At 72.9% G+C, this 57,216-nt stretch carries 49 protein-coding genes and 1 pseudogene (1 of these 50 cut by a window edge); 39 read left to right on the top strand and 11 right to left on the bottom strand.

Annotated features, from left to right (window positions below; all coding sequences use genetic code 11):
- Nucleotides 1-463: the end of a sensor histidine kinase gene (locus K7787_RS11315; RefSeq protein ID WP_223001324.1), read on the top strand. It extends 1,094 nt beyond the left edge of the window; 463 of the gene's 1,557 nt are visible here — the last part of the coding sequence; its start codon lies off the left edge, out of view; its stop codon occupies nucleotides 461-463.
- Nucleotides 464-672: 209 nt separating this feature from the next.
- Here K7787_RS11315 and K7787_RS11310 read toward each other — a convergent pair whose 3' ends face one another.
- The 3 genes from K7787_RS11310 to K7787_RS11300 all read right to left on the bottom strand — a co-directional run bounded on the left by K7787_RS11310 (nucleotide 673) and on the right by K7787_RS11300 (nucleotide 4,364).
- Entirely contained in the window at nucleotides 673-2,508 is a 1,836-nt protein-coding gene (locus K7787_RS11310) for a phosphatidylglycerol lysyltransferase domain-containing protein (RefSeq protein ID WP_223001323.1), read from the bottom strand.
- A gap of 233 nt (nucleotides 2,509-2,741) precedes the next feature.
- The gene (locus K7787_RS11305) at nucleotides 2,742-3,407 is read right to left on the bottom strand and encodes a hypothetical protein (RefSeq protein WP_223001322.1); all 666 of its coding nucleotides are present in this window, start codon (nucleotides 3,405-3,407) and stop codon (nucleotides 2,742-2,744) included.
- A 285-nt stretch (nucleotides 3,408-3,692) separates the two neighbouring features.
- Nucleotides 3,693-4,364 (bottom strand): TetR/AcrR family transcriptional regulator, encoded by a 672-nt coding sequence (locus tag K7787_RS11300; RefSeq protein WP_247720765.1) that lies wholly within the window; start codon nucleotides 4,362-4,364, stop codon nucleotides 3,693-3,695.
- 211 nt (nucleotides 4,365-4,575) lie between these two features.
- Here K7787_RS11300 and K7787_RS11295 point away from each other — a divergent pair, with 211 nt between their 5' ends.
- On the top strand, nucleotides 4,576-6,078 hold the full coding sequence (locus tag K7787_RS11295) for an MFS transporter (protein WP_223001321.1): 1,503 nt from the start codon (nucleotides 4,576-4,578) through the stop codon (nucleotides 6,076-6,078).
- A 79-nt stretch (nucleotides 6,079-6,157) separates the two neighbouring features.
- Here the strand turns inward: K7787_RS11295 and K7787_RS11290 are convergent, their stop codons facing one another.
- The gene (locus tag K7787_RS11290) at nucleotides 6,158-6,706 is read right to left on the bottom strand and encodes a potassium channel family protein (RefSeq protein WP_308036328.1); all 549 of its coding nucleotides are present in this window, start codon (nucleotides 6,704-6,706) and stop codon (nucleotides 6,158-6,160) included.
- 472 nt (nucleotides 6,707-7,178) lie between these two features.
- Here K7787_RS11290 and K7787_RS11285 point away from each other — a divergent pair, with 472 nt between their 5' ends.
- From K7787_RS11285 to K7787_RS11275, 3 genes are all read left to right on the top strand, one after another.
- On the top strand, nucleotides 7,179-7,937 hold the full coding sequence (locus tag K7787_RS11285; RefSeq protein ID WP_223001320.1) for an IclR family transcriptional regulator: 759 nt from the start codon (nucleotides 7,179-7,181) through the stop codon (nucleotides 7,935-7,937).
- An 88-nt stretch (nucleotides 7,938-8,025) separates the two neighbouring features.
- Nucleotides 8,026-8,454 (top strand): STAS domain-containing protein, encoded by a 429-nt coding sequence (locus K7787_RS11280; protein WP_223001319.1) that lies wholly within the window; start codon nucleotides 8,026-8,028, stop codon nucleotides 8,452-8,454.
- A 572-nt stretch (nucleotides 8,455-9,026) separates the two neighbouring features.
- On the top strand, nucleotides 9,027-10,256 hold the full coding sequence (locus tag K7787_RS11275; protein WP_223001318.1) for an AAA family ATPase: 1,230 nt from the start codon (nucleotides 9,027-9,029) through the stop codon (nucleotides 10,254-10,256).
- Nucleotides 10,257-11,113: 857 nt separating this feature from the next.
- On the opposite strand, the gene K7787_RS11270 is transcribed toward K7787_RS11275, so the two are convergent.
- Nucleotides 11,114-11,551, bottom strand: a complete 438-nt coding sequence (locus K7787_RS11270) for a hypothetical protein (RefSeq protein WP_010353923.1) — start codon at nucleotides 11,549-11,551, stop codon at nucleotides 11,114-11,116.
- Between the two features lie 54 nt (nucleotides 11,552-11,605).
- On the opposite strand from K7787_RS11270, the gene K7787_RS32260 reads away from it, so the two are divergent.
- The 9 genes from K7787_RS32260 to K7787_RS11225 all read left to right on the top strand — a co-directional run bounded on the left by K7787_RS32260 (nucleotide 11,606) and on the right by K7787_RS11225 (nucleotide 21,122).
- Nucleotides 11,606-11,788, top strand: a complete 183-nt coding sequence (locus tag K7787_RS32260; protein WP_019980985.1) for a hypothetical protein — start codon at nucleotides 11,606-11,608, stop codon at nucleotides 11,786-11,788.
- Nucleotides 11,789-12,322: 534 nt separating this feature from the next.
- A complete protein-coding gene (gene hemL / locus K7787_RS11260) occupies nucleotides 12,323-13,639 on the top strand; it encodes a glutamate-1-semialdehyde 2,1-aminomutase (RefSeq protein ID WP_009190005.1) in 1,317 nt (438 codons plus the stop codon).
- A gap of 47 nt (nucleotides 13,640-13,686) precedes the next feature.
- Complete coding sequence (locus K7787_RS11255; RefSeq protein WP_009190006.1) at nucleotides 13,687-14,391, top strand: histidine phosphatase family protein; 705 nt, start codon at nucleotides 13,687-13,689, stop codon at nucleotides 14,389-14,391.
- 357 nt (nucleotides 14,392-14,748) lie between these two features.
- Nucleotides 14,749-16,062 (top strand): polysaccharide deacetylase family protein, encoded by a 1,314-nt coding sequence (locus K7787_RS11250; protein WP_223001317.1) that lies wholly within the window; start codon nucleotides 14,749-14,751, stop codon nucleotides 16,060-16,062.
- 66 nt (nucleotides 16,063-16,128) lie between these two features.
- Nucleotides 16,129-16,794: a TlpA family protein disulfide reductase gene (locus K7787_RS11245; protein WP_164388970.1), complete on the top strand. Its 666-nt coding sequence runs from the start codon at nucleotides 16,129-16,131 to the stop codon at nucleotides 16,792-16,794.
- A 6-nt stretch (nucleotides 16,795-16,800) separates the two neighbouring features.
- The gene (locus K7787_RS11240) at nucleotides 16,801-17,562 is read left to right on the top strand and encodes a cytochrome c biogenesis CcdA family protein (protein ID WP_009190009.1); all 762 of its coding nucleotides are present in this window, start codon (nucleotides 16,801-16,803) and stop codon (nucleotides 17,560-17,562) included.
- 3 nt (nucleotides 17,563-17,565) lie between these two features.
- Nucleotides 17,566-19,458: a cytochrome c biogenesis protein ResB gene (gene resB / locus K7787_RS11235; protein WP_223001316.1), complete on the top strand. Its 1,893-nt coding sequence runs from the start codon at nucleotides 17,566-17,568 to the stop codon at nucleotides 19,456-19,458.
- The gene (gene ccsB, locus K7787_RS11230) at nucleotides 19,455-20,561 is read left to right on the top strand and encodes a c-type cytochrome biogenesis protein CcsB (RefSeq protein WP_223001315.1); all 1,107 of its coding nucleotides are present in this window, start codon (nucleotides 19,455-19,457) and stop codon (nucleotides 20,559-20,561) included. The genes resB and ccsB overlap by 4 nt, the downstream gene beginning before the upstream one ends.
- A 144-nt stretch (nucleotides 20,562-20,705) precedes the next feature.
- On the top strand, nucleotides 20,706-21,122 hold the full coding sequence (locus K7787_RS11225) for an SRPBCC domain-containing protein (RefSeq protein WP_164388974.1): 417 nt from the start codon (nucleotides 20,706-20,708) through the stop codon (nucleotides 21,120-21,122).
- Between the two features lie 37 nt (nucleotides 21,123-21,159).
- Here the strand turns inward: K7787_RS11225 and K7787_RS11220 are convergent, their stop codons facing one another.
- A complete protein-coding gene (locus tag K7787_RS11220; RefSeq protein WP_223001314.1) occupies nucleotides 21,160-21,513 on the bottom strand; it encodes a hypothetical protein in 354 nt (117 codons plus the stop codon).
- Nucleotides 21,510-22,115 (bottom strand): DUF6232 family protein, encoded by a 606-nt coding sequence (locus K7787_RS11215; RefSeq protein WP_009190014.1) that lies wholly within the window; start codon nucleotides 22,113-22,115, stop codon nucleotides 21,510-21,512. Before K7787_RS11215 ends, K7787_RS11220 begins: the two co-directional genes overlap by 4 nt.
- Before the next feature lie 207 nt (nucleotides 22,116-22,322).
- Between K7787_RS11215 and K7787_RS11210 the strand changes: the two genes are divergently transcribed.
- The 9 genes from K7787_RS11210 to K7787_RS11170 all read left to right on the top strand — a co-directional run bounded on the left by K7787_RS11210 (nucleotide 22,323) and on the right by K7787_RS11170 (nucleotide 30,101).
- Entirely contained in the window at nucleotides 22,323-23,774 is a 1,452-nt protein-coding gene (locus K7787_RS11210) for a menaquinone biosynthesis decarboxylase (protein WP_009190015.1), read from the top strand.
- Nucleotides 23,771-24,697, top strand: a complete 927-nt coding sequence (gene mqnP, locus K7787_RS11205; RefSeq protein ID WP_223001313.1) for a menaquinone biosynthesis prenyltransferase MqnP — start codon at nucleotides 23,771-23,773, stop codon at nucleotides 24,695-24,697. Before K7787_RS11210 ends, mqnP begins: the two co-directional genes overlap by 4 nt.
- A gap of 102 nt (nucleotides 24,698-24,799) precedes the next feature.
- Nucleotides 24,800-25,471: a UbiX family flavin prenyltransferase gene (locus tag K7787_RS11200; protein WP_223001312.1), complete on the top strand. Its 672-nt coding sequence runs from the start codon at nucleotides 24,800-24,802 to the stop codon at nucleotides 25,469-25,471.
- 123 nt (nucleotides 25,472-25,594) lie between these two features.
- On the top strand, nucleotides 25,595-26,050 hold the full coding sequence (locus K7787_RS11195; protein ID WP_009190018.1) for an Lrp/AsnC family transcriptional regulator: 456 nt from the start codon (nucleotides 25,595-25,597) through the stop codon (nucleotides 26,048-26,050).
- A gap of 48 nt (nucleotides 26,051-26,098) precedes the next feature.
- Nucleotides 26,099-27,262 (top strand): aminofutalosine synthase MqnE, encoded by a 1,164-nt coding sequence (gene mqnE, locus K7787_RS11190; RefSeq protein ID WP_223001311.1) that lies wholly within the window; start codon nucleotides 26,099-26,101, stop codon nucleotides 27,260-27,262.
- 132 nt (nucleotides 27,263-27,394) lie between these two features.
- Nucleotides 27,395-28,045 (top strand): UdgX family uracil-DNA binding protein, encoded by a 651-nt coding sequence (locus K7787_RS11185; RefSeq protein ID WP_223001310.1) that lies wholly within the window; start codon nucleotides 27,395-27,397, stop codon nucleotides 28,043-28,045.
- A gap of 83 nt (nucleotides 28,046-28,128) precedes the next feature.
- The gene (locus K7787_RS11180; protein WP_164388981.1) at nucleotides 28,129-28,653 is read left to right on the top strand and encodes a GNAT family N-acetyltransferase; all 525 of its coding nucleotides are present in this window, start codon (nucleotides 28,129-28,131) and stop codon (nucleotides 28,651-28,653) included.
- 101 nt (nucleotides 28,654-28,754) lie between these two features.
- Nucleotides 28,755-29,054 carry a DUF4229 domain-containing protein gene (locus K7787_RS11175; protein ID WP_009190022.1) on the top strand — a complete coding sequence of 100 codons (300 nt, stop codon included), beginning with the start codon at nucleotides 28,755-28,757 and terminating at the stop codon, nucleotides 29,052-29,054.
- 372 nt (nucleotides 29,055-29,426) lie between these two features.
- Entirely contained in the window at nucleotides 29,427-30,101 is a 675-nt protein-coding gene (locus tag K7787_RS11170; protein WP_164388982.1) for a TetR/AcrR family transcriptional regulator, read from the top strand.
- Between the two features lie 19 nt (nucleotides 30,102-30,120).
- Here K7787_RS11170 and K7787_RS11165 read toward each other — a convergent pair whose 3' ends face one another.
- Nucleotides 30,121-30,990, bottom strand: coding sequence for a MaoC family dehydratase (locus K7787_RS11165; protein ID WP_223001309.1), 870 nt, complete (start codon nucleotides 30,988-30,990; stop codon nucleotides 30,121-30,123).
- 213 nt (nucleotides 30,991-31,203) lie between these two features.
- On the bottom strand, nucleotides 31,204-32,556 hold the full coding sequence (locus K7787_RS11160; RefSeq protein WP_223001308.1) for a 3-oxoacyl-ACP reductase: 1,353 nt from the start codon (nucleotides 32,554-32,556) through the stop codon (nucleotides 31,204-31,206).
- Between the two features lie 107 nt (nucleotides 32,557-32,663).
- Here K7787_RS11160 and K7787_RS11155 point away from each other — a divergent pair, with 107 nt between their 5' ends.
- The 3 genes from K7787_RS11155 (at nucleotide 32,664) to K7787_RS11145 (ending at nucleotide 37,169) form a co-directional block, all read left to right on the top strand.
- A complete protein-coding gene (locus K7787_RS11155) occupies nucleotides 32,664-33,953 on the top strand; it encodes an acetyl-CoA C-acetyltransferase (protein WP_009190026.1) in 1,290 nt (429 codons plus the stop codon).
- Nucleotides 33,954-34,500: 547 nt separating this feature from the next.
- Entirely contained in the window at nucleotides 34,501-35,886 is a 1,386-nt protein-coding gene (locus K7787_RS11150; protein ID WP_223001307.1) for a NarK family nitrate/nitrite MFS transporter, read from the top strand.
- A gap of 113 nt (nucleotides 35,887-35,999) precedes the next feature.
- Nucleotides 36,000-37,169, top strand: a complete 1,170-nt coding sequence (locus tag K7787_RS11145) for a uroporphyrinogen-III synthase (RefSeq protein WP_009188891.1) — start codon at nucleotides 36,000-36,002, stop codon at nucleotides 37,167-37,169.
- 133 nt (nucleotides 37,170-37,302) lie between these two features.
- Here K7787_RS11145 and K7787_RS31695 read toward each other — a convergent pair.
- Nucleotides 37,303-37,617: pseudogene (locus tag K7787_RS31695) on the bottom strand (nitroreductase family protein); the annotation flags it as partial.
- Between the two features lie 79 nt (nucleotides 37,618-37,696).
- On the opposite strand from K7787_RS31695, the gene K7787_RS11135 reads away from it, so the two are divergent.
- From K7787_RS11135 to K7787_RS11110, 6 genes are all read left to right on the top strand, one after another.
- Entirely contained in the window at nucleotides 37,697-38,509 is an 813-nt protein-coding gene (locus K7787_RS11135) for an ABATE domain-containing protein (protein WP_223001306.1), read from the top strand.
- Between the two features lie 386 nt (nucleotides 38,510-38,895).
- A complete protein-coding gene (locus tag K7787_RS11130) occupies nucleotides 38,896-39,480 on the top strand; it encodes a sigma-70 family RNA polymerase sigma factor (RefSeq protein ID WP_009188888.1) in 585 nt (194 codons plus the stop codon).
- Nucleotides 39,480-40,307 carry an anti-sigma factor family protein gene (locus K7787_RS11125; RefSeq protein WP_009188887.1) on the top strand — a complete coding sequence of 276 codons (828 nt, stop codon included), beginning with the start codon at nucleotides 39,480-39,482 and terminating at the stop codon, nucleotides 40,305-40,307. Before K7787_RS11130 ends, K7787_RS11125 begins: the two co-directional genes overlap by 1 nt.
- A 213-nt stretch (nucleotides 40,308-40,520) precedes the next feature.
- Nucleotides 40,521-43,061, top strand: a complete 2,541-nt coding sequence (locus K7787_RS11120; RefSeq protein ID WP_223001305.1) for a HelD family protein — start codon at nucleotides 40,521-40,523, stop codon at nucleotides 43,059-43,061.
- Between the two features lie 436 nt (nucleotides 43,062-43,497).
- Nucleotides 43,498-44,934, top strand: a complete 1,437-nt coding sequence (locus tag K7787_RS11115; protein WP_223001304.1) for an NAD-dependent malic enzyme — start codon at nucleotides 43,498-43,500, stop codon at nucleotides 44,932-44,934.
- 575 nt (nucleotides 44,935-45,509) lie between these two features.
- Nucleotides 45,510-45,791: an HU family DNA-binding protein gene (locus K7787_RS11110; RefSeq protein WP_003990598.1), complete on the top strand. Its 282-nt coding sequence runs from the start codon at nucleotides 45,510-45,512 to the stop codon at nucleotides 45,789-45,791.
- A 158-nt stretch (nucleotides 45,792-45,949) separates the two neighbouring features.
- Here the strand turns inward: K7787_RS11110 and murA are convergent, their stop codons facing one another.
- A complete protein-coding gene (gene murA, locus K7787_RS11105) occupies nucleotides 45,950-47,290 on the bottom strand; it encodes a UDP-N-acetylglucosamine 1-carboxyvinyltransferase (RefSeq protein ID WP_009188884.1) in 1,341 nt (446 codons plus the stop codon).
- Nucleotides 47,291-47,566: 276 nt separating this feature from the next.
- Here murA and K7787_RS11100 point away from each other — a divergent pair, with 276 nt between their 5' ends.
- The 7 genes from K7787_RS11100 (at nucleotide 47,567) to K7787_RS11070 (ending at nucleotide 57,080) form a co-directional block, all read left to right on the top strand.
- Nucleotides 47,567-48,139: a YqgE/AlgH family protein gene (locus tag K7787_RS11100; RefSeq protein WP_043260892.1), complete on the top strand. Its 573-nt coding sequence runs from the start codon at nucleotides 47,567-47,569 to the stop codon at nucleotides 48,137-48,139.
- A gap of 28 nt (nucleotides 48,140-48,167) precedes the next feature.
- Complete coding sequence (locus K7787_RS11095) at nucleotides 48,168-48,449, top strand: DUF3039 domain-containing protein (RefSeq protein WP_009188882.1); 282 nt, start codon at nucleotides 48,168-48,170, stop codon at nucleotides 48,447-48,449.
- 104 nt (nucleotides 48,450-48,553) lie between these two features.
- Nucleotides 48,554-50,212: a beta-N-acetylhexosaminidase gene (locus K7787_RS11090; RefSeq protein WP_223001303.1), complete on the top strand. Its 1,659-nt coding sequence runs from the start codon at nucleotides 48,554-48,556 to the stop codon at nucleotides 50,210-50,212.
- A gap of 316 nt (nucleotides 50,213-50,528) precedes the next feature.
- A complete protein-coding gene (locus K7787_RS11085) occupies nucleotides 50,529-51,422 on the top strand; it encodes an FAD binding domain-containing protein (protein ID WP_019980661.1) in 894 nt (297 codons plus the stop codon).
- Nucleotides 51,419-53,647, top strand: a complete 2,229-nt coding sequence (locus K7787_RS11080; RefSeq protein WP_223001302.1) for a 2Fe-2S iron-sulfur cluster-binding protein — start codon at nucleotides 51,419-51,421, stop codon at nucleotides 53,645-53,647. The genes K7787_RS11085 and K7787_RS11080 overlap by 4 nt, the downstream gene beginning before the upstream one ends.
- A complete protein-coding gene (locus K7787_RS11075) occupies nucleotides 53,644-55,950 on the top strand; it encodes a xanthine dehydrogenase family protein molybdopterin-binding subunit (protein ID WP_223001301.1) in 2,307 nt (768 codons plus the stop codon). The genes K7787_RS11080 and K7787_RS11075 overlap by 4 nt, the downstream gene beginning before the upstream one ends.
- A gap of 170 nt (nucleotides 55,951-56,120) precedes the next feature.
- Entirely contained in the window at nucleotides 56,121-57,080 is a 960-nt protein-coding gene (locus tag K7787_RS11070) for an SUKH-4 family immunity protein (RefSeq protein WP_247720764.1), read from the top strand.
- Nucleotides 57,081-57,216: the final 136 nt, after the last annotated feature.

Here is a 57,216-nt window from a genome sequence, read left to right as displayed (position 1 = left end):
GGCGCTGTCCAACCTGGTCGAGAACGCCGCGAAGTTCGACCGGGGCGGTACGGCGCCCATCGAGATCGCGGTCTCCGGCCCCGCCCGGCCGGGCACCGTGCGCGTGGAGGTCCTGGACCGGGGGCCCGGCATCGCCGAGGGCGATCTGATCCGCGTCTTCGACCGCTTCTACCGCGCCGCCGACGCGCGCTCGCTGCCCGGCTCGGGGCTCGGGCTGTCCATCGTGCGGGAGGTCGCGATGGCGCACGGCGGCGCGCCGTTCGCCTCCCGGCGGCCGGGCGGGGGCGCGGTGATCGGCTTCACGGTGGGGGCGGAGCGGGAGCGGGGGCACGAGCGGGGGTACGGGCACGAACGCGGTCCTGCGCATGGACATGGGCACGACCGGGGGTACGGGCAGGAGCGCGGGTACGGGCACGAGCGGGGCGGCCCTCAGGAGGGCGGCGGGGGGCGCGCGGGGAGCTGAGGGGCGGACGTGACGCCCGCTCCCGGGCCGCGCGCCCTCCGCACACCCGCGGGCGTACGCGTCCTCCGCGCACCTCCGCGGCGCTCTGCGCGCCCGCCGATCCTCCGCGGCGGCCCTGCGCGTGCCCGCCGGACCTCCGCAGCCCGACGCGCGCCCACCGATCCTCCGCCGCCCCCGCCGCGCACCCGCCCCGCGCGGCCCGGGACGGCTCAGCGGCCGGAAGCGGCGGCTTCGCCGTCGGCCGCCCCGCCGTCGGCGGTCTCGGCCGGCTGTTCCTTGCGGCGGGTGAACGACGGCAGCGCGGGCGGGGTGAGGAAACCCTCGGCGCGGGCGCTGGCGATGCCGATGCGCGGGATGTCGGCGCTCTTGGCGAACAGCAGGAACCGCGGCTCCCACACCGGCCGGTACTTGGCGTTGGCCCGGTAGAGGGACTCGATCTGCCACCAGCGGGAGAAGAAGGTCAGCACCGAGCGCCACAGCCGCAGCACCGGCCCCGCACCGAGCCGGGCCCCGCGCTCGAAGACCGACCGGAACATCGCGAAGTTGAGCGAGACCCGCCGTACGCCGATCTCCCCGGCGCGCAGCAGCAGTTCGACCACCATGAACTCCATCAGGCCGTTCTCGGCGTCGCGGTCGCGCCGCATCAGGTCCAGGGAGAGCCCGTGCTCGCCCCACGGCACGAAGCTGAGCAGCGCGCGCGGCACGCCGTCGGCGTCGCGGCACTCCAGCATCACGCAGCGCCCGTCGGCCGGGTCCCCGAGGCGGCCCAGCGCCATGGAGAAGCCGCGCTCGGTCGCGCCGTCGCGCCAGTGGTCGGCGCGGTCGACCAGGCGGCCCATCTCCTCGTCGGGGATGTCCTCGTGGCGGCGGACGGTGACGGTGTAACCGGCCCGCCGGACCCGGTTGTGGGCCTGCCGTACGACCCGCATGGCCCGCCCTTCGAGGCTGAAGTCGGCGACCTCGACGATGGCCTCGTCGCCCAGTTCGAGGGCGTCGAGGCCGTGCCGTGCGTACACCGTGCCGGCCTCCTCGCCGGCGCCCATGACGGCGGGCGTCCAGGCGTGCCGGCGGGCCTCGTCCAGCCAGGCGTCGATCGCCCCGGGCCAGGCCTCCACGTCGCCGATCGGGTCCCCGGAGGCCAGGCTGACGCCGCCCACGACGCGGTAGGTGACGGCGGCCTTGCCGGTGGGGGAGAAGATCGCGGCCTTGTCGCGGCGGAGGGCGAAGTAGCCGAGGGAGTCGCGTGCGCCGTGCCGGTCGAGCAGCGCGCGCAGCCGCTTCTCGTCCTCGGGGGAGAGCAGGGCGCGCCCGCGCGGCGAGCGGAAGCAGACGTAGAGCACGAGGAGGAAGGTGGCGGCCATCAGGACGTTGATGGTGATGTCCACCCAGCGCGGCGCGTGCACGGCGGGGACGTGGTCGGCGAGCGGGCCGACGCTGATGCCGCGCAGCAGGGTGTAGGCGATCTTGTCGGAGAGGGCGGCGGCGCCGGGCTCCTTGTTCGTCGCGCCGACCAGCCAGGTGCAGAGCCCGCAGCTGACGAGGACGCCGGCCGCGCCGACGGCGAGGGCCAGCCTCGGGTTGGAGCGGTCGCCGATGGCGTTGAACTCGCGCCGCCCGACGAGCAGCGCGGCCACGAACAGGCCGGTCAGCGCGGCGGAGACCCAGTTGAAGGCGTGGTCGGCGAACCGGTCCTGGGTGAGCGCGGCGACGTAGAACAGGAACAGGGGGCCGGCCAGGATCAGGTTGAACACCCAGGCGGCGCGTTTGCGGCGGCGCATCACCACGGCCAGGAACAGCGCGAGCGCCGCGGAGACCAGACCGGCGGTGGCCAGGTACGGGGTGAAGAACTCGCCGGCGTTGTGTTCGTGCACCTCCTCGCGGAACGGCAGGGAGAGCACCGCGACGATGTTGAGCACCGCGAGCAGCCGCAGGTACCAGACGGTCGCGGAGGCGGCCCGCGCCCGCAGCCGGGGGCCGGGGGAGGGGCGGGCGGAGGGGCGGGTGTCGCGCTGTGGGGGGACGGCGAGCGACTGATCAGCGGGCATGGGTGACACGTCACCTCGAAGCGGGCCGGTGAAACCGGCGGTACCGGTGGAAAGGGGGCGCACGGCGGGCGGAACGCCTCACGCGTGGCCCGGCGTACGCCCCGTCACGGCCGCTCGGTGCCGTGCGCTCGGTGCTGAGCGCCCGGCGCCCGACGGCTCGCGGCGTGCCGGGTCCGGCCGGACCACTGGGGCCCACTGTCGCGGGCGAAGGTAAGGAACGGGGGCGGGGACGTTTACCCGGAGGTGACGGCCGGTGCGCCTCCGGTCGGTGCGCCTCCGGCCGGTTCGCCGCCGACGGGGGTGGCGCCTGCCGGACCGTCACTCGGACGGGGGTCCGGGACGCCGTTCAGGAGGGTGTCCGGGCTGCCGCTCGGGGCACCGTCCGGGAGCGTGTCCGGGCTGCCGCTCGGGCCGCCGTCCGGGCCGCCGTCCGGACCCTCACCGGCACCGACGCCCGGGCCGCTGGGCGAGGCGTCCGCGGCCTGATCGCCGGTCGCCGGAGCGGACTCGGTCGTATCGGCGGCCGGGGCTACGGCGGTAGCGGGAACCGGGATCACGGCCGTACCGGTGACGCGGTGGGCGACCCCACGGGCGTCCCGGTCGGCGGCCGTACCGGCATCGCGGTCCGCGACCGTACCGGCATCGTGGTCCGTGGCCGTACCGGTGTCGCTGCCGGCGTCCGCACCGCCGAAGAAGAACCCCCCGTCCCGCACCGCGCGCCGGCGCGGCGCCGTCAGCAGCCACACCAGGTTGCCCACCGCCGCGCCCGCCGCCATGGTGGCGACGATGACCCCGGCGGTGACGAAGCCGTTGTTGAACAGGCGCGGTCGCGGATTGAGGATGTGCAGCCCGAAACCGCACAGCTCGTACGCCCCGGCCGCCGCGATCGTCAGGCTCACGATGAGCACGGCGACGGTCGGCCCGAGCGCGCCCTCGGCGTCCTCGCGGTGCGAGGCGCCGCGTCTCGCACCGGTCCCGGCCCCGGGCCGGCCCCCTGGGCAGTGCGCTTCCTGCATGAGATCCCCCGTCGGCAGTGTGAAAGGCGAGCGGGCCCCTACAGTACGTAGTGCCCCGCTCACGGACGAAACCGGGCGTCCCCCCGGCGGGTGGACGCGGCCGTCGCGAGCCGCCGCCGCACGGTCGCCGACGGGCCGCCGCGCATCCACCGTGCGGCCACCGGGGAGTCAGTACGCGCCCGCGCGGGCGGCGGCGAGGGCGGCCGCGGCGGCGCGGTCGGCGGCGGCCTCGTCGAGCGGTTCGCCGGTGTTGAGCAGGCTGTAGTAGAGCGGCGCCGAGACCGCGCTCACCACCGCGCGGGCGTCGGTCCCCGCGGGCAGCTCCCCGCGCCCGACGGCGTCGGTGACGCACCCGGCCCACTCCTCGACCCGTACGGCGTAGAAGCGGTGCAGCGCCTCGGCGGTCTGCGGATCGCACAGCGAGGCCGCGATCAGCGCGCGGAAGAGGCGGCCCTGCCGGGGGTCGGTGAGGGTCTTGACGACGAGCCGGGCGTTGGCGCGCAGGTCCTCGGCCAGGCTGCCGGTGCGGGCGCGCGGCACGGACTGCGCGGCCATGTCCTCCAGCAGATCGGCTGCGAGCCCGGCGGGGGTGCCCCAGCGGCGGTACACGGTGGTCTTGCCGACCCCGGCGCGGCGGGCGATGTCGGCGAGGTCGAGCCCCTCGAACCCGGCCTCGGCCAGAACGTCCCCGGCCGCGTCGAGGACGGCCTCCCGTACGCGTGCGGTACGCCCGCCGGGGCGCACGGTGCCGGGGGCGGCGGAGGAGGAAGGGCTGTTCGAACAGTCCGTGATACCTGGACCGTCCGGTCTGTCCGGGCCGTCGGGTGCGGGCGTGGGCATCTAATCGGTACTCCTGTTCCGTTACGACGCTTCCGGTGCTACGGTCTTCACTGTAACGGAACCGCAGACCCATTTATGGCTGTCCGGTGCGGGCTGGCCATGACCGCGCGGCGGCGCCCCGCGCGACACGGCCCGCACCGCGTGCACCGCACATGCACCGCACCTCACCCACTCGACCCCTGCCCGACCCGCCCGAAAGGCACCCCCTGTCATGTCTACGGCAACCCCGACGCCCCCGGGCGCCCCCGCGACCGGCCGACCCGACGGCACCGGCCCCACCACCGCACCCACACCCACACCCGCACCCACCCCCGCCCCCGCCCCCGGCCAACGGCTCACCGGCCGGCTGCGGCTGATCCTCGCCGTCCTCCTGGTCGCGCAGTTCATGCTGGCCGTCGACTTCTCGATCCTGAACGTGGCGCTGCCCGAGATCGGCGACGGCCTCGGCTTCTCCCTGGGCGGCCTCCAGTGGATCGCCACCTCGTTCGCGCTGTGCGCGGCGGGCTTCACCCTCTTCTTCGGCCGGATCGGCGACCTGGTGGGCCGTAAGCGGATCTTCCTCGTCGGCCTCGCCGTCCTGGGGGCGGCCTCCCTGGCCGGCGGGCTCGCCACCTCGCCGACCGTGCTGATCGCCGCCCGGATCGCGCAGGGCCTGGCCACCGCCGCCGTCACTCCGGCGGGCCTGTCCCTGCTCACCACGTCGTTCCCCGAGGGGCCGCTGCGCGAGAAGGCGCTCGGGCTGAACGGCGCGCTGATGTCGGCCGGGTTCACCACCGGCGCGGTCCTGGGCGGCGTACTGACCGACCTGCTCTCCTGGCGCTGGTCCTTTTTCGTCAACGTCCCGGTCGCCCTCGCCGTCCTGCTCGTCGCCCCCGCCGTGATCAAGGAGTCGCGCCCCGCCGAGCGCCCGCGGCTCGACCTGCCCGGCGCGCTGAGCGTCACCCTGGGTCTGCTCGGCATCGTCTACGGCCTCACCCGCGCGGGCGAACACGGCTGGACCGACGGCCTCGCCCTGGCCGGGCTGCTCGCGGGCGCCGTGCTGCTGGCGGTGTTCCGGTCCGTGGAGCGCCGGGTGGCTCAGCCGCTGGTGCCGCTGCACGTGCTGCGGCGGCCGACGGTGGCCTGGGGCAATGTGCTCGGCGTGCTGGCGTTCGTCACCGAGACCTCGCTCGTCTACCTGCTCACCCTCTACATGCAGAAGACCCTCGGTTTCTCCGCGCTGACCGCGGGCGTCTCCTTCGGCGTGCTGGGGCTGGGCACCGTGGCGGGCGGTCTGCTCGCGCCCAAGGTGATCGCCCGCGGCTCCACGCTCACCGCGCTCGTCGCGGGCGGGCTGATCCAGGCGGTGTTCACGGGCGTCCTGCTGCTGCTCGGGGAGGGCGCGGGCTGGATGTGGCTGCTGCTGCCCGCCACGTTCTTCGGGGGCGTGGGCAACATGCTCGTCATCGTCGGCTTCATGGTCACCGCCACCTCCGGGCTGCCGGACCGGGAACAGGGCCTGGCGACGGGGCTGGCCACCATGTCCCAGCAGATCGGCATCACCCTGGGCACCCCGGTGATGTCGGCGGTCGTCACCGCCACGGCCGGGGCGGCGACCGCGGGAGCGGTGCTGCACGGCGTGACCGTGGCCGTCGCGGTCAACGCGGCGCTGGTCCTCGCGGGCGTCGTGATCGCCGCGGTGTTCCTCCGGAGGCGTATGCCGGCCGGCGGGTGAGGCGGGGAACGACGGCGCACGGCACCCGGAGGGGCGGTCCCCCGCGGGTGCCGTGCGTTCGGCGACTCGGGCCGCCCCCTCACTGGTCGCGGTGGTGGTGGCTCGAACGGGCGTTCATGAATCCGTGCGCCCGGCGGCTGAGGGTGGTGGCCGCGGCGGTGAGGAAGACGAAGGTGTAGACGATCTGGAGGATGGTGACGACGCGGGCGGCCTGGCCGTGCGGGGTGATGTCGCCGTAGCCGACGGTGGCCAGGGTGACGAGGGTGAAGTAGAGCGCGTCGATGCGGGTGCACAGGCCGGTGAGTTCGCCCGGCTGGTGGGAGAGGGCGTAGTAGCAGCTGGCGAAGACCAGGACGGACAGGACCATGAGGACGGGGATCCCGAGGCCGGGCCGGGTGCCCGGCTTGTCGGTGACGACCTCCTGGATCTGGCGGAGGATCCCCGCGGCGACGACGGCCAGCGCGAGCACGAAGAGCGTCCAGCTCAGGACGGGACGGTGCGGCCCCAGCTCCTGCAGGGGCAGCAGGAAGTAGCCGGTGACCAGGGCGACCGCGACGAGTCCGGCGGTCAGCGGGAGCCCGGCCCGGCGACGGAACGGCGTCCGACCGGCGTCCGCGGGCGCGCGCACGGCACCGCCGCCGACGGCGCCGCGCCCGTCGTCGTTCTCCCGCTGCTCGTGCTCGCTCCCGCGTCCGTTCAGCGCGCGAACACCTCGCGGCGCGGCGCGGGGCCGGTGGGGGTGGCCATGTGGTGTTTCGTCCTCCGGTGGTCGCAGGTCGGGACCGGTGCGGTCGGCGCCGCCCGGTAGCCGCCGGTGCCGTCCAGTAAAGGACGGGGGGACGGGAGCCGCACGCCGGACGGGCGAAGCGGACTACGCGCGAAGCCGCGGACGGACGGAAACGGAGGACGGGCCGGGCGGAAACGGAGGACGGGCCGGGTCGCGCGGCGACACAGGCGGCCGGGCCGAGCGCGCGGCGACACAGGAGGCCGGGCCGGGCGCGCGGCGACAGAGGCGGCGGCCCGGTGGGGGACTTTGCGGTAACCGGGCGGGGGTTTTGCGAGGACTTGCCCTGGGCGGTCGCGGCGCGCACCGTGGAGGTATGGGCGCGCGCGACGGCCCCACGCTCATCACCTCCGTGCAGCGGGCGTTCCGGTTGATGGAGGCGGTCGGGGCCCATGAGGGCGGCGCACCGGCGAAGCAGCTGGCGCGGGAGACGGGCCTGGCCCCGGCCACGACGTACCACCTGCTGCGGACCCTCGCGCACGACGGCTATGTGCGGAAACTGGAGGACGGTTCCTTCGTGCTCGGCGAGAGGCTGGGCTCGCTGCACAACGTCAGCCGGGAGCAGGCGCTGATCAGCAGGGTGCGCCCGATGCTGGGCTCGCTGCGGGACGACCTGTCCGCGGCGGCGTACCTCACCTTCTACGAGGACGGCGAGATACGGGTGGCGGAGATCGTGGACGGGCCGAGGGCGCCGCGCGCGGAGCTGTGGGTGGGGTTCGAGGACGCGGGCCACGCCACGGCGCTCGGCAAGTGCGTGCTGCGCGAGCTGGACGAGGAGGGCCGCGAGGAGTACCTGTCCCGGCACACCCTGGCGGACCTCACCCCGAGGACGATCACCCACCGCGGGGAGCTGCTGCGCCGGCTGGAGCAGGTGTCGGACGCCGAGGCCGTCACGGACCTGGAGGAGTACTCGCTCGGGGTGGTGTGCGTGGCGGTGCCGGTGTACCGGGGGGAGACGCTGGGCTCCCTGGGGGTCTCGCTGCGGGCGGAGCGCGCGCCGAGGATGGGCGACGCCTCGGCACGGCTGCTGGCGGCGGCGAACCGGGTGACGAGGGGCCTCTCGCTCACTATCTGAAACTCGCGCCCTTGTGGCGGGTCGCCGGAAAACCGTTCACTGGACAAAGCAGACATCAGGGACGGACGGCGAAGGCAGAGGGCGAAGAGTGCGGACCCCCACACAGCGCACCCCGGGACACGTCGACCACGTCGACCACGTCGACCACGTCGAGCACCGCACGGCGAACGGCTGGACCGTCGTCAGCGTCACCGGCGAGGTGGACGTCTGTTCCGCCCCCGGCATCCGCGAGGCCGTCCTCCGCCTCATGGACGAGGGCCGCCGCCACTTCGTGCTGGACCTGTGCGAGGTGACGTTCCTGGACTCGATGGGCCTGGGGATGATCGTCGCGATCACCAAGCGCCTCCGCTCCCACGGCGGCTCCCTGACCCTGACCTGCACGGACCCCCGCATCCTCAAGGTCTTCAGGATCGGCGGCCTGCGCACGGTGTACACGTTCCACCCCTCCCCGACAGAGGCCACCCACCACCCCCCGCAGGGCAACGGCCTGGAGGGCTGGCCGCACGTCCACGCGTGAAAGCTTTCGGCGGGTCTCCCCGACGGGCAAGGCTTCTCGAGTGGGATGTCGGCGGAACGGGTGATGCTGCACTTCACACGCTTGACGGAGTTGAGTGTGCTGGCGCCCTGCAGTGTGGAGGGTGACGGGCGGGGTCCGTATCTCTTGCTCCGTCCCGCGAAGTGCCCGGGGGTGAAGTCATCAACGGCTTCCCACCGCGGCGACCGGATGCCGGGTGCCCTGCCGCAGGCTCCTGCTCGTCGTCGTGCACAGCCCTCGGCTCGTTCGTTGCCATCCCCGGGGCGTCAGATCTGTGTGGGCGGCCATGTCGGCTCCGCCAGGGGCGCTGCGTAAACGCGCACGGCAATGTGATTGTATGAGACTATTTGAGTCGTATTTGCGGACGCAACGGCTGGGCTCGCTTCAGGCTTGTTGTGACGTGATCCGGTAGGCAACTCTGCGTAATCCAATGTCAGTTGGAACGTCTACCCTGCTGAGCATGCCCTTATGGACCGTCACCATCACTGTCGATGAGAGAACTAGCCTTGCCCATCTGCCTGTTCCGCACGCTCCCCACTCGGTAGGTTCATCCTATGCCCGGCCGTCTCTTGGAACTCCACGTTGAAAACTTTCGCAGTCTGCGTGATGTGACCATCCCCCTCGGTCCACTGACCGTGCTCGTGGGTCCGAACGGGGTCGGCAAGTCCAATGTGCTGAAGGTGTTCGACTTCCTTGCTGCCATCATCCGCACCGACCTGCGACCCGCGTTGGAAGAACGGGGAGGCTTCGACGAAGTAGCCTTCTGGGGCGGTGATAAGCCGCCGACGTCCTTGAGGATTCACCTCAAGGCCAACTGGACTACCCACGCGAGCCTCAACGCGCCTGACGAGTACGCGCTGACCATCCTCAGGCGCGCTGCCCCGAGGGCAGCCAGCAAAGACTCTTACATCCTGTCGCGCCGGGAGAGCTTCGCCTTCAAGCGCACGGGTGGGCGAGGGCGGCGCATCACGATCTCGGGTGAGGAGGCCACTGTTGTTGATGAACGGGCGGGCCGTGAGTCCGGACGTGACAAGTTCGGCATTCAACGGTTGAGCAGCGGACTCTCCACGCTGCCACGGTTGGGGCGTTCGGACGGGGGCGAGGAGGTGTCTCGGGTTGCCGAGCGCCTCTCCTCGTTCCGGGTGTTCGATGTGGATGTCAACGCGGCACGGCAGCCCACCCGAGCCCGTTCTACACTCGCCGGCCACTTGGGGCCGCATGCCGAGAATCTAGCGGCCTTCTTGGTCCACCTCAGCGCTGATGAGGAGCGTTGGGACCTCCTGACTGAGGATGCCCGCAGGCTGCTGCCGCAACTGGAGGCCATTGAGTTCGAGCAGGTTGGCGGCTACGCGGATCGGCTAGCCGTCGTACTCCACGAGAAGGGACTGCGTCGCACCACGCCGCTTGCTGACGCATCTTTCGGAACGGTACGCCTGCTGGGGCTGCTGGCCATGCTCTATGATCCGCAGCCACCCGCACTCACCTGCGTAGAAGAGATCGATCACGGTCTGCACCCGCAGGCGCTTGAGCTCATTGTGGAACGTATGCGCGAGGCCTCTGCGCGAACCCAATTGATCGTTGCTACCCACTCACCTGCTCTCGTGGACCGCTTGACACCAGAAGAATTCATCGTCTGTGACCGTGACGACAGTGGTGCATCCATCATCCCAGCCCTTTCGGTGGGCGAAGTCGAGGCCATCGTCGCGGAGACTGGTGACCAGCCACTTGGCGAACTTTGGTTCTCTGGCGTGCTGGGGGGAGACCTGACGGAGGATGAACTGTGAGCCGTCGAGGGTCGGCGAAATACTCGGGTAAAGGGATCGTTGTCCTTGCGGGAGAAAGTGCCAATGATCGTCGAATCCTGGCTTCTCTCATCAGGGCCCTTCATCCCAAAATGGCGGATGCGGTTCTTCTTACTGAGATTAGCGACCCTGTACGGCTGAGGCAGAAATCAGACGCGGAACTGGCCACCGCAGCAAGAATTCTTGTGAGTAAAGCCCGAGGTAAAGCTAAGCTGAAGAATGGCGACCTCTTCGGTATCGTGGTTCACGAGGACATGGATGCGTGCCCAGGTCCTGCCTACGACAGCGCCCGTCGGGCTGTATCGTCTGCCCTGGCCAAGGCGGCGGGTGACTGTCAGTCGGTCTATGCCTTGGCGGCGGCAGAGTCCGAAGCCTGGCTGCTGCTGTTTCCGGGTGCATTTCGGCTCCACCGGTCGTCCTGGAGGATCCCGGTATCGTGGGAGGGGAAGGATACTGGACGGCGGCGAACGCCGAAGGAAGATCTGGAAGCAGAACTCAGTCCACGCTTCCGAGAAAGTGACGGTCCGGAGATAGTCAAAAAGGCCCTGAAGTGCGGCTTGATCAACCGGCCTAAGGGTACTAATCGGTCCTACAATGAATTCGCTTCGGATCTTCGTGAATGGCCGACACCTCGGTAGATGCAAAACTGAAATCGTAGGAGATCTGAGGGTAATGCCTCTCCGGCGACAGTTGACGCCAGGAGTGTCTGACTTTGCTCAAGCCGGGGCGATTGCAGGGGGCCTTCCCCGGCGTTGAAATGAGTAGAGCTTGAAGTCTCCACTCGGTACACGACAAGGGCGGGACCCGAAAGTCCCGCCCGCATCCCACGGGGTTCTGGCTCAAGGCCACACAAGGCAATACGGCTGATGCCCCGCCTCATGCAGCCGGTGGCTGAAGTCCTGCCATTCGTGGAGCAGTTGGTAGACGTTGAACGCGTCGCGGGGGCCGCCGCGGTCCGGGACCGTGGACCAGATGAAGGCCGCCGCGCCCACCGCTTCCTCGCCGATGTCGCGGAGCGGGTCCACGACGGTCATCGGGAGTTTGACGACCGCGTAGTCGGGGTGCAGGACGACCAGTTCCAGGGGCGGGACCTTGTGCAGGGGCACGCCCTCGATGCCGGTCAGCACCATCGCGGCCATCGTCTCGGGCTTGATCTTGGTGAACATGCCGTTCATGCCCAGTTCGTCGCCGCCGAGTTCCTCGGGGCGCATCGAGATCGGGACGCGGGCCGCGGTCGCGCCGTCCGGCGCGCCGAAGTACTTGTACGTCACCCCCACCCGACCACCATTCCTGCTTCCGGCCCTGAGGCGGTCGGCCCTGCGGTCGATCCGGTGATCGACGCGCCGGTCGAGCCGCTCGGGCTCACTCGGTACGCCCTGGTCCTGACGTGTCTCGGCCGCTTCCTCCGCCTCGCGTCGGTGCCTTCCCCGCCGGGCACGTCGAGGACCCAGGTCATCAGTCCCCTCGCCCAGTCCGCCACCGCGATGCATATCTCCACCCGACTGCTGTTCTAGGACGCGTGGTCCCCGCCGCGCAACCCGATCATCGTGTCAGTGACCTCCCCCACGGCCGCACGCCGAAACGTACGCCCGGGACTTCCGCCCGCGGATCTTCGCGGTCCCCGAGCGGGACGTCTCCGACACGACCCTGACACGACCCTTCGCCCTGTCCATACGTACGAGGCGTCCAGTTTCTCAGATGGGCGGCGACGAATCCGCTTCTTCGGACCTCCGGGTTCCGCGACCACCGCGTTCAGCCGCCCTTTCGGCCCCGCGGCGCCCCCTCAGCCTCACCGGGCCCGATCGGCCTCAGGAGTCCTCTCGGTCCCAGCTGCCCCCTCAGCCTCACCCGGCCCGCCGCACCCCGCCGCACCCCGCCGCACCCCTCCGCCCGCCTCAGCCGCCCCAGCCGCCCCTCAAGACCACCCGCACCCCGCCCCCGAGCCGCCCCGGGCCCGCGCCTTCCCCTGGCCTACCCTGAACAGGTCACTGCCCACCGGATGTACGAGAAGCCGCCGAGAAACCGAGAAAGCGGAGAAGTCGCAGGTCATGAGCGAACTGCCATATCCATACGAAGCCCCCGTCTCGCAGGCGCTGTTCGACCGTGCGGCGGCCGTCACACCCGGCGGCGTGAACTCGCCGGTGCGTGCCTTCCGCGCCGTGGGCGGCACGCCCCGGTTCATGGTGTCCGGCAGCGGCCCGTATCTGAAGGACGCCGACGGGCGCGAGTACGTCGACCTGGTCTGCTCCTGGGGGCCGATGATCCTCGGCCACGGCCGGCCCGAGGTGATCGCCGCCGTGCAGGAGGCCGTCGCGCGCGGCACCTCCTTCGGCACGCCCGGCGAGGGCGAGGTCGCCCTCGCCGAGGAGATGGTGGCGCGGGTCGCCCCGCTGGAGCAGGTGCGTCTCGTCTCCAGCGGCACCGAGGCCACCATGTCCGCGATCCGCCTGGCCCGCGGCTTCACCCGGCGCACCAAGGTGGTGAAGTTCGCCGGCTGCTACCACGGCCACGTGGACTCGCTCCTCGCCTCCGCCGGCTCCGGCGTCGCCACCTTCGCGCTGCCCGACACGCCCGGCGTCACCGGCGCCCAGGCCGGTGACACGATCGTGCTGCCGTACAACGACCTCGACGCCGTGCGCGCCGCCTTCGCCGCGCACCCCGACGAGATCGCCTGCGTGATCACCGAGGCCTCGCCCGGCAACATGGGCGTCGTCCCGCCGCTGCCCGGCTTCAACCAGGGGCTCAGGGACCTGTGCCGGGACAACGGCGCGCTGTACATCTCCGACGAGGTGATGACCGGCTTCCGCACCAGCCGCGCCGGCTGGTTCGGCGTCGACGGCGTCGAGCCGGACCTGATGACCTTCGGCAAGGTGATGGGCGGCGGCTTCCCGGCCGCGGCCTTCGGCGGGCGCGCCGACGTGATGGCGCACCTCGCCCCGGCCGGGCCCGTCTACCAGGCCGGCACCCTCTCCGGGAACCCGGTCGCCACCGCCGCCGGCCTCGCCCAGCTGCGCCTGCTCGACGACGCCGCCTACGCCAAGGTGAACGCCGTCTCCCAGCGGATCCAGGCCCTGGTCTCCGAGGCGCTGACCAAGGAAGGCGTCGCGCACACCCTGCAGAACGCCTCCAACATGTTCTCGGTGTTCTTCACCGACCGGCCGGTGCGCGACTACGAGGACGCCAAGGCGCAGGAGTCGTTCCGCTTCACCGCCTTCTTCCACGCGATGCTGGCGAACGGCGTCTACCTGCCGCCGTCGTCCTTCGAGTCCTGGTTCGTCTCCACCGCCCACGACGAGCAGGCCCTCCAGCGGATCGCCGACGCCCTCCCGGCGGCGGCCCGGGCGGCTGCGGAGGCGACGGCATGAGCGACGTCATGAGCGGCGGCACGAACGGCGGCACGAGCGAGGAGACCATGGGCGCCGAGGACGGGAACAAGGGCGGCAACGACGACGTCACCGTCGTCCACCTCATGCGCCACGGCGAGGTCGAGAACCCCACCGGCGTGCTGTACGGGCGGCTGCCCGGCTACCACCTGTCCGAGCTGGGGCGGCAGATGGCCGAGCGGGTCGCCGAGCACCTCGCGCCGCGCGACATCACCTACGTCGTCGCCTCCCCGCTGGAGCGGGCGCAGGAGACGGCGACGCCGATCGCCAAGGCGCACGGGCTCGACCTCGACACCGACGAGCGGCTGATCGAGGCGGAGAACGTCTTCCAGGGCAAGACCTTCGGCATCGGCGACGGCGCGCTGCGCCGGCCCGCCAACTGGAAGCACGTGGTCAACCCGTTCAAGCCGTCCTGGGGCGAGCCGTACGTCGACCAGGTGGTGCGCATGATGGGCGCGCTGAACGCGGCGAAGGACAAGGCGCGCGGGCACGAGGCGGTGCTGGTGAGCCACCAGCTGCCGATCTGGATCGTGCGCTCCTACGTCGAGCGGCGGCGGCTGTGGCATGATCCGCGCAAGCGGCAGTGCACGCTCGCCTCGCTGACCACGTTCACGTACCGGGGCGACCGGATCGTCTCCGTCGGCTACAGCGAGCCGGCCCGCGATCTGGTCCCGGCCCACCTCCTCGCGGGCGCCAAGCCGGTGAAGGGGCAGGGCAAGGCCTTCGGCGCGTGACGGCACGGCGCCGGTCCGAGCCCCTCACGACCAGCCGCGCGTGTACCCGCACCAGCCGCGCACGGCACGCACCGCGCACGCCGCGCACCGCGCACGCCGCGCACCGCGCACGCCGCGCACCGCGCACGCCGCGCGCAGCGCACGCCGCGCACCGCGCACGCCGCGCGCAGCGCACGTCGCGCACCGCGCACGCCGCGCGTACCGCACGGAGCGTAGGGACCGAGTAAGCCCTCAGTCATAAACGAACAATTTCCATGCGTTTGTTGTGAATTTCATATCGGTCCGGGCAACCTCGCCCTCCGTCACGGCCTCTGAGTGGGTGACCACATCAGAGGACGTGACGGATCGGGGATCTCAATGCGCACCTTCTCCCGGAGGGGAATACTCGGCCTCGGCGCGGGCACCGCGGCCGCCGTCTCGCTGGCGGGCTGCGGCGGCCAGAAGTCGTCGGGCGATTCCGGCCACCCGGCCGGCTCCGGCTCGGACAAGGACGCGCAGGGCAAGGGCGCCGAGACCCCCGCGCGCCTGATCGGCGACGGCTCGACCTCGTTCACCGGCAAGCAGCCGCACCAGCCGGCCAAGCCCGTGCCGCTGGAGCCGGGGCAGACCCCGCCGCAGTTCGTGATCTTCTCCTGGGACGGCGCCGGCGAGGTGGGCAACGGGCTCTTCCCTCGCTTCCTCGACCTGGCCAAGCAGCACCAGGCGAGCATGACCTTCTTCCTGTCCGGGCTCTATCTGCTGCCCGAGGCGAAGAAGCGGATGTACAACCCGCCGAACAACCGGCAGGGCGCCTCCGACATCGGCTACCTCACCGACGAGCACATCAAGGCCACGCTCGCCAACGTCCGCCGCGCCTGGCTGGAAGGCCATGAGATCGGCACCCACTTCAACGGCCACTTCTGCGGCGAGACCCACACCTCCGTCAAGTGGTGGACGCCACAGCAGTGGCGCAGCGAGATCGACCAGGCCAAGGCGTTCGTCAAGGAGTGGAAGACCAACACCGGCTGGCACGACCTGCCCGCGCTGCCCTTCGACTACGACAAGGAACTGGTCGGCGGCCGCACCCCCTGCCTGCTCGGCCAGGACAACCTGCTGCCCACCGCCCGCGAGCTGGGCTGGCGCTACGACGCCTCCTCGCCCGGCGGCCTGCAGACCTGGCCGGTGAAGAAAAAGGGCATATGGGACCTGCCGCTCCAGCAGATACCTTTCCCCGGACACTCGTTCCAGGTCCTCTCGATGGACTACAACATGCTCGCCAACCAGTCGGTCAACTCCACCAAGGCCCCGCCCGCCAACTACCCGGGCTGGCGCAAGCAGTCCGCGCAGTCCTACATCCAGGGCTTCGAACGCGCCTACCGGACCAACCGGGCGCCCTTCTTCATCGGCAACCACTTCGAGCAGTGGAACGGCGGGATCTACATGGACTCCGTCGAGGAGGCGTTCAAGCACATCGCCGACGAGCGGGACAAGGGCGCGGACGTACGCCTGGTCTCCTTCCGGCAGTTCGTGGACTGGCTGGACGTGCAGAAGCCCGAGGTGCTCGCCAAGCTGCGCACCCTCGGCGTCGGCCAGCAGCCGGCGGGCGGCTGGAAGACCTTCCTCCAGGACACCGCCACCGCGGGCAGCACCGCCGGCGCCGGCACCGCCTCGGGGGCCTCGAACAGCGCCTGATATGCGGTTTTCCGCCCGCGAGGGGGGTGCGGAAGATCCCCGGAACAGGCATGCGAAACTTTTCACATGAGTGCCGTCAGCCGCGCCCCCCAGTGCTCGAACCGGGCGAACCGTACGTCCCGTCCGCACCGCACGCGCACGACGCGCGTGCGCAGTCGCGCCGCCCTGCTCGCCGCCGTGACCGCCGTCGCGGCGCTCGCCCTGTCCGCGTGCGGCTCCGGAGGAACCTCCGGCGGCTCGGGCGACACCCACTTCATCACCGGCTCCGACGGCATCGCGACGGTCGAGAAGGGCGAGCGCAAGCCCGTCCCCGACCTGTCCGGCAAGACCATCGACGGCAAGCAGCTCGACCTCGCCTCCTACAAGGGCAAGGTCGTCGTGCTGAACGTCTGGGGCTCCTGGTGCGCGCCCTGCCGGGCCGAGGCGCCCAACCTGGTCAAGGTCGCCAAGGACACCGCCGGCAAGGGCGTGCAGTTCGTCGGCATCAACACCCGTGACACCAGCACCCAGCCGGCCGTCGAGTTCGAGAAGAGCTACGGGGTGCCCTACCCGAGCCTGTACGACCCGGCCGGCAAGCTGATGCTCCGTTTCAAGAAGGGCACGCTCAACCCGCAGACCATCCCGACCACGATCATCGTGGACCGGGACGGCAAGATCGCGGCGCGCGCCATCCAGGGGCTCAGCGAGGAGAAGCTGCGCAAGATGCTCGACCCGGTCGTCGCGGAGAAGTGAGCCGTCGTGCTACTGGCCGCAGCCACTGACCCCAACCAGACGGTCTTCAGCGGAGCCCTGCTGCTCGCGCTGCCCGTCGCCGTGCTCGGCGGGCTCGTCTCCTTCTTCTCGCCGTGCGTCCTGCCGCTCGTCCCCGGCTACCTCTCCTATGTGACCGGGGTCACCGGCACCGATCTGGCCGAGGCCCGGCGCGGGCGGATGGCCGCGGGCGCCTCCCTGTTCGTGCTCGGCTTCACCGTCGTGTTCGTCTCCGGCGGCGCCCTGTTCGGCTACTTCGGGCAGAACCTCCAGGACCAGAAGGGCCCCCTCACCAAGGTGCTCGGCGTGCTCATGATCCTCATGGGCGTGTTCTTCATGGGCCTGATGCCCTGGCTGACCCAGCGTGAGTTCCGTTTCCACAAGCGGCCGGCCACCGGCCTGATCGGCGCGCCCGTTCTCGGCGCGCTGTTCGGCATCGGCTGGACCCCGTGCATCGGCCCGACGCTGTCGGCCGTCCAGACGCTCTCCTTCCAGCAGGCCAGCGCCGGCCGCGGCGCGCTGCTGACCGTCGCGTACTGCGCCGGACTCGGCATACCGTTCGTGCTCACCGCCATCGCCTTCCGCAAGGCCCTCGGCGCCTTCGGCTGGGTCAAGCGCCACTATGTCTGGGTGATGCGCATCGGCGGCACGATGATGATCGTGACCGGTGTGCTGCTGCTCACCGGCGCCTGGGACCGGCTGGTGCAGGAGATGCAGACCTGGTCCAACGGCTTCACTGTGGGGATCTGATCCATGAGCAAGACGACAACCGGCACGAGCGCCGAGGGCACCCCGGCCGCCGGGCCCCCCGGCGAGGCCGCCCCGGACACCACGCCCTCCGGCGCGGACACCACGCCCTCCGGCGCGAACACGACGCCCTCCGGCGCGGACACCGCGGCCGCCGGGCCCGCCGCCGACGACGACCTCGGCGCGGCCGGCTCGCAGCTGTCCACCGCCCCCACCGAGACCTCCGTCCCCGGCTCCTTCGGCGGCAACCGCGCCCCGGGCCTCGCCGGCCGGCTCGCCTGGACCGGGCGGGAGGTCGTCGGCTGGGTGCGCTGGTTCTGGCGGCAGCTGACCTCCATGCGGGTCGCGCTGCTGCTGCTGTTCCTGCTCTCCCTCGGCGCCATCCCCGGCTCGCTGATCCCGCAGACCGGCAGCGACGCCCTGAAGGTCGAGTCCTTCCGCCAGGCGCACACCACGCTCGCGCCGGTCTACGACAAGCTCGGCCTGTTCCATGTCTACAGCTCGCCGTGGTTCTCCGCGATCTACATCCTGCTGTTCGTCTCCCTCATCGGCTGCATCGTGCCGCGCACCTGGCAGTTCACCGGCCAGCTGCGCAGCCGTCCGCCGGGCGCGCCCAAGCGGCTCACCCGGCTCCCGGCGTACGCGACCTGGCGCACCGCCGCCGCGCCCGAGGAGGTCCGCGAGACCGCGCTCCAGGTGCTGCGGCAGCGCCGCTTCCGCGCGCACACCGCGGGCGACGCGGTCGCCGCCGAGAAGGGCTATCTGCGCGAGGCCGGCAACCTGCTCTTCCATGTCGCCCTGATCGTGATGCTGATCGCCTTCGCCTGGGGCCAGCTCTACAAGACCGAGGGCAACAAGCTGATCGTCGAGGGCGACGGCTTCTCCAACACCCTCACCCAGTACGACGACTTCAAGTCGGGCAACCTCTTCGACGACGACAACCTGGTGCCGTTCAGCTTCGACCTGAAGAAGTTCAAGGCCACCTACGAGGCCGACGGACCCAACAAGGGCACCGCCCGCACCTTCGAGGCGGACGTCGACTACAGCGTGGGCGCCGACGGCGCCGAGAAGCACAAGGTCATCAAGGTCAACGAGCCGCTGGAGATCGACGACGCCAAGGTCTACCTCGTCAGCCACGGCTACGCGCCGACCGTGACCGTGCGCGACGGGAAGGGGAACGTCGTCTTCCGGCAGGCCGTGCCGCTGCTGCCGCTGGACAACAACGCCACCTCGCAGGGCGCGATCAAGGTGCTGGACGGCTACCGCGACCCGCAGGGCAAGCAGGAGCAGCTCGGCTTCGCGGCCGTCCTGGTGCCGACCTTCGCCGGCGCGGGCAAGGGCACGATGTTCTCCCAGTTCCCCGCGCTGAACTTCCCGGTCCTCTCGCTCGGCGCCTACCACGGCGACCTCGGCGTGGACGCGGGCACCCCGCAGAACGTCTACCAGCTCGACACCAAGGACCCGGACCTCAAGCCGTTCAAGGACGCCAAGGGCGACATCCTGAAGAAGATGCTGCTGCCCGGCGAGACCCTGACGCTGCCGAACGGCGCCGGCTCGATCACGTTCGAGAAGGACATCAAGCAGTGGGCGAGCTTCCAGATCGTCCAGCAGCCCGGCACGGGCTGGGCGCTGACCGGCGCCCTCACCGCGATCGCCGGTCTGGCCGGCTCCCTGTTCATCCAGCGCCGCCGCGTGTGGGTGCGGGCCGTGCGGGGCGATGACGGCGTGACCGTCGTCGAGGTGGCCGGTCTCGGCCGCAGCGAGTCCGCGAAGCTCCCCGAGGAGGTCGGCGCCCTGGCCGCCCTCGTCCACGACAAGGCACCCACCCAGACCGACGCCGCCGCCGACCGGCCGGACGCCGACACCCCCGTACCCGCCGAAGGGGCTGAGACCAAGTGACTCTCGCCGCCGCAACCGAACTCGCCACGGCGACCAACGAGCATCTCGCGCACATCAGCAACACGCTGATCTACTCGTCGATGGCCGTCTACACCCTGGCCTTCTTCGCCTACATCGCCGAATGGCTGTTCGGCAGCCGCAGCAAGGTGGCCCGCACCGCCGCCGCGCTGACCGCGAAGGAGGACGGCGCGTCCAGGGCCGGGGCCCCGGCGGTGGCGGTGAAGTCCGCCGGGGGCACCACCGTGCTGGAGCGGCCCAAGGTCGTCGTGCGCTCGGCCACCGGCTCCCGCGACGTGCCCGACGGCCCGGGCGCGCACGGCGGCGACGTGCAGGGCGACCTGTACGGGCGGATCGCGGTGTCCCTCACCGTGCTCGCGTTCCTGGTGGAGCTGAGCGGCGTCATCGCCCGCGCGGCCTCCGTGGAGCGGGCGCCGTGGGGCAACATGTACGAGTTCAACATCACCTTCTCCACGGTCGCCGTCGGCGTGTACCTCGCGCTGCTCGCCCTGAAGAAGAACGTGCGCTGGCTCGGCCTGTTCCTGACCACCACGGTCCTGCTGGACCTCGGCCTCGCGGTCACCGTGCTGTACACGGCGAGCGACCAGCTGGTCCCGGCCCTGCACTCGTACTGGCTGTACATCCACGTCTCCACCGCGATCCTGTGCGGCGCGGTCTTCTACGTGGGCGCGGTCGGCACCCTGCTGTACCTGTTCAAGGACTCCTACGAGAACAAGCTCGCGAACGGCGGCAAGGCGGGCCGGTTCGCGACCTCGGTGCTGGAGCGGCTGCCCTCCTCGGCCAGCCTGGACAAGTTCTCCTACCGCATCAACGCGGCCGTCTTCCCGCTGTGGACGTTCACGATCATCGCGGGCGCCATCTGGGCCGAGTCGGCGTGGGGCCGGTACTGGGGCTGGGACCCCAAGGAGACCTGGGCCTTCATCACCTGGGTCGCCTACGCCTGCTACCTGCACGCCCGCTCCACCGCCGGCTGGAAGGGCCGCAAGGCCGCGTACATCGCGCTCATCGCCTTCGGCTGCTGGCTGTTCAACTACTACGGCGTCAACATCTTCGTCGGCGGCAAGCACTCCTACGCGGGGGTGTGAGCCCGTCCGCGGATGGGTGAGCCCGCTTCGGCCGAGGCCGGGTTCCGGCGACCGGGAGGTCACCGGAACCCGGCCTTCGCCGTACCGAGGGGGCCGGGCGGCCCGGCGCGTGCGCGGCCTCCCGGATGGCGGCAGGCTGGTGTCATGACCGGTTCCATCGAACAGGGCACCAGCCAGACCCACGGGAACACCCATCTGCTGCACTTCCTGGTGCGGCTGCCCCGGCCCATGGAGAAGGTCTGGCCGGCGCTGTCCACCCCGGACGGACTCGCCGCCTGGTGCGCCGCCGCCGACGAGCTGGAGCCGCGGCTCGGCGGCGCGGTGAGCCTGCGCGGCCTCGGCAGCGGGCGGATCACGGCCTGGGACGTCGACCGGGTGGCCGAGTACACCGTCGGCGAGGGCGGCCGGGTCCGCTTCCACCTGGAACGCGACGGCGCGGACGGCTCCGTGCTCCGCTTCACCCGCGAGTTCCAGGGCGACGGCGAGGCGGAGGGGGAGTCGGAGGCGGGCTGGCGCGCCCGCTTCGAACGCCTGATCGAACACCTGGGCGACCAGTCGTAGGCGACAGCGCGACCGCCCACCCCAGCGGCGCGACCGCCTACTTCAGCAGCTCCAGGATCCGGTTCACCGCCTCGATCACCGGCTGCCCCACCGCGCCCACCGTCGCCGCGATGCCCGCGACGGCCATCAGCGCCCGGTGCCGCTCCTGCGGCGGCGCGGCCGGGTCCGCGGTGATGTCCGGCAGGGTGTCGTCGATGGCCTGCGCGCTGGCCGCCGGGACGCTCGCCCGCAGCTCCCGCACCAGCGCCACCAGCTCCCGCACCGCCGCCTCCAGCTCGGGCGAGGGCTGCTCGGCGGGGACGGACGCCCCCTGGTTCTTGATCATGCCGATGTTGCCGCGCCCGCCGTTCATGGTGACGCTGTCGCCGAAGTGGTACGTGTCGCCGCTCATGCCTTCGCCATCCCCACGTTGCCGGTGCCGCCGTACATGTTCACGTTGTCGCCGAAGTAGTAGTTCCTGGGGTTGACCAGGACGCGCTCCACCCGGACCTGGAACTCCGTCTGGGGGTTCTCGATCGCGTGCACGAGGCTGCCGACGAGCTGGTCCAGGTAGTGCGGCTGCGGGAAGGTCACCAGGGCCATGGAGGGGCCGGACGTCTCGACCGCGAGGACGTACTGCGTGGGCGCCCCGAGCACGCCGACCAGTTCCACGATGCTCAGCACGAGCGCCGCCACGGCCCCCAGCCAGACCAGCGTGACGATCGTGCCGGCCGCGTCCTGGCTGGCCAGCCCCGTGATGCCGCCGAGGATCGTGAGCGCGAAGGCCACCGACAGGATGATCCCGAGCCGCTTGAGGAACTGCTGGGTGGCCTCCCACCGCCTGGGCGTGAGGAGGAAGGTGTGGACGCGGGTGATGTTCTCCAGCGGGTAGGCGGCGCCGCCGACCCACAGCAGCCGCTTGCTCACCCGTATGTCGACGGAGCGCACGGACGGCGGCGGCGCGGTGGGCGGCGGCGGGATGTCGTAGTGCCCCGGCGGCTCGGTTCTGTCCATGGGTCCCCCTGAGACGTGAGTGACGCTCACCACTGAGTGAGAACCATTAACTACGCGGCGCGCTGCCCACGCAACTCGTATCCGCACGTCAAGTGCGCCGCCGATGTGCGGATTTGACCGCCGTGCCTGACATGTCGTCAGTAGTGTGCCGCCCCGGCGCCGCCCCGGTGACGGGGGCGGGCGGGCCCGTGGAAGATACTGGGACACATGGCTTACGACGATCTTCGCTCCCTGCTCAGGGCGCTGGAGCGCGAGGGCGACCTCAAGCGCATCAAGGCCGAGGTGGACCCGTACCTGGAGGTCGGGGAGATCGTCGACCGGGTGCAGAAGTCCGGCGGCCCCGCGCTGCTCTTCGAGAACGTGAAGGGCTCGGCGATGCCGCTGGCCATGAACGTCTTCGGCACCGACCGCCGGCTGCTCAAGGCGCTGGGCCTGAAGGCGTACGGCGACATCAGCGAGAAGATCGGCGGCCTGCTGCGGCCCGAGCTGCCGCACGGCTTCGTCGGCGTGCGCGAGGCGTTCGGCAAGCTCGGCGCGATGACGCACGTGCCGCCGCGCAAGGTCAAGGAAGCCCCCGTGCAGGAGGTCGTCCTGCGCGGCGAGGACGTGGACCTGAACGCGCTGCCCGCGCTGTTCACCTGGCCCGAGGACGGCGGCTCCTTCTTCAACCTGGGCCTCACCCACACCAAGGACCCCGAGACCGGCGTCCGCAACCTCGGGCTGTACCGGCTCCAGCGCCACGACCGGCGCACCATCGGCATGCACTGGCAGATCCACAAGGACAGCCGCAACCACTACCAGGTGGCGGCCCGGCGCGGCGAGCGGCTGCCGGTCGCCATCGCCTTCGGCTGCCCGCCCGCCGTGACGTACGCCTCCACCGCGCCGCTGCCCGGCGACATCGACGAGTACCTGTTCGCCGGGTTCCTCGCGGGCAAGCGGATCGAGATGGTGGACTGCAAGACCGTCCCGCTCCAGGTCCCCGCCAACGCCGAGGTGGTCCTGGAGGGCTGGCTGGAGCCGGGCAAGATGCTGCCGGAGGGGCCGTTCGGCGACCACACGGGCTTCTACACGCCCCAGGAGCCGTTCCCGGCGCTGACCATCGACTGCGTGACGATGCGCAGGCGGCCGCTGCTCCAGTCGATCGTGGTGGGCCGGCCGCCCACCGAGGACGGGCCGCTGGGCCGCGCCACCGAGCGCTTCTTCCTCCCCCTGCTGAAGATCATCGTGCCGGACATCGTGGACTACCACCTGCCCGAGGCGGGCGGCTTCCACAACTGCGCGATCGTCTCCATCGACAAGAAGTACCCGAAGCACGCGCAGAAGGTCATGCACGCCGTCTGGGGCGCGCACATGATGTCCCTGACCAAGCTGATCGTGGTCGTCGACGCCGACTGCGACGTGCACGATCTGCACGAGGTCGCCTGGCGGGCCCTCGGCAACACCGACTACGCCCGCGACCTCACCGTGGTCGAGGGCCCCGTCGACCACCTCGACCACGCCTCCTACCAGCAGTTCTGGGGCGGCAAGGCGGGCATCGACGCGACGCGGAAGTGGCCCGAGGAGGGCTACACCCGCGACGGCGGCTGGCCGGAGATGGTGGTCTCCGACCCGGAGACGGCCGAACGAGTGACGCGGCGCTGGAAGGAATACGGACTGTGAGTGGCGAAGCCGTTCTCGGCGAGGGCAGCGCGAACCGTGCTCCCCGCAAACGCGGGGGTGTTCCGGCGTTCCTGCGGCTGGTGATGATCGAACACTCGGTGTTCGCACTGCCCTTCGCCTACATCGCCGCCCTCACCGCGATGTACGAGTGGGACGAGTCCATCCACTGGGGCAGGCTGCTCCTGGTCACCGTCTGCATGGTGGGCCTGCGCACCTTCGCCATGGCGGTCAACCGGATCATCGACCGGGAGATCGACGCCCGCAATCCCCGCACCGCCCAGCGCGAGCTGGTCACCGGCGCGATGTCCGTGCGGCACGCCTGGACCGGCGCGCTGGTCGCCCTCGTCGTCTTCCTCGGCGCGGCCGCCCTGCTCAACCCGCTCTGCCTGGCCCTGGCCCCCGTCGCGGTGATCCCGATGGTGGTCTACCCCTACGGCAAGCGGTTCACGGACTTCCCGCAGGCCGTCCTCGGCATCGCGCAGGCGATGGGCCCGATCGGCGGCTGGCTGGCGATCAGCGGCGAGTGGTCGTGGAAGGCGGTGATCCTGGGCCTGGCCGTGGGCATCTGGATCGGCGGCTTCGACCTGATCTACGCCTGCCAGGACGTGGAGACCGACCGCCGCATCGGCGTCCGCTCGGTCCCGGCCCGCTTCGGCATCCCGGCCGCCATCTGGGGGGCGCGCGGCTGCCACACGGTCACCACCGCCCTGTTCGTCTGGTACGCCCTGGCCACCGGCGCGGGCGTCTTCTTCTGGGTGGGCCTGGTGATCGTCGCCGGGGCCTTCCTCTACGAGCACACGATCGTCCGCCCGCACGACCTGACCCGGGTGAACCGGGCGTTCTTCAGCGTCAACGGGTTCATCGGGATCGCGCTTTTCGTGTGCACGCTGCTGGACCTGCTGGTACGGGGGCTGACGGTCTGATCGCCGGCTTCGGGGCGGTGCCCGGGGCCGGGTGCGGGACCCGGTCCGGGACACCGTCCCTCCCGGTTCGGATCATGAACGCCGCCGGATAGGCTCGACACCATGAAGCCAGGAGAAACGCAGCGCACGCCTTGGATCGTGGGGGTGTCCGGAGCGTCCGGTACGCCGTACGCGGCCGCGGTGCTGCGGGCGTTGCTCGACGCCGGGGAGAGCGTCGACCTGGTGGTCAGCCGGGCCTCGCGGCTCACCCTGCTGGACGAGACCGGCATCTCCTTCCGGGACGCCCACTGGCGGGCCGACCTGCGGGAATGGCTGTCCCTCGGGGCCGACGGCAAGCCCGGCACGTTCGACGTGGACGTCACGGACGTACGGCACTGGAGCGCCGGCGACCTGGCGGCCGGGCCGTCCTCGGGGTCGTACCCGGCCAAGGGCATGCTGATCGTGCCCGCCTCGACGGCGTGCGTGGCCGGAGTCGCGCTCGGCCTGTCGAAGGACCTGCTGCAGCGGACGGCGAGCGTGACGCTCAAGGAGCGCCGCCCGCTGGTCGTGGCCGTTCGGGAGACCCCGCTGAACGGGCCGACGCTGCGGCAGCTGGTCGCACTGGACGACGCGGGCGCCACCGTCCTGCCCGCCTCGCCCGCCTTCTACGCCGGCGCGACGCACATCCAGCACCTGGTGGACTTCGTCGCCGGCCGCGCCCTGGACGCGGTGGGCGTGCCCCACCGCCTCTACCGCCGCTGGGAGGGCGAACTGGGCGGCTCCCGCCCCGCCTGAGCGGCAGCGGTATCGGTATCGGTATCGGTATCGGTACCAAGCACCACCTCAGAACACTTCGGCAGAACTTCGGCAACTTCGCAGATCCCTCGCCGGATCTCGTCAGGGGAAGGCTTCGATCGCATGGACGCGGTGGACAGGCAGCTCATCCAGGCCCTCAGGGAGAACGGCCGGGCCTCCTACGCGGAGCTGGGGCGCCTCGTCGGCCTGTCGGGACCGAGCGTCACCGACCGCATCAACCGCCTGGAGGCGGCCGGGGTCATCACCGGCTACCGGGCCACGGTGGACGCCGCCTCGCTCGGCCTCGGCGTCACGGCCCTGATCGGCATCTCGCTCTCCGACGCCGCCGACCACGAGGACGTGGCGCAGCGGCTGAAGGACCTCCCGGAGATCGAGGACTGCTGGTTCATCGCCGGCGACGACTCCTTCATGCTCAAGGTCCGGGCCACCGACGTGGACGGCCTGGAGCGCATCATCCGCCGGCTGTCCGGCACCAAGGGCGTCTCCCGCACCCGTACGACGATCGTGCTGTCCACGAAGTGGGAGAACCGCGTCGGTGAGCTGCCCGAAGAGGTCTAGGAAGCGCGGCGTACGGTAATCGGAGACTTTTCGGAAAGAGGTGTTCGCATGGACGTCGGGCTCAAGCGCGAGCTGGAGGAGAAGGTCCGTTCCGGTGAGCGGCTGTCCCGTGAGGACGGCATCGCGCTGTACGAGTCGGACGACCTGGCGTGGCTGGGCGGCCTCGCCCACGAGGTGCGCACCCGCAAGAACGGCGACGTGGTGCACTTCAACGTCAACCGGCACCTCAACATGACGAACGTGTGCACGGCGTCGTGCGCGTACTGCTCCTTCCAGCGCAAGCCGGGGGAGAAGGACGCGTACACGATGCGCATCGAGGAGGCCGTGAAGCTGGCCAAGGCGATGGAGGCGGACCACCTCACCGAGCTGCACATCGTCAACGGCCTGCACCCGAACCTGCCGTGGCGCTACTACCCGCGCTCGCTGCGGGAGCTGAAGGCCGCGCTGCCGAACGTGTCGCTGAAGGCGTTCACGGCCACCGAGATCCACCACTTCGAGACGATCTCAGGTCTGTCGGCGTCTGAGATCCTGGACGAGCTGATCGACGCGGGGCTGGAGTCGCTGACCGGCGGCGGCGCGGAGATCTTCGACTGGGAGGTCCGTCAGCACATCGTGGACCACCGCACGCACTGGGAGGACTGGTCGCGCATCCACCGGCTGGCGCACGAGAAGGGCCTGAAGACCCCGTGCACCATGCTCTACGGCCACATCGAGGAGCCGAGGCACCGGGTGGACCACGTGCTCAGGCTGCGTGAGCTGCAGGACGAGACCGGCGGCTTCCAGGTCTTCATCCCGCTGCGCTACCAGCACGACTTCGTGGACGTGAAGGACGGCAAGGTCCGCAACCGGCTCCAGGCCCGCACGACGATGGCGACGGGCGCGGAGGCGCTGAAGACGTTCGCGGTCTCCCGGCTGCTGTTCGACAACGTGCCGCACGTGAAGGTGTTCTGGGTGATGCACGGCGTGCAGACCGCCCAGCTCGCCCTTCAGCACGGCGCGGACGACATGGACGGGTCGGTGGTCGAGTACAAGATCACGCACGACGCGGACGACTTCGGCACGCCGAACAAGCTGACCCGTGAGGACCTGCTGGAGCTGATCCGCGACGCGGGCTTCCGCCCGGTGGAGCGGAACACGCGCTACGAGATCATCCGCGAGTACGACGGCCCGGACCCGTCCCGCCGCGAGTCGCCGCAGCCGATGCGGGTCTGAGGAGTCCGCCCCCCGAAGGGGCGCGGGGAACTGCGCGAGCGACCACGCACCCACCCGCGCCCGGCATACGACCATCCGCCCCCGGACGGGTCCCGCACGGGTCCCGACCCCCACGGCGGGTACCCGGGCCGTATGCCCACCACCCACGCCCCCGAGGACGCCTACACCGCGGAACCCTTCGTCCCGGCCGACGCCGGCCTCGCCGCCCTGCGCGAGGCGGCGGCCGGCTGCCGGGGCTGCCCGCTGCACCGGGACGCCACGCAGACGGTGTTCGGCGCGGGCGACACCACCGCCCGCGTGATGCTCGTCGGCGAGCAGCCCGGCGACCAGGAGGACCGGCAGGGCAGGCCGTTCGTCGGCCCGGCCGGCAAGCTGCTGGACCGCGCGCTCGCCGAGGCCGGCATCGACCCGGGCGAGGCGTACGTCACCAACGCGGTCAAGCATTTCAAGTTCACCCGGGCCGAGCCCCGCAAGCGCCGTATCCACAAGGCGCCCACGCTGCGCGAGATGACGGCGTGCGGCCCGTGGCTGGCGGCCGAGCTGGCGCTGGTCGAGCCCGAGCTGATCGTGGTCCTCGGCGCGACGGCCGGAAAGGCGCTGCTGGGGTCCTCGTTCCGGGTGACCGAGGTGCGCGGGACGGTGCTGGAGCACGAGATCCACGGCCGCCCGGAGCGGCTGGTGCCCACGGTCCACCCCTCGTCCGTGCTGCGCGCGGAGGACCGGGAGGGCGCGTACCGGGGGCTGGTGTCGGACCTGGGGGTCGCGGCGCGGGCGCTGGCGTAGGGGATTGTCCCGGTCGTCGGGGCCGCCGCTCACCGCCGGAAAACCCTTGCCGACGCCCACGGGGTAATAGTTACGATACTTCCATGCCCCTTACCTTCACCCTGGACCCCTCCGTCGACCGCGCCCTGCGCGACGGCATCCTCGACCTCTGGACGGACGTCACGGACGCGGGCGGAGCGGTCGGCTTCGTGGCGCCCGCCGCGCGCGAGGAGATCCGCGCCGAACTGGTGAAGCACTTCGTGGCGATGGCCGAGGGCCGGGTCCGGCTGCTGGTCGGCCACGACGAGGAGGGCCGGGTCGCGGCGACGGCGTTCCTCACCTTCAACACCCACCGGCTGATGACCCACTGGCTGTGGCTCTACACGGTGATGGTGCACCCGCGCCACCAGGGCAGGGGCTACGGCCGTGACCTGCTCGCGGCGGCGGCCGACGCGGCGCGCGGCTTCGACGGCATCGGGGCGATCCGGCTCACCTGCCGGGGCGGGCTCGGCCTGGAGCGGTTCTACGAGTCCTGCGGCTACAAGGAGGTCGGCCGGGTGCCCGGCGCGATCCGGGTGGCGCCCGGCGACGACCGCGACGACGTGATCATGCTGCTGCCGCTGACCTGAGCATTTGTCCGGCTTGGCACCCCCGTGCGGGAACGTCCCGCGGCCGTGCTTCACTGGACGGTGCCCCTTTGGCCTCCTTCGGAACGGAAGAGTGGATTGAGATGCTCCGCTACACGCTGATGCGCCTCGGAATCTTCGTGGCCTGCCTGGTGGTCGTCTGGGGCCTGGTCTACTCCGGAATGGTGCCGAGCGGACGCAACGGTTCCAACAGCCTGTGGATCCCGCTGCTGGCGCTGGTGATCTCGGCCCCGATCAGCTTCGTCGTCCTGCGCAAGGAGCGCGACCGGGCGTCGATCCAGGTCGCCGCGCGGGTGGACCGGATGAAGGCGAACATGCAGGCCAACGCCGGCGTCGAGGACGGCGCCGACGACCGGGCGCGCGCGGAGACCCAGGCGTCCTGACGCGGCGGGACGCGGTGGGACGCGGCGGGACGATCCGGCCCTGGCGGCCGCGACCGACCCCGCTTCCCGGCCCGAGGGCCGCGACCGACCCCGCTTTTCGGGCCCGAAGGTCACGATCGACATCGCTTCCCGGGCCACGAGGGCCACGATCGACCCCGCATCCCGGCCACGACGGCCACCGCTGCCCGGCCACGACGGCCGGGATCGACGCCGCGTTCCGGCCTTGACGGCGGCGTTCCGGCCACCGCGGCCGTGATCGGCGCCGCCTTCCGGCCATGACGCCCGCGCCCGACGCCGTGATCCGGCCACGCCGTCCGTAATCGGCCGGTCGACGACGGTGCGCCCGGCGCCGTGAACCGTAGGCTTGCGCGCATGGGTGCCGTGAAGACCAGGCGGATGCCGCGGGCGGTTCGCGAACAGCAGATGCTCGACGCCGCCGTGCAGATCTTCGGCCGGCGCGGCTACATGACCGCGTCGATGGACGAGATCGCCGAACTGGCGGGCGTCTCCAAACCGTTGGTCTATCTGTACCTGAACTCCAAGGAAGACCTGTTCAGCGCCTGCATCCGCCGGGAGGCGGCGGCGCTGACGGAGGCCGTCCGCGCCGGAGTGCGCCCCGGCCTTCCGGCCGACCGCCGGCTGTGGGAGGGGCTGCGGGCGTTCTTCACGCACACCGCGCACCACCCGGACGGCTGGGCGGTCCTGCACCTCCAGGCCCGAACGCACGGCGAGCCGTTCGCGTCCGAGATCGACGCGCTGCGCAAGGAGATCGTCGCGTTCGTGACGCTGCTGATCGCGGAGGCCGCCCGGGACGCGCGCCGGGACCCCGACCTGCCCGAGCGGGAGGTCGCCGGACTCGGCGAGGCCCTGGTCGGCGCGGCCGAGTCCCTGGCCGACTGGGCCAACGCCACCGAGGGCGTCACGGCCCGGCAGGCGGCGGCCACCCTGATGAACTTCGCCTGGGCGGGCCTGGGCGACCTGATGGAGGGCCGCCCCTGGACACCGCCCGCGGCGGAGGACCGGCAGGTGCAGGGCCTGTCTTCCTGAAGGTCGCCGTCCGCGCCGCTCAGGTGAGGAGCGGCAGCACCTCGCCCGTCAGATGGGTACGGCGGCCGTCCGGCGCGCGCAGTTCGAAGCGGCCGATGGCGTCGGCGGCGTAGACGACCTCGCCGGGCAGCAGCACGGGCGCCCGGAACGCCGCCCGGACCAGCGCCGCGTCCGGAGCGCCGTGGGCGGCGAGGCAGCGGGCCACCGTCCACATGCCGTGCGCGATCGCCCGGGGGAAGCCGAACAGGCGGGCGCTCAGCGGGTGCAGGTGGATCGGGTTGCGGTCCCCGGAGGCCGCGCCGTACCGGCGTCCGAGGTCTCCGGCCAGCCGCCACCGGTCCACCTCGGGCAACGGCTCGCGCCGCTCGTCGGAGGCGGGCTCGGACGCCTCGGACGCCTCGCGCGGCGCGGACGCGGTGCCGCCGGTGCGATGGCGGGCGAGGTACGTGCTCGTGGACGCCCACACCACCGCGCCGCCCTCGCGCAGCTCGGTGACGACGACGGCCTCCGTGCCCCGCCGGTGCGGCTGCAACCCGGCGATGTAGACGGTGAGTTCGTACGTCCCGGTCGCGGGCAGCGCGGTGTGCCGGGTGACGTCGATCGAGGTGTGGACGAGGCCGAGCAGCGGCAGCGGGAAGTCGGCGCGGCTCATCAGCCGCATGGCGAGCGGAAAGCCGAGGAGGTGCGGGTACGTGACCGGCAGCACGCCCGCCCCGGCCGGAAACCCGCACACCCGCTCGTAGGCGGCCAGCCGGGCCGGATCGACGCGCAGGGACGGCAACGTGAGCCGGGTGCGCGGATACGAGGCGCGCGGGTGGGGCCGCTTGAAGGGCGAGCGCACCGCGCCCCGTACCAGCAGCGGCCCGAGCGCGGGGGACCGCGACAGCACGACGGACGCCCCGGAGCCCGCCGGACCGCCGACCCCCGCGGAACCGGACGCCCCGGGACCCACCGACCCGACGGCACCCGCCGAACCGGACGCACCGGAGTCCGCCGGACCGGCGGCACCCGCCGACCCGCCGGCACCCGCCGACCCGGACCCCACAGACCCGGACGCCCCAGACCCCCCAGACCCGCCGGAGGAATCGATCCCCGTCATCCCTCACGCCCCCAGCAAGCTCTGGCCGCACACGCGGACCACCTGGCCGTTGACCGCGCCGGAGGCGGGATGCGCGAGCCACGCGGTCGTCTCGGCGACGTCCACGGGCAGACCGCCCTGCGCGAGCGAGTTCATCCGCCGCCCCGCCTCGCGGATGAACAGCGGCACCGCGGCCGTCATCTTCGTCTCGATGAACCCGGGCGCGACCGCGTTGACCGTCACCCCGTACTCGGCCAGCGCCCGGGGCGCGAGGGCGCGGACCATTCCGGCGACGCCCGCCTTGCTCGCGCCGTAGTTGGTCTGCCCGGCGTTGCCCGCCAGGCCCGCGATGGAGGCGGTGGCCACGATCCGGCCGCCGCGTCGCAGCGCACCGGAGGCGAGCAGCGCGTCGGTGGTGCGCAGCACGCTGGCGAGGTTCACCTCCAGCACCGAACCCCACCGCTCGGCGGGCATGTTGACCAGCCGCCGGTCACGGGTGATCCCGGCGTTGTGGATCAGCACGTCCAGCCCGTCGGGCAGCGCGGCGGCGATCCGCTCGCCCGCGTCGGCGGCCGTGATGTCGAGGGGGAGCGCGGTGCCGCTGAGGCGTTCGGCGACCCGGCGGGCGTCCGCCTCGGCCGCCGGCACGTCCAGCACGACGACATGGGCGCCGTCGCGGGCCAGGGTCTCGGCGACCGCCTCGCCGATGCCGCGCGCCCCGCCGGTGACCAGCGCGGTGCGGCCCGCCAGGGGGCGGTCCCAGTCACCGGGCGCGGTCGGCACGGTGGGCGCGGTGGGCGCGTCCGCGCCGACGTGGATCACCTGGCCGCTGACGTAGGCGGACCGGGGGGAGAGCAGGAAGCGGAGGGTGGACTCGGCGGCGGAGGCGTCGGTGAGCCGGACCAGGTTCACCGTCCTGCCCCGGCCGATCTCCTTGCCGAGCGACCGCGTGAACCCCTCCAACGCCTGCTGGGCGGCGGCCTGGTGATGGTCCCCGGCGTCGAGCGGCGCGCCGAGCACCACCACGCGCCCGCTCGCGGCGACGGACCGCACCACCGGGTGGAGCGCGGCATGCACCTCCCCGAGCCCGTCCACGTCCCGCACCCCGCTGGCGTCGAGCACCACGGCCGCGACCCCCAAAGCCCCGGCGGAAGCGGCCGGTACCGCCTCGGCCACCTCGAGTCCCGTACGGCCCAGCACCGACGCGAGGTCGGGATCCAGCCCGGACTTCCCCGCCGTCAGCCGCAGCAGCGCCCCGTCGAGCGAAGGCCGCTGAGGTGACCAGCGGCGCAGCGCCGCGGGCTGGGGCAGCCCGAGGCGGCGGGACAGGAAGCGGCCGGGCGCGGTGCCGGTGAAGCTCAGATAGCGGTCGGCCATGTGCTCTCTCCCACAGGTCCACATCGGTTCACGCCGGTTCACATCTGCTGACTCTCAAGTAATGTTACCGGCGGTAAGCCTACGTGACGGATGAGGAGCAGGTCGAGATGAGTCCCCTGGAACCGGTGCGGACCGTCCGCCGGGTGGCGGTCGTCGGCGGCACGCGTATCCCCTTCGCCCGCTCCGACGGCCCCTACGCCACCGCCTCCGACCAGCAGATGCTGACCGCCGCCCTGGACGGCCTGGTCGAGCGGTACGACCTGGCCGGGCCGGGCGCCGTGGGCGAGTTCGTCGCGGGCGCCGTCCTCAAGCACAGCCGCGACTTCAACCTGGCCCGCGAGACCGTGCTCGGTTCGAAGCTGGACGCGCGCACGCCCGCGTACGACATCCAGCAGGCCTGCGGCACCGGCCTCCAGGCGGTGATCGCCGCCGCCAACAAGATCGCGCTCGGGCAGACCGAGTCCGCGGTCGCGGGCGGCGCGGACACCGCGAGCGACGCGCCGCTCGGCGTGAACGACACCCTGCGCCGCATCCTCCTGGAGGCGCGCCGCGCCAAGTCCGCCGGAGCCCGGCTCAGGGCGCTGGCGAAGGTCCGCCCCGGCCATCTCGTCCCCGACATCCCGCGCAACGCCGAGCCGCGCACCGGTCTGTCGATGGGCGAGCACGCGGCCGTGACCGCCCGCGCCTGGGGCATCGGCCGCCAGGCGCAGGACGCGCTCGCCGCGACCAGCCACCAGCGGCTCGCGGCGGCCTACGACCGGGGCTTCTTCGACGACCTGGTCGTCCCGTTCCGCGGCCTCGCCCGGGACCAGAACCTCCGCCCCGACTCGACGCCCGGCAAACTCGCCGGGCTCAAGCCGGTGTTCGGCCTGGACGGACCCGAACCGACGATGACGGCGGGCAACTCCACGCCCCTGACGGACGGTGCGGCGACCGTGCTGCTGGCCTCCGAGGAGTGGGCCGAGGCCCACGGCCTGGAACCGCTGGCGTATCTGACGGCGTACGAGACGGCGGCCGTGGACTTCGTGCACGGGGACGTGGCGGACGGCGAGGACGGCCTGCTGATGGCGCCCGCGTACGCGGTGCCGCGCATGCTGGAGCGCGCCGGGCTCGGCATCGGGGACTTCGACCTGGTCGAGATCCACGAGGCGTTCGCCTCCCAGGTGCTGGCGACCCTGGCCGCCTGGGAGAAGCGGGGCCTGGCGCCGGTGGACCGCGACCGGCTCAACGTCGCCGGTTCCTCGCTCGCCACCGGCCACCCCTTCGCGGCGACCGGGGCCCGCATCGTGGCCACCCTGGCCAAGCTCCTCGCCGAACGCGGCGGCCCCGGCCGCGGGCTGATCTCAGTCTGCGCGGCGGGCGGCCAGGGCGTGACGGCGATCCTGGAACGCCCCTGAGGGAGAGACGACCCCGGCCCGACCGGTCCCCGAGGCACCACCCACACCCCTCGGACCGGCCCTCTGAGGCGCCACACCTCCAGCCCCCGGACCCGCCCCCCCGGGGCACCACCCACAACCCCCGGACCGAACACCCCTGAGGCCGAGGCACCACCCAAAGCCCCTGAACCGGCCCCCGAGGCACCACCCTCACCCCCCGGCCGAGCACCCCCCGAGACACCACCCCCAGCCCCCGGCCGGGCCCCCCCCCCCCCCCCCCCCCCCCCCCCCCCCCCCCCCCCCCCCCCCCCCCCCCCCCCCCCCCCCCCCCCCCCCCCCCCGCCCGCCCCCCCCCCCCCCCCCCCCCCCCCCCCCCCCCCCCCCCCCCCCCCCCCCCCCCCCCCCCCCCCACCCCCCCCCCCCCCCCCCACCCCCCCCCTCTCACCACCCCCCCCCCCAAGGTGAGGCCATCGTTCCTTGCCGGTCACTCTGCGGCACAGGGCGGAAACCCGGTGTCCCTACCTTCGGTGGTCCGTTGGTCGGTGTACTGGGCGTACTGGGAGGCGGCATGGCCGGCAGGCGTTGGATCGGCAGGCGTTGGATCGTAAGGCGTTGGATCGAGCACTGGGACCCGGAGGACGAGGCATTCTGGGCGGCGACGGGGGAGCGGATCGCCCGACGGAACCTCTTCTTCTCCGTGCTCTGCGAGCACATCGGGTTCTCGGTGTGGACCCTGTGGTCCGTGCTCGTGCTGTTCATGGGACCGGAGTACGGGCTGAGCCCCGCCGACAAGTTCCTGCTCACCTCGATGGTGACGCTGGTCGGAGCGGTCGTACGGGTGCCGTACACCTTCGCCGTCGCCCTGTTCGGCGGCCGTAACTGGACGATCGTGTCGGCGGGCCTGCTGCTCGTGCCGACCGTCGCCGCGTTCGTCGTGATGGAGCCGGGGACCTCCTTCGCCACCTTCCTGTGGGTCGGGCTGCTGGCCGGTGTCGGCGGCGGCAACTTCGCCTCCTCGATGACCAACATCAACGCCTTCTTCCCGATGCGGAAGAAAGGGTGGGCGCTCGGCCTCAACGCCGGCGGCGGCAACGTGGGCGTGCCCGTCATCCAGCTCGCCGCGCTCGCCGTGATCGGCGCGAGCGGCGGCCCCCGCGTGCTGCTGGGGATCTACATCCCGCTGGTCGTCGCCGCCGCCGTACTGGCCGCGCTGTTCATGGACAACCTCGCCACCGTGAAGAACGACACCGGCGCGGCCGTGGACGCGGCGAAGGACCCGCACACCTGGATCATGGCGTTCCTGTACGTGGGGACCTTCGGGTCGTTCATCGGCTACAGCTTCGCCTTCGGGCAGGTGCTCACCAGCCAGTTCGGCAGGACCCCGCTCCAGGCGGCCTACCTCACCTTCATCGGGCCGCTGCTCGGTTCCCTGATCCGGCCCGTGGGCGGCCGGCTCGCCGACCGGTACGGCGGCGCGCGGATCACCCTGTGGAATTTCGTCGCCATGGCCGCCGCGACCGCCGCCCTGATCGCCGCCGGGATGCGGGGGTCGCTGCCGCTGTTCGTGGCCGTGTTCGTGGTGCTGTTCGCGCTCAGCGGGCTCGGCAACGGGTCGACGTACAAGATGGTGCCCGGGATCTTCCAGGCCAGGGCCCTCGCGCGCGGGCTCGTGGGCGAGGCGGCCGCGGCGCAGGCGCGGCGGCTGTCCGGGGCCGCGATGGGCCTGATCGGGGCGGTGGGCGCGCTCGGCGGCGTCGGGATCAACCTGGCCTTCCGGCAGTCCTTCCTCGCCCGGGGCACGGGGACCGCCGCGTTCGTCGCCTTCCTCGTCTTCTACGGCGCGGCCTTCGTGGTCACATACGCCGTATACCTTCGGCGTCCGGGCGGCGAGCGGACGGCGGCGGGTCCCGCCACGGTCGGGGCCGAGCCGCGGCTCAGTCATGCCGAGGTGTGACGTAACACTGGTGACATGCCGGTGAACCGAGCCCGTCACGCGTCGTTGACAGGCTCGGTCGCCGGGACGGAACGGAACCGGACGTACGACGAGTCGAGCGCGGGACGAGAGCCATGGGCGAGGTCGAGGAACAGCAGCGAGCCGGGTGCGGGCCCCTGGCCGGGTTCACCGTGGGGGTGACGGCCGCGCGCCGCGCCGACGAACTGGGCGCGCTGCTGCAGCGGCGCGGCGCGTCGGTCGTGCACGCGCCCGCCCTGCGCATCGTGCCGCTGGCCGACGACGGCGAACTCCTCGCCGCCACCAAGGAGATCATCGGCCACACCCCCGACATCGTGGTCGCCACCACCGCGATCGGCTTCCGCGGGTGGGTGGAGGCGGCGGACGGCTGGGGGCTCGGCGAGGCGCTGCTGGGCCGGCTGCGCGAGGCCGAGCTGCTGGCGCGCGGGCCCAAGGTGAAGGGCGCGATCCGGGCGGCCGGGCTGACCGAGGAGTGGTCGCCGTCCTCGGAGTCGCTGGCCGAGGTGCTGGACCGGCTGCTGGAGCAGGGCGTCGCCGGGCGGCGGGTGGCCGTGCAGTTGCACGGGGAACCGCTGCCGGGGTTCGTGGAGGCGCTGCGCGCCGGGGGAGCGGAGGTCGTGCCGGTGCCGGTGTACCGGTGGCTGCCGCCGGAGGACCCGGCGCCGCTGGACCGGCTGCTGGACGCGGCCGTCTCGCACGGCCTGGACGCGATCACCTTCACCAGCGCGCCGGCCGCCGCGTCGCTGCTGGCGCGGGCGGAGGAACGGGGCGTGCTGGACGGGCTGTTGGCCGTGCTCGGCCAGGAGGTGCTTGCCGCGTGCGTCGGGCCGGTCACCGCCGTGGCGTTGCAGGCGCGCGGGGTGACGACCGTGCAGCCGGAACGCTTCCGGCTCGGCCCGCTGGTGCAGTTGCTGTGCCAGGAACTGCCGGGGCGGGCCCGGGTGTTGCCGGTCGCCGGGCACCGGGTGGAGATCCGCGGGCACGCGGCCCTGGTGGACGGCGACCTCAGGCCGGTGCCGCCGGCCGGGATGGCGCTGCTGCGGGCGCTGGCCCGGCGGCCGGGCTGGGTGGTCGCCCGCGGCGAGCTGCTGCGGGCGCTGCCGGGCGCGGGGCGCGACGAGCACGCGGTGGAGACGGCGATGGCCCGCCTCCGTACGTCCCTCGGCACCCCGAAGCTGATCCAGACGGTGGTGAAGCGCGGCTACCGCCTCGCCCTGGACCCGGCGAGCGACGCGAAGTACGCGGACGGGGACGGGGACGCCTGACGGCCCACGCGGGCGAAGTTCGCCGGGGCGCGTTCTTCCGGGTGCGGGTCCCGCCGGGTGCGCGGGCGAGGTGCGCCACCGTCCGGACGGAGACCTCGCGCACGTGCGCCGCGCCGCGTAGCGCACCCGGTGGTCAGGCCCCGACGAAGCGCAGCGTTTCTGCCATGTCGGCCCGGTCGGTGCGCAGTCGGGGCGCGCCGTGCTTCTCGTAGCCCACCGAGACGCCGCAGAGCAGCACGTGTCCGTCATCGGCGCCGACCACCTGACCCACGGTCTTGCGGTACATCGTCCACATCGCCTGGGGGCAGCTGTGCAGGCCCTCCGCCCTCAGCAGGAGCATGACCGTCTGCAGGTACATCCCCGCGTCCGCCCACTGTCGGGCCCTCGGCCGCGGGCCGCGTCGCCGCCGCACGCCGACAGCGGTCCTTGCCCGACGCGGGGCTTCCGGCCGTACGCCGTGGCGGGCACTGTGGAGGGGGCGCTCCTCTCGGCTCCCCGACGGTTCCTGCCTAGGCGGTGACAGGCACATGGCACTGGGTACGGCCACGGTCCCCTACGAGCCGCGCTTCGACACCGGGCGGATCTGCCTGGACCTCCTCTCCACCAGCCATCCCGGCGAGCGGCTGGACTCCCTGGCGCCGCTGCGTGCCTGGATCGCGGGGTCCGGGCTGGTTCCGCCGGGGACCGAGTTGGCGCACGCCGACCCCTCCTGGCCCGCCGCCTTCCGTGAACTGCGCGGGGACGTGGGGCGGTTGGTGCGCGGGCACCTCGCGGCGGCGGGCGCGGGCGCGGGGACGTACGCGTCGGGGGACGAGCCGCGGTCGTATCCGTCCGGCGGTGAGCCGCGGACTTACGCGCCGGGTGGCGACCCGCAGACTTACCCACCCGGCGGCGCCCCCCGTCCGTACCCACCCGGCGGCGACCCGCACGCGTGCGCACCCAGCGGTGAGCCGCACGCCTACGCACCCGGCGGCGACCCCCGCGCCTACCGTCTCGCGCTCGCCCGCGTCAACGCCGCCGCCCGCCTCGCCCCGCCCGCGCCGCGTGCCGTGCCCGGTGAGGACGGCGTGCTGGTGCGGGTGCTGGCCGGGCCGCCCGAGTGTGCCGCGCTGCTCGCGGTCGTCGCCCGGGACGCGGTCGAGCTGCTCACCGACCCCGTGGCCCGCGGCGCCCTGCGCGAATGCGCCGGCGACGACTGCCCGATCGTGTACCTGGACACATCCCGCGGGCGCCGGCGCCGCTGGTGCTCCAGCGAGGTCTGCGGCAACCGCGAGCGGGTCGCCCGCCACCGCCGCCGCACGGCGGGCACGGCGGCCCGCACGCGTACCCGGCCCGCGTGACCGGCGGCGGTGGCGGGGCGACCCAGCCCGCCTGACCCGGCGGCCCGCACCCGCACCCGGCCCGCCTGACCGGCGCCCCGCACCCGCACCCGGCCCGCCTGGCCGGCGGCCGCACGCGCACCCGGCCCGCCTGACCGGCGCTCCGCGCCAGCCCACGCGCTCCATGTGACGAGCGCCACGCCGCGTTTCGGTCCGGTTTTCAACGGGCAGCGCCCACCCGTCCCCGCCGTGGCGAAAATGTGAAGGCGTCGCGGGGGAAAAGTTCCCTCATGTCCCGCCTCGTCGCCCCGCCCCGCAGAAATCTGTCGCCTCCCTTTGAACACGCCGCCCCCCGCGTCCGTACCCGACGGCGAGCGACCGACTGGGGGAACCCCCGGACACCGGAGGTGGGCGTGCGCAAGGATGCGGCCGTGGCCAATGAACGTGGAGCGAGGGCCCGACATCGCATGTCCTCACAGCCCTCGGAACCTGACGAGGAGCTGATGCGTGCGCTGTACCGAGAGCACGCCGGACCCTTGCTCGCTTACGTTCTCAGGCTGGTCGCCGGTGACCGGCAGCGTGCCGAGGACGTCGTCCAGGAGACGCTCATCCGTGCCTGGAAGAACGCCGGCCAGCTCAATCGAGCGACCGGTTCCGTCCGCCCCTGGCTGGTGACGGTCGCCCGGCGCATCGTCATCGACGGCCATCGCAGCCGGCAGGCCCGGCCGCAGGAGGTCGATCCGTCGCCGCTGGAGGTCATCCCCGCGGAGGACGAGATCGACAAAGCGCTGTGGCTGATGACGCTGTCGGACGCACTCGACGACCTGACCCCGGCCCACCGGGAGGTGCTCGTCGAGACGTACTTCAAGGGGCGTACGGTCAATGAGGCGGCCGAGACGCTGGGCATCCCCAGCGGCACCGTCCGCTCCCGGGTGTTCTACGCCCTGCGTTCGATGAAGCTGGCTCTGGAGGAGCGGGGGGTGACGGCGTGATGAGCGGGTACGGGGGACATCAGGGATTCGGCACAGGTGGTTCGGGTATGTCTGGCTCCATGGGCTCCACGCAGGGATCACCGGCCCCGAACGAGCACGAGACCGTCGGCGCCTACGCCCTCGGGATCCTCGACGACGCCGAGGCGACCGCCTTCGAGGCCCATCTCGCCAGCTGCGAGTGGTGCGCCCAGCAACTGGACGAACTCGCCGGCATGGAACCGATGCTGGCCGCGCTCGCGGACCTGCCCGGCTCCGGCACGCCCGCGATCGGCGAGTCCCTGTCGGCCAGGCCCAGCCCGCGGCTGGTGGAGAAGCTCGTGGACGAGGTCTCCGAGCGGCGGGCGCGCAAGCGGCGCAGGTCCTTCTACCTGGTCGCCGCGGCGGCCGCGCTGATCATCGGCGGGCCGCTCACGGTGTACGCCGTCGGCGGCTCGGACGGCGGCGGGAACGCCACCGTGGCCGCGAGCCCCGCCAAGGCCGCCTTCCAGGCGATGCCGGACAAGGTGACGGCGACCGACCCGGTCACGCACGCCACCGCCACCGTCGCCCTGGAGAAGAAGGACTGGGGCACGAACGCCGTGCTGGAGCTGAAGAACGTCACCGGCCCCGAGCGCTGCTCGCTCATCGCCGTCGGCAAGAACGGCGAACGCGAGACGATCACCTCCTGGTCCGTGCCGAACTGGGGCTACGGCCTGCCGAACGCCAAGACGGAGGAGGCCAAGAGCCCCCTGTACGTGCGCGGCGGCGCGGCCTTCGACCCCAACCAGATCGACCACTTCGAGGTGATGACCTTCGACGGCCAGAAGGTCGTCCAGGTCAAGGCCTAGAGGTCCGGGTCAAGGCCTGGAGGTCGAGGCCTGGAGGTCGAGGTCCAGGCCTGGAGGTCGAGTCGAGGCGCGGGAGCCGGGGGAGAGGCCGAGACGCAGGGCCGGTGCGGCGCATTCCGCCGCGCCGGCCTCGGCACGAGCCGGGTCGGCTTCCGCCGGTGGGTCCCCTTCGCGTACGGTTGACGGCTGCCCAGCACGTCAGAAGGGGGCCCGGTGGCCGCTCAGGCTCAACAGGATTCCGCGGTCGAATCGGTTCACGACGCGGCGACCGGCACGGTGCGCGACACGACGCGCGACGCCGAGGCCGACTCCGTGCGCGACCGAGAGATCAGCGGGGAACAGGAACACCTGGACCGGGTGTACCGGCGGCTCGAGGAGAAGATCCACGAGGCCGAGTTCCTCATGCACGACGCGGCCCGGCGCGGCCAGGTCGGCACGCCCGGCGCGCTGGCCGAGCGCGACGCCCAGGTCTTCCGGGCCGGCGTCCACCTCAACCGGCTGAACAACGAGTTCGAGGACTTCCTCTTCGGCCGCATCGACCTGCTGCTCGGCAAGGACGGCAAGAAGGGGCCCGACGGCGCGTACACCGCCGTCGAGCCGGCCGAGGGCGCGGTGCGCCCCGACGGCACCGCCGACATCGCCGAGACGCTGCACATCGGCCGGATCGGGGTGCTCGACGAGGAGTACGCCCCGCTGGTCATCGACTGGCGCGCGCCGGCCGCCGCGCCGTTCTACCGCTCCACCCCGGTCGATCCCGGCCGGGTGGTGCGCCGCCGGGTCATCCGCTCCAAGGGGCGGCGCGTCCTCGGCGTCGAGGACGATCTGATGCGGCCCGAGCTGACCGCCCACCTGGACGGGCGGGAGCTGGCCGTCGTCGGCGACGGCGCGCTGATGGCCGCGCTCGGCCGGGCCCGCAGCCACTCCATGCGCGACATCGTCGCCTCCATCCAGGCCGAGCAGGACCTCGTCATCCGCGCCCCCGCCTCCTCGGTGACGTACGTCGAGGGCGGTCCGGGCACCGGCAAGACGGCGGTGGCGCTGCACCGGGCCGCCTATCTGCTCTACCAGGACCGGCGGCGGTACGCGGGCGGCATCCTGATCGTCTCGCCGACGCCGCTGCTGGTGTCGTACACCGAGGGTGTGCTGCCCTCGCTCGGAGAGGAGGGCCAGGTCGCCATCCGGGCGATCGGCTCGCTGGTCGACGGCGCCGAGGCCACCCTGTACGACGCTCCGTCCGTGGCGCGGGCCAAGGGGTCCTCGCGGATGCTGAAGGTGCTGCGCAAGGCGGCACGGGGCGCGCTGGAGCTGGGCGCGGGGGCGGTCACCGGCTCGGGGACGGGTTCCGGTACGGGTTCCGGGGCGGGTAGAGGTACGGGTCCGGGTTCCGGGGCGGGCGTCGCCGGGCAGCTCGCCTTCGGCGACGACGCCGACGGCGACGGCGACGTACCGCCGCAGGCGCCCGCCGGGCCGCCGACCCGGCTGCGGGTGGTCGCCTTCGGGCGGCGGCTGGAGCTGGAGGCGCCCGAGCTGGACCACGTCCGGCGCACCGCCCTCGGCGGCACCGCGCCGGTGAACCTGCTGCGCCCGCGCGCCCGCAAGCTGCTGCTGGACGCGCTGTGGGAGAAGTCCGGCGCGGCCGGGCGGCACAGCGACCCCGAACTGGCCGCCGAGCTGCGTTCCTCCTTCGACGAGGACGTGATGAGCGAGGACTCCTTCCTCGCGTTCCTCGACGCCTGGTGGCCCGAGCTGACCCCGCGGGGCGTGCTGGCGGCCATGGCCGACGAGCGGCGGCTCGGCCGGTGGGCGCGCCGCGTCCTCAACCCGGGCGAGGTGCGCAAGGTGGCCCGCTCGCTGAGGCGGGACGGCTACTCGGTGCACGACATCGCGATCCTGGACGAGCTCCAGGCGATCCTGGGCGCCCCGGCCCGGCCGCGCAAGAAGCGCGAGCTGGACCCGCTGGACCAGCTCACCGGCCTGGAGGAGCTGATGCCGGTGCGCGAGGAGTCGCAGCGCGAGCGGGCCGAGCGGCTGGCGCAGGAGCGCGTGGAGTACGCGCACGTCATCGTGGACGAGGCGCAGGACCTCACGCCGCTGCAGTGGCGGATGGTCGGCCGCCGGGGCCGGCACGCCACGTGGACGGTGGTGGGCGATCCCGCGCAGTCCTCCTGGTCCGACCCGGACGAGGCGGCCGAGGCCCGCGACGAGGCGCTGGGCACCCGGCTGCCGGGCTCCGCGCACGCGGGCGCGGCGAGCCGTTCGTCCCGCGCCCGGCGTTTCGAGCTGACGGTGAACTACCGCAACCCGGCCGAGATCGCCGATCTGGCCGCGAAGGTGCTGGCCCTGGCCATGCCGGGCGCCAAGGCGCCCTCGGCGGTGCGTTCCACGGGGCTGAAGCCGCGGTTCGCGGTGGTCGCGGGCTCGCTGGGCGCCACCGTGCGCGCGGAGGCCGAGGCGCTGCTGGAGCGGGTGGAGGGCACGGTCGGCGTGGTCGTCGCCATGAACCGGCGCGAGGAGGCCCGGCGCTGGCTGGCCGGGCTCGGCGAGCGGGTGGTGGCGCTGGGCAGCCTGGAGGCCAAGGGCCTGGAGTACGACGCGACGCTGGTCGTCTCGCCGGCGGAGATCGCCGACGAGTCCCCGGCCGGTCTGCGCGTCCTCTACGTCGCCCTGACCCGCGCCACCCAGCAGCTGACGGTGGTGGCGGGCGAGCGCGACGAGCCGGACGCGAGCGGGGTGCCGGACCTGCTGCGGGACTGAGTGCGCGGGGGCGCCCGCACGGCGCCGCGGGTCGGCTCCCGTACGGCTTTCCGCGGCGGAATCCTGTGAACCTCGCCGCGGGGAATGGTCTTCCCCGATCCGTTTGTTAGCCTGGACGTGACACCGGCTCGATCCAAGCCCCCGGGCCCAACCTTCGTCGCTACGAGCGACCACTTGCCGCGAGGCGAGCATGGCGGGTCGGTGTCATAAGCCTCGAAGAGGCCCACGTCGCATCCGATGTGACGTGGGCCTCTTTTCTTGCTTCCGCACCTACCGCCGTCCGGTCAACTCTCGTATGGTGGAATCCACTTTCCGAAAACGGCACCCCTCGGTGAACGCAAAGACCGCAACCCGGGGCGACTACCACGTACTCAGCGGTAGGTGCGACGATCGGACGGCACAACTCGCGACACGGTGAAAGCAGAGGAAGTCGGCCATGGCAACGGCGCCCAGCGTCTCCTACTCGATGACCATCCGGCTGGAGGTGCCCGCGAGCGGAACCGCCGTCTCGCAGCTCACCACCGCCGTGGAGTCCTCCGGAGGCTCGGTGACCGGCCTCGACGTCACCGCGTCCGGCCACGAGAAGCTCCGTATCGACGTCACCATCGCGGCCACCTCCACCGCGCACGCCGACGAGATCGTCAGCAAGCTGCGCGGCATCGAGGGCGTCACGCTCGGCAAGGTCTCCGACCGTACGTTCCTGATGCACCTCGGCGGCAAGATCGAGATGGCGTCCAAGCACCCCATCCGCAACCGCGACGACCTCTCCATGGTCTACACGCCGGGCGTGGCCCGCGTCTGCATGGCCATCGCCGAGAACCCCGAGGACGCCCGCCGCCTCACCATCAAGCGCAACTCCGTTGCGGTCGTGACGGACGGCTCCGCCGTGCTCGGCCTCGGCAACATCGGCCCCAAGGCCGCGCTGCCGGTCATGGAGGGCAAGGCGGCCCTGTTCAAGCGGTTCGCCGGCATCGACGCCTGGCCGATCTGCCTGGACACCCAGGACACCGACGCGATCGTGGAGATCGTCAAGGCGATCGCCCCCGGGTTCGCCGGCATCAACCTCGAGGACATCTCCGCGCCCCGCTGCTTCGAGATCGAGGCCCGGCTGCGCGAGGCCCTGGACATCCCCGTCTTCCACGACGACCAGCACGGCACCGCGATCGTCGTGCTCGCCGCCCTCACCAACGCCCTGCGCGTGGTCGGCAAGCCGATCGAGAACGTCCGGGTCGTGATGTCCGGCGCCGGCGCGGCCGGCACCGCCATCCTCAAGCTGCTGATCGCCGCGGGCGTGAAGAACGCCGTCGTCGCCGACATCCACGGCGTCGTGCACGCCGGCCGCGAGGACCTGGTGGACGCCGCCCCCGAGTCGGCGCTGCGCTGGATCGCCGACAACACCAACCCGGAGAACCTCACCGGCACGCTGAAGGAGGCCGTGCGCGGCGCGGACGTCTTCATCGGCGTCTCCGCCCCGAACGTCCTCGACGGCGACGACGTGGCCGCGATGGCCGACGGCGCCATCGTGTTCGCGCTCGCGAACCCCGACCCCGAGGTGGACCCGGCAATCGCCCGTCAGACGGCGGCAGTTGTGGCCACCGGCCGCTCCGACTTCCCCAACCAGATCAACAACGTGCTGGTCTTCCCGGGCGTCTTCCGCGGTCTGCTGGACGCACAGTCCCGCACCGTCAACACCGAGATGATGCTCGCCGCCGCGCAGGCCCTGGCCAGCGTGGTGACCGAGGACGAGCTGAACCCGAACTACATCATCCCGAGCGTCTTCAACGACAAGGTCGCCGGAGCCGTCGCCGGAGCGGTGCGCGACGCCGCGAAGGCGGCCGGCGCGACGGCGGGCGGCAGCTCCTCGGGCGTCTGACGCCCACGGACGGCCACCGCCCACGGACGGCAGCCCCCTGCGGACGGCCACCGCCTACGGACGGCCACCGCCTACGGACGGCCGCCCCCTGCGGACGGCCGCCGCCCACGGGCGTCTGACGCCTACGGACGGCCACCGCCGCCCAGGAACGACCGCCGACGACCGGCTGACGGCCGTCGGCGGCGGCCGACCCGCCGACGCCCCGCGGCCGGCGCGAGCCCCCCGGTGCGCCCGCGCACCCCGCGCCCGCGCCGGGCGTGATGATCGCCACGGTGCGCCCGGATCCGGCGCGTCGTGGGCGGCGCTGTCAGTGGCGCCCCCTATCGTGATCGGCCAGGCCCTGTCGCAGGCCCCTTTTCGTGTGACTCCCAAGGGTGTTCTCACGACTCCTGGGGGTGCCGGATTGGCTTTCCCGCCGCAGGTGGGGGCAGGATGCCTCCCTGGGCGCGAGGGTCTGACGAGGGACCCGGGTCCGGGGACCCACCAGGACCCTGGCAGCATCGGCTTGGCTGGCCCAACATGCGGCTCCGCCGCGTGGCACGCCTCAATGGCAAGAAGAACACGGGAGTAAGAACATGAACCGCAGTGAGCTGGTGGCCGCGCTGGCCGACCGCGCCGAGGTGACCCGCAAGGACGCCGACGCCGTGCTGGCCGCGTTCGCCGACGTCGTCGGCGACATCGTCTCCAAGGGGGACGAGAAGGTCACCATCCCTGGCTTCCTCACCTTCGAGCGCACCCACCGTGCCGCTCGCACCGCCCGCAACCCGCAGACCGGCGAGCCGATCCAGATCCCGGCCGGCTACAGCGTGAAGGTCTCCGCGGGCAGCAAGCTCAAGGAAGCCGCCAAGGGCAAGTGACTTTCGTCCGTACGCCGCACGAGGGCGTACGGGGCCCGCTAGGGCCGACCACGACGTCGATGGGGCGGCCCCCTTCCCAGGGGGCCGCCCCATCGACGTACGCGCCGCTGTGAGCCGTTCCGGGGCCTCGCCGCCGGCACGGCTCACAGCGGAGAGGACTATCCGAGCGCCTGGCCCGGCAGCTCGACCTTCGCGCCCAGCTCGACGAGCTTCTCCATGAAGTTCTCGTAGCCGCGGTTGATCAGGTCGATGCCGTGGACGCGGGAGGTGCCCTGCGCCGCGAGGGCCGCGATCAGGTACGAGAAGCCGCCGCGCAGGTCCGGGATGACCAGGTCCGCGCCCTGCAGCCGGGTCGGGCCGGAGACGACCGCCGAGTGCAGGAAGTTGCGCTGGCCGAAGCGGCAGTCGGAGCCGCCCAGGCACTCGCGGTAGAGCTGGATGTGCGCGCCCATCTGGTTCAGCGCGGAGGTGAAGCCGAGCCGGGACTCGTAGACCGTCTCGTGGATGATCGACAGGCCGGTCGCCTGGGTGAGCGCCACCACCAGCGGCTGCTGCCAGTCGGTCTGGAAGCCGGGGTGCACGTCCGTCTCCAGCGCGATCGACTTCAGCTGGCCGCCCGGGTGCCAGAAGCGGATGCCCTCGTCGTCGATCCGGAACGCGCCGCCCACCTTCCGGTAGGTGTTCAGGAACGTCATCATCGAGCGCTGCTGCGCGCCGCGCACGTAGATGTCGCCCTCGGTGGCCAGCGCCGCCGACGCCCAGGACGCGGCCTCCAGCCGGTCCGCGAGCGCGCGGTGGTTGTAGCCGCCGAGCTTGTCCACACCGGTGATGCGGATCGTGCGGTCGGTGTCCATCGCGATGATCGCGCCCATCTTCTGCAGCACGCAGATGAGGTCCTCGATCTCCGGCTCGACGGCCGCGTTGGACAACTCCGTGACGCCCTCGGCCAGTACGGCCGTCAGCAGCACCTGCTCGGTCGCGCCGACCGACGGGTAGGGCAGCCGGATCTTGGTGCCGCGCAGCCGCTGCGGGGCCTCCAGGTACTGGCCGTCCGCCCGCTTCTCGATCGTCGCGCCGAACTGCCGCAGCACGTCGAAGTGGAAGTCGATGGGCCGGCCGCCGATGTCGCAGCCGCCGAGGCCGGGGATGAAGGCGTGGCCGAGCCGGTGCAGCAGCGGGCCGCAGAAGAGGATCGGGATACGGCTGGAGCCCGCGTGGGCATCGATGTCAGCCACGTTGGCGCTCTCCACCCGGGTCGGGTCGAGCACCAGCTCGCCCGGCTCCTCGCCCGGCCGGACCGTCACGCCGTGCAGTTGCAGCAGGCCGCGCACGACACGGACGTCACGGATGTCCGGAACGTTGCGCAGTCTGCTCGGCTCGCTGCCCAGCAGAGCGGCGACCATGGCCTTCGGCACGAGGTTCTTCGCACCGCGGACACGGATCTCGCCCTCCAGCGGGGTTCCGCCATGGACAAGCAGGACATCGTCGTTGACGCTCATGTATCTCGCGTTCCGATGAGTTGGGCAGGGGCGGCCGATCACATGGGTCAGGGGCCGGAGAGACAGAGTAATCGCCGCGCACCCCCCTGAAGTAAGCCCGAGGACGGCCCGGGCACGTCATGGCTGTGTCACAACACGAACCGTGCCAGACCGGACACATGGGGTCACCGGTCCGGCCGTGCGCCGTCCCACGCTCCCACACCCCCGTGAGCTGCCCTCACTCCGCCGGACCGATTGCCTCCCCACGCCGGGGGAAGATGCGGGATCATGTCTGGCATGACCGAGGTGTCCTCGCTCACAGGACGGCTGCTCGTGGCCACACCCGCCCTGGCGGACCCGAACTTCGACCGCGCGGTGGTGCTCCTCCTCGACCACGACGAGGAGGGCTCCCTGGGCGTGGTCCTCAATCGCCCCACCCCCGTGGACGTGGGCGACATCCTGGAGGGCTGGGCGGACCTGGCGGGGGAGCCCGGCGTCGTCTTCCAGGGCGGCCCGGTGTCGCTGGACTCGGCGCTCGGCGTTGCCGTCATCCCCGGCGACGGCCCCGGCGAGCGCGCCCCGCTGGGCTGGCGCCGGGTGCACGGCGCGATCGGCCTGATCGACCTGGAGGCCCCGCCCGAGCTGCTGGCCTCCGCCCTCGGCTCGCTGCGGATCTTCGCCGGGTACGCGGGCTGGGGGCCGGGCCAGCTGGAGGACGAGCTGGCCGAGGGTGCGTGGTACGTCGTGGAGTCCGAGCCCGGCGACGTGTCCTCGCCGGCGCCCGAACGGCTCTGGCGCGAGGTGCTGCGCCGCCAGCGCAACGAGCTGGCGATGGTCGCCACGTATCCGGACGACCCGTCGCTCAACTGATACGCGCCGGTTTCAGTACCCTTTCCGTATGAGCACTCTCGAGCCCGAGCGCGGGACTGGTACGGGGACCCTCGTAGAGCCGACGCCGCAGGTGTCCCACGGCGACGGCGACCACGAGCGCTTCGCCCACTACGTCCAGAAGGACAAGATCATGGCGAGCGCCCTGGACGGGACGCCCGTCGTGGCGCTGTGCGGCAAGGTGTGGGTGCCCGGCCGTGACCCGAAGAAGTACCCGGTCTGTCCGCTCTGCAAGGAGATCTACGAGTCCATGAGCGGCGGCGGCGACGAGGGCAAGGGCGGCGACAAGTAGCCGCGACGCGGCCGCGCACGCGACACGACGCCGCCCCGGGAGTGGTCCAGACCTTTTGGTCCAGACCTCTTGTGGGCGGCGTCGGCAGTCCCTAGGCTCCCCCCGTGGCCCAGGACGAGTTCACGGACGATGTCATCCCGGCGCCGCGCGTCACCGCCGCTTTGAACGACGGCACGGCGGTGCTCGACGCGGACACCACCCTGTGGGCCGGCCCCGGCACGGCCACCGCCGAACGCTGGCTGCGCGGCACCCTCGGCGCCGCGCTCGGCCTGCCGCTCGCGCCCGCCGCCTCGGCGCAGGCCCCGAACTGCGTACGGCTGCGCGTGGACGACACGCTGGAGCCCGAGGAGTACCGGCTCTTCGCCGCCGAGGCCGGCGTCGAGATCGCGGGCGGCGGCGCGGCCGGCGTCTTCTGGGGCGCGCAGACCCTGCGCCAGCTCCTCGGCCCGGACGCCTTCCGGCGCGCCCCCGTACGCCCCGGCGCCGCCCGTACGATCCCGCCCCGGGCCATCGGCGACGCGCCCCGCTTCCGCTGGCGCGGCCTGCTGCTCGACGTGGCCCGGCACTTCCTGCCGAAGGACGGCGTGCTGCGCTACCTCGACCTGATGGCCGCGCACAAACTCAACGTCCTGCACCTGCACCTGACGGACGATCAGGGCTGGCGCGTCGAGATCAAGCGGTACCCGAAGCTGACCGAGATCGGCTCGTGGCGCGCCCGGACGAAACTCGGCCACCGGCTGTCCTCGCAGTGGGAGGAGAAGCCGCACGGCGGTCACTACACCCAGGACGACCTGCGCGAGATCGTCGCCTACGCCGCCGAGCGGCACATCTCCGTCGTCCCGGAGATCGACCTGCCCGGCCACTCCCAGGCCGCCATCGCCGCCTACCCCGAACTCGGCAACACCGACGTCGTCGACACCTCCGCCCTCACCGTCTGGGACGACTGGGGGATCAACCCCAACGTGCTCGCCCCCACCGAGGACGTCCTGCGCTTCTACGAAGGCGTGTTGGAGGAGGTCCTCGACGTCTTCCCGGCGGACGCGGGCGAGTTCGCGCCGTTCGTGCACATCGGCGGCGACGAGTGCCCCAAGGACCAGTGGCGCGCCTCGGCCACCGCGCAGGCCCGCATCCGGGAACTCGGGGTGGCCGGCGAGGACGGTCTCCAGGCCTGGTTCATCGGCCACTTCGACGCGTGGCTCGCCGCGCGCGGACGCCGGCTCATCGGCTGGGACGAGATCCTGGAGGGCGGCCTCGCCAAGGGCGCCGCCGTGTCCTCCTGGCGCGGTTACGCGGGCGGGATCGCCGCCGCGCGGGCCGGCCACGACGTGGTCATGTGCCCCGAGCAGTACGTGTACTTGGACCACCGCCAGGCCCCGGGCGAGGACGAGCCCGTGCCGATCGGCTTCGTGCGCACCCTGGAGGACGTCTACCGGTTCGAGCCGGTTCCCGCCGGGCTGGACGCAGAGGCCGCCGCGCACGTCCTCGGCGCCCAGGCCAACGTGTGGTCCGAGGTGCTGGAGAACCAGGCCCGCGTGGACTACCAGGCCTTCCCCCGCCTGGCCGCCTTCGCCGAGGTCGCCTGGAGCGCGCTGCCCGCGCCCGGGGAGCGGGACTTCGCCGGGTTCGAACGCCGGATGACCGCCCACTACCACCGCCTGGACGCCCTCGGCGTCGGCTACCGCCCGCCCGCCGGCCCCCACCCCTGGCAGCGCCGGCCCGGCATCCTCGGCCGGCCCCTGGACGGACCGCCGCCGCAGCGGTGACCGGACCGCCGCCGCCCTGCCCGGGCGCGAGGAGACGTGATGACCGGAGGGCGGTCGCCCGCTCGAACTGGCGCCCAGGATCGAACTGGCACCGGAGAAATCCCCGCAAGAGTCAGCGAAGGGCGCTGATTCGCCCGCACCGGTGATGCCGTGGCAAAACGGTCCATGTCCCCGATGAGGTGGGCGATCCGCGCGTGACGGACCCGTGTCCGCGAGCCCTGCGAAGATGTGCCAGAGTTGCCACGTCCGCCCTGTCAGGTCGTACCGTACGGCAACACAGGCGGGACCAGTGGGGCAGCGGGAAGGGGCAGCCGGTTTGACCACGCACGCACCGCGGACGGCGCAGGCCGTCACGTTGCCCACGACGCTGGACGAGGCCGTGGCGGCGCTCACCGCCATGCCCGCGGCCGTGCCCGTGGCCGGCGGCACCGACCTCATGGCCGCCGTCAACTCCGGGCAGCTCAGGCCCGCCGCGCTGGTCGGCCTCGGCCGGATCAGCGAGATCCGCGGCTGGCAGTACCAGGACGGCCACGGACTGCTCGGCGCGGGCCTCACCCACGCCCGCATGGGCCGCCCCGACTTCGCCGCGCTGATCCCGGCGCTCGCCGCCGCCGCGCGCGCCGCCGGGCCGCCGCACATCCGCAACGCCGGCACCCTCGGCGGCAACATCGCCTCGGCCGCCCCCACCGGGGACGCGCTGCCGGTGCTGGCCGCCCTGGAGGCCACCGTGGTCATCGCCGGTCCGGGCGGCGCCCGCCGGGAGATCCCGGTGTCGCACCTGCTGGCCGGCGTGGAGATGCTGCGCGCGGGCGAGCTGATCGGCTACGTGCGCGTACCGCTGCTGCACGCGCCCCAGGTCTTCCTGAAGGCGACCGGCCGCACCGGCCCCGGCCGCGCGATCGCGTCCGTGGCGCTGGTGCTGGACCCGGCGCGGCGCGGGGTGCGCTGCGCGGTGGGCGCCATAGCGCCGATGCCGCTCAGGCCGCTGGACGCCGAGCAGTGGGTGGCGCAGCTCATCGACTGGGACAACAACCGGGCGATCGTCCCCGAGGCGCTGAGCGCCTTCGGCGAGTACGTCGCCGCGGCCTGCATCCCGGACCCGGTCCCGGCCGCGGACGGCTCCGTGCAGCAGCTTCCGCCCGCCGTACTGCACCTGCGGCGCACCGTCGCCGCGCTGGCCCGACGAGCACTGGGGAGGGCGCTGTCGTGACCGACGACCAGCACGCGGAGGGCGCGCCCGACAGCGGCGGCCGCTGGAACCCGCTGCCGCAGGGCGACTACGACGACGGCGCCACCGCGTTCGTCAAGCTCCCCGAGGGCGGCATCGACGCCCTCCTGGCCGCCGACAGCCCGCTGGCCGCGCCCGGCCACGGCTATGTGCCGCCGCAGATAACGGTGGCCTCCGCCTCGCCCGAGGCCACCGACCCGGCGGCCACCGGCAGCTGGGCCGTGCCGGGCACGCCCGCCGCGGGAACCCAGTGGCCCGAGGCGAACGCGCTGCCGCAGGACGGCGACGGCGGCGAGGGCGGCGACCGCTTCACGTACCGGCCGGGCGCCACCCAGCAGTGGAACTTCCAGGAAGCGCCGGGGCAGCACGACACCCAGGCCGGTCAGCCGGCCGCCCCCGGGCACGATGTGACCGGACAGTGGTCGATCCCGGTCGCCGGGGGCGAACTCCCCGACGAGTCGGGCGAGTTCACCACCTCGTCCCTGGTCCAGCAGTGGGGCGGCACCCCGCCGGCCACCCTGCCGGGCGGCGCGCCCGCCCCGTGGGCGACCCAGCCGCCCGCGCAGCCCTGGGACCGGCCGCAGGAGCAGCACGCCGAGCACGCCGAGCATCCCGAGGGCGGTTACGAGGACCGGCCCGCGGCGGACGCGTACCGGGCGGACCCCTCGGTGGCCGACCCGCACGCGGAGGAGCCGGCGCACGCGCACGGCACGGACGCGCCCGCGGCGGACGCGCACCGGGTCCCCGGGACCGCCGGACACCCGGAGACCGCGGGCCACCCCGAGACCGCGGGCCACCCGGAATCCGCCGGACACCCGGAGCCCGCGCAGGCCGTCGGGCACGCTCCCGGCGCCTCCGCCTCCGCCTCCGCCTCCGCCGCCGACGCCGGTGCGCCGGGCGCGCACGCGGGCGCACCGGACGGACACGCGGCCGACCCCGGGCACGGGCACGACGCGCGATCCGCCGACGGGCAGGACGCCGGGGCCGCCGCCCACGGTCGCGCCGCCCGGCCCGCCGACGACCACTCCGCCGCCCCCGGCGAAGGACGCACCGCCGACCCGGCCCACGGACACGACCCCGTCCGCACCCACGAACCGGAGGGCGCGCACCGGCACGACGGCGCGCCCGCTCACCCGCACCACGCCGCCCCCGAGTCCGGCCCCGCCACCGCCCCGGCCCACGAGCGCGGCGAGGCCCCCGAAGGCCCCGTAGAGGCCCCCGCAGGGCCCGCTGAGCCGTCCGGGGACCCGGAGGGCGCCGAGGGGACCGCCCTCGGGGCCACGGCCCCCGAAGAGGCCGCCACGGCCGCCGGGACGGCCCGGGCGGCCGGACCCGCCGACGGGTCCGCGTCCCCGGAGACCGAGCCGGACGCCGAGCAGGACGCGGCCTCCGACGCCCCGGCCCATGGCGGCCCGGCCCACGACGGCCCGGCCGCTGAAGACCAGGCCCCGCAGACCGCCCAGGCCCCCCAGGACGACCCACCCCCCGCGCCCCCGCAGGACGAACACCCCCTCGCCTCCTACGTGCTGCGCGTCAACGGCGCCGACCGGCCCGTCACCGACGCCTGGATCGGCGAGTCGCTGCTGTACGTGCTGCGCGAGCGGCTCGGTCTCGCGGGCGCCAAGGACGGCTGCTCGCAGGGTGAGTGCGGCGCCTGCAACGTCCAGGTCGACGGCCGGCTCGTCGCCTCCTGCCTGGTGCCCGCCGTCACCGCGGCCGGCAGCGAGGTCCGCACGGTCGAGGGCCTGGCCGCCGACGGGCAGCCCTCCGACGTGCAGCGGGCGCTCGCCCGGTGCGGCGCCGTGCAGTGCGGCTTCTGCGTGCCCGGCATGGCGATGACCGTGCACGACCTGCTGGAGGGCAACCCGAACCCGACCGAGCTGGAGACCCGCCAGGCGCTGTGCGGCAACCTGTGCCGCTGCTCGGGCTACCGGGGCGTCCTGGACGCGGTCCGGGAGGTCGTCGCCGAGCGCGCCGCGGACACCGGCGAGGACGCGGCCGAACCGGACGGCGACGAGCCGCGTATTCCCCGTCAGGCGGGCCCGGGCGCCGGGGGCGTGCACTCCTCGGTGTTCGACCCGCAGCAGCAGCACCCGCAGCAGCACCCGCAGCACCCGCACGACTCCTACGGCCAGGACGGACCCGACTCCTACGGCCAGGACGGACCCGACTCCTACGGCCAGGACGGAAACGGAGGCCAGGCGTGAGCAACGAAGCCGTCGCCGCTGCCGCCACGGAGAGCGCCCCCGCGCCCGAGCCGCTGCCGCACGGCATCGGCTCCTCGCTGCCGGCCGCCGACGCCCGCGCCAAGACCGAGGGCACCTTCCCGTACGCGGCCGACCTGTGGGCCGAGGGACTGCTGTGGGCGGCGGTGCTGCGCTCCCCGCACCCGTACGCGCGCATCGTGTCCATCGACACCAGCCACGCGCGCGAGATGCCCGGCGTGCGCGCCGTCGTCACCCACGAGGACGTGCCCGGCAGCCCGCTGCACGGCCGGGGCCGCGCCGACCGCCCGGTGTTCGCCTCCGAGGTGGTGCGCCACCACGGCGAGCCCATCGCGGCCGTCGCCGCCGACCACCCGGACACCGCGCGGATGGCCGCCGCCGCCGTCACCGTCGAGTACGAGGTGCTCGAACCGGTCACCGATCCCGAACAGGCCTTCGAGGCCGAGCCGCTGCACCCGGACGGCAACCTGATCCGGCACATCCCGCTCCGGCACGGCGACCCGGAGGCGGTCGGCGAGGTCGTCGTGGAGGGCCTGTACCGCATCGGCCGCCAGGACCCGGCCCCGATCGGCGCCGAGGCCGGTCTCGCGGTGCCCCGCCCCGACGGCGGCGTCGAGCTGTACGTCGCCTCCACCGACCCGCACGCCGACCGCGACGCCCTCGCCGCCTGCTACGGCCTGGCGCCCGAGCACGTGAAGATCGTCGTCACCGGCGTGCCCGGCGCCACCGCCGACCGCGAGGACCAGGGCTTCCAGCTGCCGCTCGGCCTGCTGGCGCTGCGCACCGGCTGCCCGGTGAAGCTGACGGCGACCCGCGAGGAGTCCTTCCTCGGGCACGCGCACCGGCACCCGACCCTGCTGCGCTACCGCCACCACGCCGACGCCGAGGGACGGCTGGTGAAGGTCGAGGCGCAGATCCTGCTGGACGCGGGCGCCTACGCCGACACCTCCGCCGAGGCGCTGGCCGCCGCCGTCTCCTTCGCCTGCGGCCCGTACGTCGTCCCGAACGCCTTCATCGAGGGCTGGGCGGTGCGGACCAACAACCCGCCGTCGGGCCATGTGCGCGGCGAGGGGGCCATGCAGGTGTGCGCCGCGTACGAGGCGCAGATGGACAAGCTGGCCAAGAAGCTCGGCGCGGACCCGGCCGAACTGCGGCTGCGCAACGTGCTGGCGACCGGCGACGTCCTGCCGACCGGGCAGACGGTCACCTGCCCCGCCCCGGTCGCCGAACTCCTCCAGGCCGTGCAGGAGCACCCGCTGCCGCCGCTGCCCAAGGACACCCCCGAGGACGAGTGGCTGCTGCCCGGCGGCCCCGAGGGCGCGGGCGAACCGGGCGCGGTGCGCCGGGGCGTGGGCTACGGCCTCGGCATGGTGCACATGCTCGGCGCGGAGGGCGCCGACGAGGTCTCCACGGCCACCGTGAAGGTGCACGACGGCGTGGCGACCGTGCTGTGCGCGGCCGTCGAGACCGGCCAGGGCTTCACCACGCTGGCCCGGCAGATCGTGCAGGAGACGCTCGGCATCGACGAGGTGCATGTGGCCCCGGTCGACACCGACCAGCCCCCGGCGGGCGCGGGCTGTCGCGGCCGGCACACCTGGGTGTCGGGCGGCGCGGTGGAGCGGGCGGCGAAGATGGTCCGCACCCAGCTCCTCCAGCCGCTCGCGCACAAGTTCGGCATGTCCACCGAGCTGCTCCAGATCACCGACGGCAAGATCACCTCCTACGACGGCGTGCTGTCGACCACGGTCACCGAGGCGATGGACGGCAAGGAGCTGTGGGCGACGGCGCAGTGCCGCCCGCACCCCACCGAACCGCTGGACGAGGCCGGCCAGGGCGACGCGTTCGTGGGCCTCGCCTTCTGCGCGATCCGCGCGGTGGTGGACGTGGACATCGAGATCGGCTCGGTACGGGTGGTGGAGCTGGCCGTCGCGCAGGACGTCGGCCGGGTGCTGAACCCCGCGCAGCTGGCCTCCCGGATCGAGGGCGGGGTCGCCCAGGGCGTGGGCATCGCCCTCACCGAGAACCTGCGCACCCCGCGCGGTCTGGTCCGTCACCCCGACCTCACGGGCTACGCTCTGCCCACCGCGCTGGACACCCCCGACATCAAGATCGTGAAGCTGGTGGAGGAGCGGGACGTGGTGGCGCCGTTCGGCGCGAAGGCGGTCAGCGCGGTGCCGGTGGTGACCTCGCCGGCGGCGATCGCCTCGGCGGTGCGCGCCGCCACCGGACGCCCCGTCAACCGCCTCCCGATCCGCCCGCAGGCCGCGGTGGTCACCGGCGCGTGACGGGCTGTTCTCCGGGCGTTCGCGCAGGCGGGGGGCGTTGTCAGTGGTGCGGCGTAGTGTGCGGGGCAGTGGGGACGAGGGGCGGCCGCGGCCGGCCGCCGCGGCGTCCCCCGCCCGGGAGCGGGGTGGGCCCGGGCCGGCGAACCGATCCGCACGGGGGAGCGATGACCATGACGACCTGCACCGCGACGAGGCCGACGGCCCCGCCGCCTGCCGCCCTCGCCCCGCCCGCCGCGTACGGCCCCTGCGTCTCGTACGCGTACGACCCGATCGCCGCGGGCCTGGACGACCTCCTCGCCCTCGGCCCGCACGCCCCCGGGACGGACGGGGACCGGCTCTTCCTGGCACCGCCCCTGCGGACGCTGCTGCGCTTCACGGCGCTCGCCGAGGAACTGGCCTCCCTGCGCGCCCGGTTGGCGTCCCACGCGGCCGGCGACGGCCCGCGGGCGGCAGCTGAGGCGACCCGCCGCCTCCTGGCGGCCCTGGCGGAGGCGGCCGATGGCGAGAGCGCGCCGTACCGCAAGGCGGCGGCCCTGCTCCGCCCCCTGTCCCTGACCGCCCCCGCCCCGCACCCGGACTTGGTGCTGAGCCTCCCGCACCGCTTGCTGGCGCAGGAGTTCGGCGCAGCCGCGGTGGTCCGCTTCGAGGAGATCGACTTCCCGCCCGCCCTCACCCACGAGCCGACCCGTCGCTTCCTGCGCGAGACGGGCCTGCCGGAGCCCGAGCGCGTCTTCCGCCCGGCCGACCCGGGCGACGCCCCGCTCCCGACGCTCACCGAGCCCCCGCAGCCCTGCGAACTCCCGCCCGCCGCAGACTGGTTGATCCGCCTCGGCGACCTGACCGGGGACGCGGAGGCGGTGCTGGACGGCGCCACGGGCGAGGTGTGGCTCCGGACGGCCCAGGGACCAGCCCTCCACCCCCTGGCGAAGGACGTCTCGACCCTCACCTGCGCCCTCTGGCTGCTGCACGGCGAAGACCGGGACACCGCCCCGACGACGGACGCGTACGACCGCCTGGCCCTCCTGCTGCACCACACGCTGACCGCGATATCCGCCCCGCCCACGCCGCCGGCCGCCACCTGGCACTTCTGGACGAGCCTGCTGTCCGGGGAAGCGCCGGCCACGCCCTGACGCGGCCGCACACCACGATGCGCGCCGCACACCACGATGCGGGCCGCACACGACGATGCGGGCCGCACACGACGATGCGGGCGGCACGCCGTGAAGCGCACCGCCCGCATCGCTCTCGAGGCCGTGGCGGGAATTG

This window comes from Streptomyces sennicomposti, from assembly GCF_019890635.1.
GTDB classification, from domain to species: Bacteria; Actinomycetota; Actinomycetes; order Streptomycetales; family Streptomycetaceae; genus Streptomyces; species Streptomyces sennicomposti.
Note: the sequence above shows the minus strand (reverse complement) of the source record. Positions and strands in the feature narration are given on the sequence as shown.

What these genes read in the sequence shown, in the direction of transcription:
- K7787_RS11310 (WP_223001323.1), bottom strand. Translation starts at nt 2,508, where the DNA reads ATGCCCGCTGATCAGTCGCTCGCCGTCCCCCCACAGCGCGACACCCGC.
- K7787_RS11300 (WP_247720765.1), bottom strand. Translation starts at nt 4,364, where the DNA reads ATGCCCACGCCCGCACCCGACGGCCCGGACAGACCGGACGGTCCAGGT.
- K7787_RS11295 (WP_223001321.1), top strand. Translation starts at nt 4,576, where the DNA reads ATGTCTACGGCAACCCCGACGCCCCCGGGCGCCCCCGCGACCGGCCGA.
- K7787_RS11285 (WP_223001320.1), top strand. Translation starts at nt 7,179, where the DNA reads ATGGGCGCGCGCGACGGCCCCACGCTCATCACCTCCGTGCAGCGGGCG.
- K7787_RS11275 (WP_223001318.1), top strand. Translation starts at nt 9,027, where the DNA reads ATGCCCGGCCGTCTCTTGGAACTCCACGTTGAAAACTTTCGCAGTCTG.
- hemL (WP_009190005.1), top strand. Translation starts at nt 12,323, where the DNA reads ATGAGCGAACTGCCATATCCATACGAAGCCCCCGTCTCGCAGGCGCTG.
- K7787_RS11255 (WP_009190006.1), top strand. Translation starts at nt 13,687, where the DNA reads ATGGGCGCCGAGGACGGGAACAAGGGCGGCAACGACGACGTCACCGTC.
- K7787_RS11250 (WP_223001317.1), top strand. Translation starts at nt 14,749, where the DNA reads ATGCGCACCTTCTCCCGGAGGGGAATACTCGGCCTCGGCGCGGGCACC.
- K7787_RS11245 (WP_164388970.1), top strand. Translation starts at nt 16,129, where the DNA reads ATGAGTGCCGTCAGCCGCGCCCCCCAGTGCTCGAACCGGGCGAACCGT.
- resB (WP_223001316.1), top strand. Translation starts at nt 17,566, where the DNA reads ATGAGCAAGACGACAACCGGCACGAGCGCCGAGGGCACCCCGGCCGCC.
- K7787_RS11225 (WP_164388974.1), top strand. Translation starts at nt 20,706, where the DNA reads ATGACCGGTTCCATCGAACAGGGCACCAGCCAGACCCACGGGAACACC.
- K7787_RS11220 (WP_223001314.1), bottom strand. Translation starts at nt 21,513, where the DNA reads ATGAGCGGCGACACGTACCACTTCGGCGACAGCGTCACCATGAACGGC.
- K7787_RS11215 (WP_009190014.1), bottom strand. Translation starts at nt 22,115, where the DNA reads ATGGACAGAACCGAGCCGCCGGGGCACTACGACATCCCGCCGCCGCCC.
- K7787_RS11210 (WP_009190015.1), top strand. Translation starts at nt 22,323, where the DNA reads ATGGCTTACGACGATCTTCGCTCCCTGCTCAGGGCGCTGGAGCGCGAG.
- K7787_RS11200 (WP_223001312.1), top strand. Translation starts at nt 24,800, where the DNA reads ATGAAGCCAGGAGAAACGCAGCGCACGCCTTGGATCGTGGGGGTGTCC.
- K7787_RS11195 (WP_009190018.1), top strand. Translation starts at nt 25,595, where the DNA reads ATGGACGCGGTGGACAGGCAGCTCATCCAGGCCCTCAGGGAGAACGGC.
- mqnE (WP_223001311.1), top strand. Translation starts at nt 26,099, where the DNA reads ATGGACGTCGGGCTCAAGCGCGAGCTGGAGGAGAAGGTCCGTTCCGGT.
- K7787_RS11185 (WP_223001310.1), top strand. Translation starts at nt 27,395, where the DNA reads ATGCCCACCACCCACGCCCCCGAGGACGCCTACACCGCGGAACCCTTC.
- K7787_RS11180 (WP_164388981.1), top strand. Translation starts at nt 28,129, where the DNA reads ATGCCCCTTACCTTCACCCTGGACCCCTCCGTCGACCGCGCCCTGCGC.
- K7787_RS11175 (WP_009190022.1), top strand. Translation starts at nt 28,755, where the DNA reads ATGCTCCGCTACACGCTGATGCGCCTCGGAATCTTCGTGGCCTGCCTG.
- K7787_RS11170 (WP_164388982.1), top strand. Translation starts at nt 29,427, where the DNA reads ATGGGTGCCGTGAAGACCAGGCGGATGCCGCGGGCGGTTCGCGAACAG.
- K7787_RS11160 (WP_223001308.1), bottom strand. Translation starts at nt 32,556, where the DNA reads ATGGCCGACCGCTATCTGAGCTTCACCGGCACCGCGCCCGGCCGCTTC.
- K7787_RS11155 (WP_009190026.1), top strand. Translation starts at nt 32,664, where the DNA reads ATGAGTCCCCTGGAACCGGTGCGGACCGTCCGCCGGGTGGCGGTCGTC.
- K7787_RS11150 (WP_223001307.1), top strand. Translation starts at nt 34,501, where the DNA reads ATGGCCGGCAGGCGTTGGATCGGCAGGCGTTGGATCGTAAGGCGTTGG.
- K7787_RS11145 (WP_009188891.1), top strand. Translation starts at nt 36,000, where the DNA reads ATGGGCGAGGTCGAGGAACAGCAGCGAGCCGGGTGCGGGCCCCTGGCC.
- K7787_RS11135 (WP_223001306.1), top strand. Translation starts at nt 37,697, where the DNA reads ATGGCACTGGGTACGGCCACGGTCCCCTACGAGCCGCGCTTCGACACC.
- K7787_RS11125 (WP_009188887.1), top strand. Translation starts at nt 39,480, where the DNA reads ATGAGCGGGTACGGGGGACATCAGGGATTCGGCACAGGTGGTTCGGGT.
- K7787_RS11115 (WP_223001304.1), top strand. Translation starts at nt 43,498, where the DNA reads ATGGCAACGGCGCCCAGCGTCTCCTACTCGATGACCATCCGGCTGGAG.
- K7787_RS11110 (WP_003990598.1), top strand. Translation starts at nt 45,510, where the DNA reads ATGAACCGCAGTGAGCTGGTGGCCGCGCTGGCCGACCGCGCCGAGGTG.
- murA (WP_009188884.1), bottom strand. Translation starts at nt 47,290, where the DNA reads ATGAGCGTCAACGACGATGTCCTGCTTGTCCATGGCGGAACCCCGCTG.
- K7787_RS11100 (WP_043260892.1), top strand. Translation starts at nt 47,567, where the DNA reads ATGACCGAGGTGTCCTCGCTCACAGGACGGCTGCTCGTGGCCACACCC.
- K7787_RS11095 (WP_009188882.1), top strand. Translation starts at nt 48,168, where the DNA reads ATGAGCACTCTCGAGCCCGAGCGCGGGACTGGTACGGGGACCCTCGTA.
- K7787_RS11070 (WP_247720764.1), top strand. Translation starts at nt 56,121, where the DNA reads ATGACGACCTGCACCGCGACGAGGCCGACGGCCCCGCCGCCTGCCGCC.